This window comes from Actinomycetospora endophytica (assembly GCF_021026375.1).
Classification (GTDB): domain Bacteria; phylum Actinomycetota; class Actinomycetes; order Mycobacteriales; family Pseudonocardiaceae; genus Actinomycetospora; species Actinomycetospora endophytica.
Map to the genome: position 1 here is coordinate 851,343 of NZ_JAJNDB010000001.1, position 55,277 is coordinate 906,619.

General features: G+C 72.9%; 59 protein-coding genes and 4 tRNA genes (1 of these 63 only partly in view). 29 read left to right on the forward strand and 34 right to left on the reverse strand.

Annotated elements, in window-relative coordinates; genetic code table 11:
* Positions 1–38 precede the first annotated feature (38 nt).
* From rplK to LQ327_RS04105, 4 genes are all read right to left on the reverse strand, one after another.
* Positions 39–473, reverse strand: coding sequence for a 50S ribosomal protein L11 (rplK, locus tag LQ327_RS04090; protein ID WP_230730258.1), 435 nt, complete (start codon positions 471–473; stop codon positions 39–41).
* Between the two features lie 110 nt (positions 474–583).
* Positions 584–1,531 carry a transcription termination/antitermination protein NusG gene (nusG, locus tag LQ327_RS04095; protein ID WP_269069457.1) on the reverse strand — a complete coding sequence of 316 codons (948 nt, stop codon included), beginning with the start codon at positions 1,529–1,531 and terminating at the stop codon, positions 584–586.
* 167 nt (positions 1,532–1,698) lie between these two features.
* Positions 1,699–2,085: a preprotein translocase subunit SecE gene (gene secE, locus LQ327_RS04100; RefSeq protein ID WP_230730260.1), complete on the reverse strand. Its 387-nt coding sequence runs from the start codon at positions 2,083–2,085 to the stop codon at positions 1,699–1,701.
* Between the two features lie 61 nt (positions 2,086–2,146).
* Positions 2,147–2,219, reverse strand: a tRNA-Trp gene (locus LQ327_RS04105).
* Between the two features lie 225 nt (positions 2,220–2,444).
* Between LQ327_RS04105 and LQ327_RS04110 the strand changes: the two genes are divergently transcribed.
* Positions 2,445–3,695, forward strand: a complete 1,251-nt coding sequence (locus LQ327_RS04110; RefSeq protein ID WP_230730261.1) for a pyridoxal phosphate-dependent aminotransferase — start codon at positions 2,445–2,447, stop codon at positions 3,693–3,695.
* Positions 3,696–3,819: 124 nt separating this feature from the next.
* A complete protein-coding gene (locus LQ327_RS04115; RefSeq protein ID WP_230730262.1) occupies positions 3,820–4,665 on the forward strand; it encodes an SGNH/GDSL hydrolase family protein in 846 nt (281 codons plus the stop codon).
* Positions 4,666–4,716: 51 nt separating this feature from the next.
* On the opposite strand, the gene LQ327_RS04120 is transcribed toward LQ327_RS04115, so the two are convergent.
* The 6 genes from LQ327_RS04120 to LQ327_RS04145 all read right to left on the reverse strand — a co-directional run bounded on the left by LQ327_RS04120 (position 4,717) and on the right by LQ327_RS04145 (position 8,126).
* Positions 4,717–5,139 (reverse strand): MaoC family dehydratase, encoded by a 423-nt coding sequence (locus tag LQ327_RS04120; RefSeq protein WP_230730263.1) that lies wholly within the window; start codon positions 5,137–5,139, stop codon positions 4,717–4,719.
* On the reverse strand, positions 5,136–5,585 hold the full coding sequence (locus tag LQ327_RS04125) for a MaoC family dehydratase N-terminal domain-containing protein (RefSeq protein ID WP_230730264.1): 450 nt from the start codon (positions 5,583–5,585) through the stop codon (positions 5,136–5,138). The genes LQ327_RS04120 and LQ327_RS04125 overlap by 4 nt, the downstream gene beginning before the upstream one ends.
* An 18-nt stretch (positions 5,586–5,603) precedes the next feature.
* Positions 5,604–5,768, reverse strand: a complete 165-nt coding sequence (gene rpmG / locus LQ327_RS04130; RefSeq protein ID WP_230730265.1) for a 50S ribosomal protein L33 — start codon at positions 5,766–5,768, stop codon at positions 5,604–5,606.
* Positions 5,769–5,808: 40 nt separating this feature from the next.
* Positions 5,809–5,884 (reverse strand) — tRNA-Met (locus LQ327_RS04135).
* 78 nt (positions 5,885–5,962) lie between these two features.
* Positions 5,963–6,035 (reverse strand) — tRNA-Thr (locus tag LQ327_RS04140).
* A 15-nt stretch (positions 6,036–6,050) separates the two neighbouring features.
* Positions 6,051–8,126, reverse strand: a complete 2,076-nt coding sequence (locus LQ327_RS04145; RefSeq protein ID WP_230730266.1) for a putative bifunctional diguanylate cyclase/phosphodiesterase — start codon at positions 8,124–8,126, stop codon at positions 6,051–6,053.
* Between the two features lie 328 nt (positions 8,127–8,454).
* On the opposite strand from LQ327_RS04145, the gene LQ327_RS04150 reads away from it, so the two are divergent.
* Entirely contained in the window at positions 8,455–9,798 is a 1,344-nt protein-coding gene (locus LQ327_RS04150) for a competence/damage-inducible protein A (RefSeq protein WP_269069131.1), read from the forward strand.
* Positions 9,799–9,804: 6 nt separating this feature from the next.
* Here the strand turns inward: LQ327_RS04150 and LQ327_RS04155 are convergent, their stop codons facing one another.
* A complete protein-coding gene (locus tag LQ327_RS04155; RefSeq protein ID WP_230730267.1) occupies positions 9,805–9,972 on the reverse strand; it encodes a hypothetical protein in 168 nt (55 codons plus the stop codon).
* 162 nt (positions 9,973–10,134) lie between these two features.
* On the opposite strand from LQ327_RS04155, the gene LQ327_RS04160 reads away from it, so the two are divergent.
* Complete coding sequence (locus tag LQ327_RS04160) at positions 10,135–10,986, forward strand: alpha/beta fold hydrolase (RefSeq protein ID WP_230730268.1); 852 nt, start codon at positions 10,135–10,137, stop codon at positions 10,984–10,986.
* A 50-nt stretch (positions 10,987–11,036) separates the two neighbouring features.
* Entirely contained in the window at positions 11,037–11,606 is a 570-nt protein-coding gene (locus LQ327_RS04165) for a TetR/AcrR family transcriptional regulator (protein WP_230730269.1), read from the forward strand.
* 3 nt (positions 11,607–11,609) lie between these two features.
* On the opposite strand, the gene LQ327_RS04170 is transcribed toward LQ327_RS04165, so the two are convergent.
* A complete protein-coding gene (locus LQ327_RS04170; RefSeq protein WP_230730270.1) occupies positions 11,610–12,890 on the reverse strand; it encodes a cytochrome P450 in 1,281 nt (426 codons plus the stop codon).
* Between the two features lie 56 nt (positions 12,891–12,946).
* Positions 12,947–13,138, reverse strand: a complete 192-nt coding sequence (locus LQ327_RS04175) for a ferredoxin (protein WP_230730271.1) — start codon at positions 13,136–13,138, stop codon at positions 12,947–12,949.
* 313 nt (positions 13,139–13,451) lie between these two features.
* Between LQ327_RS04175 and LQ327_RS04180 the strand changes: the two genes are divergently transcribed.
* Positions 13,452–13,895 (forward strand): hypothetical protein, encoded by a 444-nt coding sequence (locus LQ327_RS04180; protein WP_230730272.1) that lies wholly within the window; start codon positions 13,452–13,454, stop codon positions 13,893–13,895.
* Positions 13,896–14,023: 128 nt separating this feature from the next.
* On the forward strand, positions 14,024–14,725 hold the full coding sequence (locus LQ327_RS04185; RefSeq protein WP_230730273.1) for a TetR/AcrR family transcriptional regulator: 702 nt from the start codon (positions 14,024–14,026) through the stop codon (positions 14,723–14,725).
* Positions 14,726–14,954: 229 nt separating this feature from the next.
* Here LQ327_RS04185 and LQ327_RS04190 read toward each other — a convergent pair whose 3' ends face one another.
* The 4 genes from LQ327_RS04190 to LQ327_RS04205 form a co-directional block, all read right to left on the reverse strand.
* Complete coding sequence (locus LQ327_RS04190) at positions 14,955–15,260, reverse strand: hypothetical protein (protein ID WP_230730274.1); 306 nt, start codon at positions 15,258–15,260, stop codon at positions 14,955–14,957.
* 276 nt (positions 15,261–15,536) lie between these two features.
* Entirely contained in the window at positions 15,537–16,364 is an 828-nt protein-coding gene (locus LQ327_RS04195) for a hypothetical protein (RefSeq protein WP_230730275.1), read from the reverse strand.
* A 73-nt stretch (positions 16,365–16,437) separates the two neighbouring features.
* A complete protein-coding gene (locus LQ327_RS04200) occupies positions 16,438–16,761 on the reverse strand; it encodes a hypothetical protein (RefSeq protein WP_230730276.1) in 324 nt (107 codons plus the stop codon).
* Positions 16,762–16,810: 49 nt separating this feature from the next.
* Positions 16,811–18,340 carry a long-chain-fatty-acid--CoA ligase gene (locus LQ327_RS04205; protein WP_230730277.1) on the reverse strand — a complete coding sequence of 510 codons (1,530 nt, stop codon included), beginning with the start codon at positions 18,338–18,340 and terminating at the stop codon, positions 16,811–16,813.
* Positions 18,341–18,511: 171 nt separating this feature from the next.
* Between LQ327_RS04205 and LQ327_RS04210 the strand changes: the two genes are divergently transcribed.
* Positions 18,512–19,654: an acyl-CoA dehydrogenase family protein gene (locus LQ327_RS04210; protein ID WP_308286244.1), complete on the forward strand. Its 1,143-nt coding sequence runs from the start codon at positions 18,512–18,514 to the stop codon at positions 19,652–19,654.
* A gap of 156 nt (positions 19,655–19,810) precedes the next feature.
* Here LQ327_RS04210 and LQ327_RS04215 read toward each other — a convergent pair whose 3' ends face one another.
* Positions 19,811–20,410 (reverse strand): TIGR03086 family metal-binding protein, encoded by a 600-nt coding sequence (locus tag LQ327_RS04215; RefSeq protein ID WP_230730278.1) that lies wholly within the window; start codon positions 20,408–20,410, stop codon positions 19,811–19,813.
* A gap of 73 nt (positions 20,411–20,483) precedes the next feature.
* Here LQ327_RS04215 and LQ327_RS34550 point away from each other — a divergent pair, with 73 nt between their 5' ends.
* Positions 20,484–21,356: a helix-turn-helix domain-containing protein gene (locus tag LQ327_RS34550; protein WP_230730279.1), complete on the forward strand. Its 873-nt coding sequence runs from the start codon at positions 20,484–20,486 to the stop codon at positions 21,354–21,356.
* Between the two features lie 32 nt (positions 21,357–21,388).
* On the opposite strand, the gene LQ327_RS04225 is transcribed toward LQ327_RS34550, so the two are convergent.
* Complete coding sequence (locus LQ327_RS04225) at positions 21,389–22,084, reverse strand: TetR/AcrR family transcriptional regulator (RefSeq protein WP_230730280.1); 696 nt, start codon at positions 22,082–22,084, stop codon at positions 21,389–21,391.
* A gap of 271 nt (positions 22,085–22,355) precedes the next feature.
* Here LQ327_RS04225 and LQ327_RS04230 point away from each other — a divergent pair, with 271 nt between their 5' ends.
* The 5 genes from LQ327_RS04230 (at position 22,356) to LQ327_RS04250 (ending at position 28,868) form a co-directional block, all read left to right on the forward strand.
* Positions 22,356–23,573, forward strand: coding sequence for an acetyl-CoA C-acetyltransferase (locus LQ327_RS04230; protein WP_230730281.1), 1,218 nt, complete (start codon positions 22,356–22,358; stop codon positions 23,571–23,573).
* Positions 23,574–23,631: 58 nt separating this feature from the next.
* A complete protein-coding gene (locus LQ327_RS04235) occupies positions 23,632–25,791 on the forward strand; it encodes a 3-hydroxyacyl-CoA dehydrogenase NAD-binding domain-containing protein (RefSeq protein WP_269069469.1) in 2,160 nt (719 codons plus the stop codon).
* A gap of 151 nt (positions 25,792–25,942) precedes the next feature.
* Positions 25,943–27,091, forward strand: a complete 1,149-nt coding sequence (locus LQ327_RS04240; RefSeq protein WP_230730283.1) for a CaiB/BaiF CoA transferase family protein — start codon at positions 25,943–25,945, stop codon at positions 27,089–27,091.
* Positions 27,092–27,175: 84 nt separating this feature from the next.
* Positions 27,176–28,501 (forward strand): alpha/beta fold hydrolase, encoded by a 1,326-nt coding sequence (locus LQ327_RS04245; protein WP_230730284.1) that lies wholly within the window; start codon positions 27,176–27,178, stop codon positions 28,499–28,501.
* Positions 28,502–28,538: 37 nt separating this feature from the next.
* The gene (locus tag LQ327_RS04250; RefSeq protein WP_230730285.1) at positions 28,539–28,868 is read left to right on the forward strand and encodes a hypothetical protein; all 330 of its coding nucleotides are present in this window, start codon (positions 28,539–28,541) and stop codon (positions 28,866–28,868) included.
* Between the two features lie 75 nt (positions 28,869–28,943).
* On the opposite strand, the gene LQ327_RS04255 is transcribed toward LQ327_RS04250, so the two are convergent.
* Complete coding sequence (locus tag LQ327_RS04255; RefSeq protein ID WP_230730286.1) at positions 28,944–29,120, reverse strand: hypothetical protein; 177 nt, start codon at positions 29,118–29,120, stop codon at positions 28,944–28,946.
* Positions 29,121–29,363: 243 nt separating this feature from the next.
* Here LQ327_RS04255 and LQ327_RS04260 point away from each other — a divergent pair, with 243 nt between their 5' ends.
* Entirely contained in the window at positions 29,364–30,362 is a 999-nt protein-coding gene (locus LQ327_RS04260) for an aldo/keto reductase family protein (protein WP_230730287.1), read from the forward strand.
* A gap of 66 nt (positions 30,363–30,428) precedes the next feature.
* Here LQ327_RS04260 and dprE2 read toward each other — a convergent pair whose 3' ends face one another.
* Positions 30,429–31,181, reverse strand: a complete 753-nt coding sequence (gene dprE2, locus LQ327_RS04265; RefSeq protein WP_230730288.1) for a decaprenylphospho-beta-D-erythro-pentofuranosid-2-ulose 2-reductase — start codon at positions 31,179–31,181, stop codon at positions 30,429–30,431.
* Positions 31,182–31,286: 105 nt separating this feature from the next.
* Between dprE2 and LQ327_RS04270 the strand changes: the two genes are divergently transcribed.
* Positions 31,287–31,610, forward strand: coding sequence for a P-II family nitrogen regulator (locus LQ327_RS04270; RefSeq protein ID WP_230730289.1), 324 nt, complete (start codon positions 31,287–31,289; stop codon positions 31,608–31,610).
* A 614-nt stretch (positions 31,611–32,224) separates the two neighbouring features.
* Here LQ327_RS04270 and LQ327_RS04275 read toward each other — a convergent pair.
* Positions 32,225–32,305: transfer RNA gene (locus LQ327_RS04275), tRNA-Tyr, on the reverse strand.
* Positions 32,306–32,434: 129 nt separating this feature from the next.
* Between LQ327_RS04275 and LQ327_RS04280 the strand changes: the two genes are divergently transcribed.
* Positions 32,435–32,926, forward strand: coding sequence for a YajQ family cyclic di-GMP-binding protein (locus LQ327_RS04280; RefSeq protein WP_230730290.1), 492 nt, complete (start codon positions 32,435–32,437; stop codon positions 32,924–32,926).
* A gap of 122 nt (positions 32,927–33,048) precedes the next feature.
* On the forward strand, positions 33,049–33,753 hold the full coding sequence (locus LQ327_RS04285; protein ID WP_230730291.1) for a histidine phosphatase family protein: 705 nt from the start codon (positions 33,049–33,051) through the stop codon (positions 33,751–33,753).
* A gap of 134 nt (positions 33,754–33,887) precedes the next feature.
* Here LQ327_RS04285 and LQ327_RS04290 read toward each other — a convergent pair whose 3' ends face one another.
* The gene (locus LQ327_RS04290; protein ID WP_230730292.1) at positions 33,888–34,337 is read right to left on the reverse strand and encodes a Clp protease N-terminal domain-containing protein; all 450 of its coding nucleotides are present in this window, start codon (positions 34,335–34,337) and stop codon (positions 33,888–33,890) included.
* A 172-nt stretch (positions 34,338–34,509) separates the two neighbouring features.
* Between LQ327_RS04290 and LQ327_RS04295 the strand changes: the two genes are divergently transcribed.
* Together LQ327_RS04295 and rfbA are read left to right on the forward strand one after the other, a co-directional pair.
* Positions 34,510–35,535 carry an oxygenase MpaB family protein gene (locus LQ327_RS04295; RefSeq protein WP_230730293.1) on the forward strand — a complete coding sequence of 342 codons (1,026 nt, stop codon included), beginning with the start codon at positions 34,510–34,512 and terminating at the stop codon, positions 35,533–35,535.
* A gap of 297 nt (positions 35,536–35,832) precedes the next feature.
* Complete coding sequence (gene rfbA, locus LQ327_RS04300) at positions 35,833–36,723, forward strand: glucose-1-phosphate thymidylyltransferase RfbA (protein WP_230730294.1); 891 nt, start codon at positions 35,833–35,835, stop codon at positions 36,721–36,723.
* On the opposite strand, the gene LQ327_RS04305 is transcribed toward rfbA, so the two are convergent.
* On the reverse strand, positions 36,720–37,634 hold the full coding sequence (locus tag LQ327_RS04305) for a lipase family alpha/beta hydrolase (protein ID WP_230730295.1): 915 nt from the start codon (positions 37,632–37,634) through the stop codon (positions 36,720–36,722). The two genes, rfbA and LQ327_RS04305, sit on opposite strands and share 4 nt — an antisense overlap.
* A gap of 91 nt (positions 37,635–37,725) precedes the next feature.
* Between LQ327_RS04305 and LQ327_RS04310 the strand changes: the two genes are divergently transcribed.
* Positions 37,726–38,622 (forward strand): polysaccharide deacetylase family protein, encoded by an 897-nt coding sequence (locus LQ327_RS04310; RefSeq protein WP_230730296.1) that lies wholly within the window; start codon positions 37,726–37,728, stop codon positions 38,620–38,622.
* Positions 38,623–38,629: 7 nt separating this feature from the next.
* Complete coding sequence (locus LQ327_RS04315; protein ID WP_230730297.1) at positions 38,630–39,358, forward strand: SDR family NAD(P)-dependent oxidoreductase; 729 nt, start codon at positions 38,630–38,632, stop codon at positions 39,356–39,358.
* 3 nt (positions 39,359–39,361) lie between these two features.
* Here the strand turns inward: LQ327_RS04315 and LQ327_RS04320 are convergent, their stop codons facing one another.
* Both LQ327_RS04320 and LQ327_RS04325 read right to left on the reverse strand, forming a co-directional pair.
* Complete coding sequence (locus LQ327_RS04320; RefSeq protein ID WP_230730298.1) at positions 39,362–39,823, reverse strand: SRPBCC family protein; 462 nt, start codon at positions 39,821–39,823, stop codon at positions 39,362–39,364.
* 111 nt (positions 39,824–39,934) lie between these two features.
* The gene (locus tag LQ327_RS04325; RefSeq protein WP_230730299.1) at positions 39,935–40,396 is read right to left on the reverse strand and encodes an EVE domain-containing protein; all 462 of its coding nucleotides are present in this window, start codon (positions 40,394–40,396) and stop codon (positions 39,935–39,937) included.
* A 10-nt stretch (positions 40,397–40,406) separates the two neighbouring features.
* Between LQ327_RS04325 and LQ327_RS04330 the strand changes: the two genes are divergently transcribed.
* Positions 40,407–40,634: a hypothetical protein gene (locus LQ327_RS04330; protein WP_230730300.1), complete on the forward strand. Its 228-nt coding sequence runs from the start codon at positions 40,407–40,409 to the stop codon at positions 40,632–40,634.
* Here the strand turns inward: LQ327_RS04330 and LQ327_RS04335 are convergent, their stop codons facing one another.
* The gene (locus LQ327_RS04335) at positions 40,635–41,690 is read right to left on the reverse strand and encodes a glycoside hydrolase family 172 protein (RefSeq protein ID WP_230730301.1); all 1,056 of its coding nucleotides are present in this window, start codon (positions 41,688–41,690) and stop codon (positions 40,635–40,637) included.
* 129 nt (positions 41,691–41,819) lie between these two features.
* On the opposite strand from LQ327_RS04335, the gene LQ327_RS04340 reads away from it, so the two are divergent.
* Positions 41,820–42,476: a hypothetical protein gene (locus tag LQ327_RS04340; RefSeq protein WP_230730302.1), complete on the forward strand. Its 657-nt coding sequence runs from the start codon at positions 41,820–41,822 to the stop codon at positions 42,474–42,476.
* Positions 42,473–43,084, forward strand: a complete 612-nt coding sequence (locus LQ327_RS04345; protein ID WP_230730303.1) for a hypothetical protein — start codon at positions 42,473–42,475, stop codon at positions 43,082–43,084. The genes LQ327_RS04340 and LQ327_RS04345 overlap by 4 nt, the downstream gene beginning before the upstream one ends.
* On the opposite strand, the gene htpX is transcribed toward LQ327_RS04345, so the two are convergent.
* Positions 43,072–43,905, reverse strand: coding sequence for a zinc metalloprotease HtpX (gene htpX, locus LQ327_RS04350; RefSeq protein ID WP_230730304.1), 834 nt, complete (start codon positions 43,903–43,905; stop codon positions 43,072–43,074). The two genes, LQ327_RS04345 and htpX, sit on opposite strands and share 13 nt — an antisense overlap.
* Before the next feature lie 93 nt (positions 43,906–43,998).
* Entirely contained in the window at positions 43,999–44,598 is a 600-nt protein-coding gene (locus tag LQ327_RS04355) for a PaaI family thioesterase (RefSeq protein ID WP_230730305.1), read from the reverse strand.
* Between the two features lie 27 nt (positions 44,599–44,625).
* Between LQ327_RS04355 and LQ327_RS04360 the strand changes: the two genes are divergently transcribed.
* From LQ327_RS04360 to LQ327_RS04370, 3 genes are all read left to right on the forward strand, one after another.
* Positions 44,626–45,498, forward strand: coding sequence for an enoyl-CoA hydratase-related protein (locus LQ327_RS04360; protein WP_230730306.1), 873 nt, complete (start codon positions 44,626–44,628; stop codon positions 45,496–45,498).
* A gap of 180 nt (positions 45,499–45,678) precedes the next feature.
* Positions 45,679–47,601 (forward strand): 2-oxoacid:acceptor oxidoreductase subunit alpha, encoded by a 1,923-nt coding sequence (locus LQ327_RS04365; RefSeq protein WP_230730307.1) that lies wholly within the window; start codon positions 45,679–45,681, stop codon positions 47,599–47,601.
* Positions 47,598–48,692: a 2-oxoacid:ferredoxin oxidoreductase subunit beta gene (locus LQ327_RS04370; protein ID WP_230730308.1), complete on the forward strand. Its 1,095-nt coding sequence runs from the start codon at positions 47,598–47,600 to the stop codon at positions 48,690–48,692. Before LQ327_RS04365 ends, LQ327_RS04370 begins: the two co-directional genes overlap by 4 nt.
* Before the next feature lie 43 nt (positions 48,693–48,735).
* Here LQ327_RS04370 and LQ327_RS04375 read toward each other — a convergent pair whose 3' ends face one another.
* The gene (locus tag LQ327_RS04375) at positions 48,736–49,629 is read right to left on the reverse strand and encodes a patatin-like phospholipase family protein (RefSeq protein WP_230730309.1); all 894 of its coding nucleotides are present in this window, start codon (positions 49,627–49,629) and stop codon (positions 48,736–48,738) included.
* Between the two features lie 215 nt (positions 49,630–49,844).
* Between LQ327_RS04375 and rarD the strand changes: the two genes are divergently transcribed.
* Positions 49,845–50,789, forward strand: a complete 945-nt coding sequence (gene rarD, locus LQ327_RS04380; protein ID WP_230730310.1) for an EamA family transporter RarD — start codon at positions 49,845–49,847, stop codon at positions 50,787–50,789.
* Here the strand turns inward: rarD and LQ327_RS04385 are convergent.
* From LQ327_RS04385 to nuoL, 4 genes are all read right to left on the reverse strand, one after another.
* Entirely contained in the window at positions 50,765–51,799 is a 1,035-nt protein-coding gene (locus LQ327_RS04385; RefSeq protein WP_230730311.1) for a polyprenyl synthetase family protein, read from the reverse strand. The genes rarD and LQ327_RS04385 overlap by 25 nt on opposite strands.
* Before the next feature lie 49 nt (positions 51,800–51,848).
* Positions 51,849–53,456 carry an NADH-quinone oxidoreductase subunit NuoN gene (gene nuoN / locus LQ327_RS04390; protein ID WP_372460643.1) on the reverse strand — a complete coding sequence of 536 codons (1,608 nt, stop codon included), beginning with the start codon at positions 53,454–53,456 and terminating at the stop codon, positions 51,849–51,851.
* Positions 53,457–53,521: 65 nt separating this feature from the next.
* On the reverse strand, positions 53,522–55,177 hold the full coding sequence (locus LQ327_RS04395) for a complex I subunit 4 family protein (RefSeq protein WP_230730312.1): 1,656 nt from the start codon (positions 55,175–55,177) through the stop codon (positions 53,522–53,524).
* Positions 55,174–55,277, reverse strand: partial view of an NADH-quinone oxidoreductase subunit L gene (gene nuoL, locus LQ327_RS04400; RefSeq protein WP_230730313.1) — the 3' portion only. It continues 1,921 nt past the right edge of the window; the window shows 104 of its 2,025 coding nt (coding positions 1,922–2,025); its start codon lies off the right edge, out of view; the stop codon is at positions 55,174–55,176. The genes LQ327_RS04395 and nuoL overlap by 4 nt, the downstream gene beginning before the upstream one ends.

The following is a 55,277-nucleotide window of genomic DNA, read 5'->3' on the forward strand; positions in this document are numbered from 1 at the left end:
GCGGCGCTCGCCCTCCCACGGCACTCCGGCGAGTGGTCTCAGCCGGAGACGGTCAGGCCCATCGACCGGGCGGTCCCGGCGATGATCTTCGCGGCCTGGTCGATGTCGGTGGCGTTGAGGTCGGCCATCTTGGTCTGGGCGATATCACGCAGCTGCGCGTCGGTCACCGAGCCGACCTTCTTGGAGTGCGGAGTCGCGCTCCCCGACGGAATGCCCGCGGCCGCGAGCAGCAGCTTGGCTGCCGGCGGCGTCTTGAGCTTGAAGTCGAAGGAGCGGTCCTCGAAGATCGAGATCTCGACCGGCACGACCTGACCACGCTGCGCCTCGGTGGCGGCGTTGTAGGCCTTGCAGAACTCCATGATGTTGACGCCGTGCTGACCCAGCGCGGGGCCGACCGGCGGCGCGGGCGTCGCAGCGCCCGCCTTGATCTGCAGCTTGACGACTGCGGACAGTCGCCTCTTCTTCGGGGGCATCCCTACAGTTCCTCACTCATCATTCGGGGCGACCGGTCGCGTCCGGACCGCGGACCGGCGTCGCCCCCGGCGCCGGGTTCCAGCGCCGGGGGACGTTGTGGTGTTCCCGCTCAGATCTTCGAGACCTGGTTGAACCCCAGCTCGACCGGCGTCTCGCGGCCGAAGATGGAGACCAGGACCTTGACCTTCTGGGCGTCGACGTTGACCTCGGAGATGCTCGCCGGGAGCGTCGCGAACGGACCGTCCATGACGGTGACCGACTCGCCGACCTCGAAGTCGACCTCGACCGGCGACGGCGTGCCGGCGGCCGCGGTCTCGGCCCCCTTCTCCGCGCCCTTCGCCTTCTTCGGCGCCTCCTGCCGCGGGAGCAGGAACTTCACGACCTCGTCGAGCGTCAGCGGCGAGGGCCGCGACGTCGCACCGACGAAGCCGGTGACGCCGGGGGTGTTGCGCACCGCGCTCCACGAGGCGTCGTTGAGGTCCATCCGCACCAGGATGTAGCCGGGCAGCACCTTGCGCTGGACCTGCTTGCGCTGGCCGTTCTTGATCTCGGTGACCTCTTCGGTGGGCACCTCGACCTGGAAGATGAAGTCCTCGACGTCGAGCGTCTGCACGCGCGTCTCGAGGTTCGTCTTCACCTTGTTCTCGTAGCCGGCGTAGGAGTGCACGACGTACCAGTCGCCGGGCGCCAGGCGCATGGAGTCCTTGAGGGCCTGCACCGGGTCCTCGGGCTCGTCCTCGTCCGCCACCTCGTCGGCGGCGGCCTCCTCGGCAGCGACCTCCTCGACGGCGGGCTCCTCGACCGCGGCACCCTCCGCCCCGACGGCGGACTCGTCGGCCTCCGTCACGGCCTGCTCCGGCGCCGAGGTGTCGTCGTCGGACGTCCCGCCCAGGGCGGCGCGCGCGGTGGCCAGGTCCGCCTCCGGGTCCACCTCGGGGGCGTCGTCGTCGTCCTCGTCCGCGTCCTCGCGCGCCTTGGCGGCGGCCTGCGCCACCTGGGCGTCGTCGAGGGTGGCCGGCGCCTCCTCGGTGCTGAGGTCGGAGCCCTCGCGCACCATCACGCCGCGCGTGCGGGACTCCGAGACGAGCTCGGGCTCGCCGTCGTTCCCGTGCTCGCCTACTTCTCCGGAGGTCACTTCTCGTCTCACTTCCTTCGGGTGCGCGGCCCTCCCGCGCGGTGGTGCCGGCCGGCGTGGTTTCCGGCCGGGACCGGTCGGGACGCGGGTCAGCCGAACAGGGCGAAGGTGAGCTTCTGGAACCCGACGTCCAGCAGCCCGACCAGCGTGACCATGAACGCGACGAACACCAGGACGACCACCGTGTAGACGACGATCTGGCGCCGCGTCGGCCAGTGGACCTTGCGCAGCTCCGCGACGACCTCGCGCAGGAACCGCTGCAGGCGGGCGATCGCCGAGCCCTCGGACGCGTTCGAGCGACCGTCGCGCGACGGCGTGGGGGCGCCCTTGTCCCCGCGCGTCGGGACGACCCGGGTGGTGCCGCCCGTCTCGTCCGCCGCCCCGCGGCGACGTCGGCCGGCCGCGGTGACGGGGCGGGAGGGGTCGTCGGCGCCGTCGGCGCCGGGGCGACGTCGCCCGCCCGTGTCCTCGCTCACTGTTCCGTCCTCACCCCGGCTCGTCCGGTCATCGTGTCCGCGCCGCGGGCGGCCCGGAATGCAGGGGCGACAGGACTTGAACCTGCAACCTGCGGTTTTGGAGACCGCTGCTCTGCCAATTGAGCTACGCCCCTGTGGCGACCCGTCGGGGGCCGCCCGGACGGCGGAGTTCCCGCACGGCGCGCGCCCACCGGAGCGCACGCACGCCGAAACCGAGGACCCGTCGTCCCGAGCGTCGATCCTACGGCACCCCCGCCGCGGACCCTCGCCCCGGCCCTCTCGTCCCCGGCACGGTCCCCCGCACGGACGGCGGAATCACCTCGCTGTCGGGGGGAGGGCGTCTGCCAGAATCCGGAGCCATGACCGCTGTCACGTCCTCCGGGTCCTCGGATCTCGCCAACGCCGCCACCGATCGCCGCATCTCCGCGCGCATCGGGGGCATCGCGGAATCGGCGACGCTCGCGGTGGACGCGAAGGCGAAGGCGCTCAAGGCGGCGGGCCGGCCGGTCATCGGTTTCGGCGCGGGGGAACCGGACTTCCCGACCCCGCAGCCGGTCGTCGACGCCGCCGTCGCCGCCTGCACCGACGCGAAGAACCACCGGTACTCCCCCGCGGGCGGGCTCCCCGAGCTGCGCGAGGCCGTCGCCGCCAAGACGCTGCGCGACTCCGGCTGGCAGGTGAAGCCCTCGCAGGTGCTCATCACCAACGGCGGCAAGCAGGCCGTGTTCGAGGCCTTCGCGACGATCGTCGACCCCGGCGACGAGGTGCTGCTCCCGGCGCCGTTCTGGACCACCTACCCCGAGGCCGCGCGCATGGCCGGGGGCGACCCGGTGCAGGTCGACACCGACGCCTCCACCGGCTTCCTGCCGACCGTCGAGGCCCTCGAGGCCGCCCGCACCCCCCGCACCAAGGTGCTGCTGTGGTGCTCGCCGTCGAACCCGACCGGGGCCGTCGCCCCGCGCGAGCTCGTCGAGGCCATCGGGCGCTGGGCCGCCGAGCACGGCATCTGGGTGATCGCCGACGAGATCTACGAGCACCTCGTCTACGACGGCGCCGAGCACGTCTCGATGCCGGTCGCGGTCCCCGAGATCGCCGACCGCTGCATCGTCGTCAACGGCGTCGCGAAGACCTACGCGATGACCGGCTGGCGGGTCGGCTGGCTCATCGGGCCCGAGGACGTCGTCAAGGCGGCCGCGAACATGCAGTCGCACCTGACGTCGAACGTCTGCAACGTCGCGCAGCGCGCCGCGCTCGCGGCGGTGACCGGGTCGCTGGACGCCGTCGACGAGATGCGGGCCGCCTTCGACCGCCGTCGTCGCACGATCGTCGAGATGCTCTCGGCGATCGACGGCGTCGAGTGCCCGACGCCCCGCGGCGCCTTCTACGCCTACGCCGACGTCCGGGGACTGCTCGGACGTGAGCTGCGCGGCGCGCGCCCGCAGACGTCGGTGGACCTGGCCGCGGCGATCCTCGAGCACGCCGAGGTCGCCGTGGTGCCCGGCGAGGCCTTCGGGACGCCGGGCTACTTCCGGTTGTCCTACGCCCTCGGCGACGACGACCTGCGTACCGGAGTCAGCCGGATGGCCGACCTCCTGGCCGAGATGTCCTGACCCACCACCACGCCGGCGACCGGGGGCGAGCCCGGTCGGCCAGGCCGACCTGTGATCATCACGGCGAGAGGACGACGTGGGCGGCGGGGATCGAGTGCGACGGTCGTGGGTGGCATGCCTGATCGTGGGTGTGCTGGTGGCGGCAGGTGCCGGTGTGGCGGCGGCGAACCCGGGCGGGGCGAGCAATTCCCCCTACGTGGCGCTGGGTGACTCCTACACGGCGTCCCCCCTGACCGGCACGAGCGCCGGTCCGCCACCGGGGTGCTTCCGCTCGGTGAACAACTACCCGCACCTGACGGCGGCCGCGCTGGGCGCGAACCTCACCGACGCCAGCTGCTCCGGGGCCACGACCAAGGAGTTCTCCGCGGCGCAGCAGACCGACGCGGGGACCAACCCGGCGCAGTACTCGGCGCTCGCGAAGGACACGAAGCTCGTCACGGTCGGGATCGGCGGCAACGACATCGGGTTCTCCGACATCGTGAAGTCCTGCCTGAGCGCGACGCCGTTCGGCTCGCCCTGCAAGGACCGTTACACCAAGGGCGGTACGGACCAGCTCCGGCAGCGCATCGACGCCCTCGCCGGCAAGTACGCGTCGGTGCTCAAGGAGGTCCACCGCCGCTCCCCGGACGCCCGGGTGGCGCTGGTCGGCTACCCCTCGGTGCTCCCGGCGACCGGCCCCGGCTGCTTCCCGGCGGTGCCCATCAGCCCCGGGGACATCGCCTACCTGCGCGGCATCCTCGCCGACCTGAACACCCGTATCCAGCGCAGCGCCGACGCGGGCGACGCGACGTTCGTGGACACCTACACCTCGACCGTCGGGCACGACATCTGCCAGGTGCCGGGGACGAAGTGGATCGAGGGCCTCATCCCGACCGCGCCCGCCGCGCCGGTGCACCCCAACGCGCAGGGGTCGGCCGCCCTGTCCCGCGCCGTGGTGGCGACGCTGGGCGGTTCGGCGGCCGCCTCATAGGTGCGCTGCGCGCTTGTGAGCACTAATTGACGCTATGGCGTCAATCAGTGCTCACGTGCGCGGAGCGCACCTCGCGAGAGCCTTGCCGAGGACGCCCTTGCCGTCGGGACCGGTCGCGGTGACGGCGAGGGTGACGGTGCCGTCGTCGTCGACCGCCTTCACCGTCGCGCCGAACTCGACCGAGGCACCCTCGTCGTCGTCCGGGACCACGACGGGTCGCGTGAAGCGGGTGGAGAAGGAACGGACCGCGGCGGGGTCGCCCGCCCAGTCCGCCACGAACTGCGCCGCGAGGGCCATCGTCAGCATGCCGTGGGCGATGACGCCGGGCAGGCCCACGTCGACCGCGGTGCGCTCGTTCCAGTGGATGGGGTTGAGGTCCCCGGAGGCGCCGGCGTAGCGCACCAGGTCGGCGCGGGTCACCGGGACGGTGCGGCCGGGGATCTCGTCCCCGACGGCGACCTCGGGCAGGCTCACGTGGCCTCCCCCGCGCGGCCGACCAGCGTCGAGGTGCAGACCAGCACCGTCTCCCCGTCGGGGTCGGTGACGTCGCAGCGGAAGGTGACGACGTCGTTGCCCGCGAGTTCGCGGATGTCGTCGACGCTCACGACGGTGGTGAGCACGTCACCGGCCACCACCGGACGGTGCAACTCGAACGACTGGTCGCGGTGCACGACGCGGGTGAAGTCCAGGCCCAGGGCCGGATCGTCCACGACCTCGCGCGTCGCCTCCCACGTGAACACCACCGGGAAGGTCGGCGACGCGATCACGCCGGGGTGCCCGGCCGCCCGCGCGGCGTCCTCGTCGGTGTGCACGGGGTCGGTCGCGCCGACCGCCCGGGCGAACTCACGGATCTTCTCCCGGCCGACCGTGTAGGTGCGGGGCGGCCAGCTGCGTCCGACGAACGAGGCGTCGAGCGGCACGGCGGTGTGCGACCCGGCTCAGCGCGTCTCGCGGTGACCGCGGTGGCAGCCGCAGTGCGAGCAGAACTTCTTCAGCGTGAGCCGGTCGGGGTCGTTCCGCCGGTTCTTCTTGGTGATGTAGTTGCGGTTCTTGCACTCCTCGCACGCGAGCGTGATCTTGGGGCGCACATCGGTCGCGGCCATGGGGAGTGTCCTTTCGGTACTACGACGTCGCGTCTCTAGTTGGTAGCGGTGGCCGGACTTGAACCGGCGACACAACGATTATGAGCCGTTTGCTCTGCCACCTGAGCTACACCGCCACGGTGTTGCCGGGAGCCGGCGGGCCGACCCTCGACATGCCGAAACCGGCGGGTCGACCCGCCGGTCTGCTGGCACCGAGCCCCTTTACGGAATCGAACCGTAGACCTTCTCCTTACCATGGAGACGCTCTGCCGACTGAGCTAAAGGGGCCAGTCTTCCCGCCGGTCAGGCGGCTCCGGAACTCTCCGGCGCTGTCCCCGCGGGCGGCACCCAGCGTACACAGGGCCCGTCCGGCCCGGGGGTGGCACCCCCCTCGCGCACCAGGGAGTCCAGCCACTGGTCGAGGTGCCCGGCGGACAGCGGCCGGGACACCAGATAGCCCTGGGCGACGTCGCAGCCCATCTCCGCCAGGGCGACGCGCACGGCGCCGTCCTCGACGCCCTCGGCGACGACGGTGAGCCCCAGCGTGTGGCCCATCTCGACGATCGCGCGGACCACCGCGGCGTCGCCGGCCTCGGTCCCCATCCCGAGGACGAAGCTCTTGTCGATCTTCACCTGGTCGACCGGGAGGCGGCGCAGGTGCGCCAGCGAGGACTGCCCGGTGCCGAAGTCGTCCACGGCCAGCCGGCACCCCATGACGCTGAGCCGGCGCAGCGCGGGCATCGCGTGCTCGCGCTCCGCCGAGACGCCGCTCTCGGTGACCTCGAGGGTGAGCAGTTCCGGGGGCACCCCGTGGCGGGCGAGGGCCTCGGCCACCGACGGCGGGAACGAGTCGTCGAGCGCCCCCGCGGACACGTTGACCGCGACCGAGAGCCGCAGCCCCCGGTCCAGCCACCGGCGGGCGGCGGCCACCGCCTCGTCGAGCACGAAGAGAGTGAGGCCCGTGATCTGCCCGGTGGCCTCGAGCACCGGGACGAACTCGTCGGGCAGCAGGGCCCCGAGCTCCGGGTGATCCCACCGGGCGAGCGCCTCGACGCCGAGGACGGTGCGCGCCTCCAGGGAGACGGTCGGCTGGTAGTGCACGGTCAGGCTGCCGTCGGCGATCGCGTCGGCGAACCCGCGGATCAGGGCGAGCCGACGGTCGGCCCGTTCGCCCATGCTCGGCTCGTAGCAGCGGACGGGGCCGCCCCCGAGGCGCGCGGCGGACAGCGCGATGTCGGCCCGGGCGAGCAGGCGGGAGGCGACCGCCGCGCCGTCGACCTCGGCGGCGAGCGTGGGCGTGCCGGCGATCGCGACGCCGACCAGCACGGGCGCCTCGAACGGGACGCCCTCGACGACGAAGGGCCGGACGAGCTGCTCACGCATCTCCTCGGCGCTCGCGTGGGCGGTCGGACCGTCGACGCCCGCGACGACGACCGCATAGGTGTCGCCCTCCAGCCGGGCCGCCAGACGCGCGCCGGGAGCCACCTCGGCGGCGCGGTCGCTGGCACAGACCGCGGCGAGCCGCCGGGCGGCCAGGGCCACGAACTCCTCGCCGCGGGCGTGGCCGAGGGTGTCGTTGACCTGGTCGAGCAGGCCGAAGGAGACCGTGGCGATCGCGCCCGAGCCGCCCTGGACCTGCTCGGCGGCGGCCTGGAGGAACCCGGGCCGGTTCAGCAGCGTGGTCAGCGGGTCGCGGTGGGCGTCACGGCGCAGGCGGGCCTCGAGGCGGCTGTTCTCCACCTCGGCACCCACCTGGCGGGCGACGGTGGCGAGCAGCGCCAGCTCGCCGCGCACGAGCGAGCGCGTCGGGCCCCGCCAGCGCTGGGCGCCGGCCCGCGAGGGGTCGTGCACCTCGACCACGCCGTGCCGGGAGCGCACCACCTCGGGGACCGCGCCCGCCTCGGCGACCTCGCGCACCTCCGGCGCGGCCACCGGCGCGACGAGGACCTCGGTCGCGTCCCGGGTGACCATCCAGTCCCGGACGACCGCCGGAGCCGTCCGCCGGTGCCAGCGCGACGCGCCGCGACCGGGCCGGAACGCCTCGGCGGGGGCGACGGGACCGTCGAGACCGGCCTCCGGCTCCCCTGCCCGTTCCACCAGCGGACCGACGGCGACGACGACCCGCCGCGCTCCGTAGCGCAGGCGGAGCGCCTCGGCGATCTCCCGGGCCGACGCCCGTCCGTCGTCGGTCCGGCGCTGCGCGGCATGGGTCGCGATCGAGGACCCGACGACGCCGAGCGTCCGCAGGTCCCGGGACCGACGCCTCCGGGCGGTGCGCACCAGCGCCACGACGACGACGGCGACGCCCACCGCGAGGACCACCGCAGCGAGGGCACCCGTGGCCGCGCTCACGAGTCGGCGGCGGGCTGCGCGTGGCACGGACGATCCACGGACGCCTCCTCCCGCCTCACCCCGCGATGCTGGCGATTGTCAGTCATCCGATCGGGTACGAGATCACTCTACGCAAGAATCCTGACGGTGACAGTTGGCGTGCTGTCGCTCATATGGCCCAACATTGACGGCGATACCCGACATTTTCGATCGTGCTGTTACAGAGCGTCGGAACTGACAGCACGGTCTCGTCGGGTCCCGCCCCGTCGGGACACCGCCCGGGTGATCGCGCACGACCACGGCGGCCCTGGTGGGATGGTCGACGGTGGAGGTCCGGCTCCGGTGGGCGGGGGTCGGCGCGGCGGAGGAGGAACCCATGTCCCTGGACCCGGCACGCCCGGCGGCGGGCAGCGGCGACGGCGGGCCGGCCCCGGGAGCCGGCGCGCCGACCGCCGGCATCGTCGCCACCGGCAGCGAGCTGCTCGCGGGCCGGGTGCGCGATGCGAACGGGCCGTGGATCGCCGAGCGCCTGGGCGAGCTCGGGATCGACGTCACCCAGATCCTCCTCGTCGGCGACCGGCCCGACCAGATGGCCTCGGCGCTGCGCTTCCTCGCCGCCTCGGGCGTCGACCTCGTCGTCACCAGCGGCGGCCTCGGTCCGACGGCGGACGACCTCACCGCCGCCGTCGTCGCCGACATGACCGGACGCCCGCTCGAGCTCGACGAGCACATGGAGAAGGTGGTCGGCGACATCATCGCGAAGTTCGCCGACCGGCTGCGCTGGGACGCCGACGCGCTCGCCGAGGCCAACCGCAAGCAGGCGCTCGTCCCCCGCGGCGCGACGGCGATCCGGCCCGCGGGCACCGCGCCGGGCCTGGCGGTCCCGCCCGGCGACGGGTTCGCGCCCACCGTGCTCGTCCTCCCCGGACCGCCCCGAGAGGTACGGGCCATGTGGGACGACGCCCTGGCGAGCGGGCCGGTGCGCGCGGTGCTGGAACGCACCGCGCCGTTCGCCGAGACCCACCTGCGGCTCTTCGGCGTCCCCGAGTCCGACATCGCCGCGACCCTGCGGACGGTCGGCGAGCACACCGACCTCGGGCCGCTCGAGATCACGACGTGCCTGCGGGACTTCACCCTCGAGGTCGACCTGCGCCGCCGTCCCGACGACGCGGCCGCCCTCGCCGCCCACGACGCCGTCGTCGCCGAGATCGACGCCCGCCACGGCCGGGCGGTGTTCTCCCGGACCGGCGAGACCATCGACGAGATCGTGTTCCGCCTGCTCCAGGGGCGGACCATCGCCACCGCCGAGTCCTGCACCGGCGGCCTGCTGGCCGGACGACTGACCGCGCCGGCCGGGGCCTCCGGCCACGTGCAGGGCGGCATCGTGTCGTACTCGAACGAGGCCAAGGAGCACCTGCTCGGCGTCGGCCACGATCTGCTCGAGGCCCACGGCGCGGTCTCCCCGGAGGCGGTGCACGCCATGGCCGGCGGCGCGCTGGAGCGGTTCGGGGTCGACGTCGCGGTCGCGATCAGCGGCGTCGCGGGGCCCGGCGGCGGGACGGCGGAGAAGCCGGTCGGCTACGTGTGCTTCTCGGTGCGGACCGCCGACGGCCGGGAGATCACCCGCGACCCGGTGCTCCCGGGTGAGCGGGGGGACGTCCGGGAGCGCTCGGTCGTCCTCGCCATGCACCTGGTGCGGCGGCTCCTGACCGAGGGATGATCCGCGTCAGGCCGTGAGGCCCCGGAAGAAGCGGATGATCTGGTTGATGCCGTCGCCGATCGCGGCGAGGATCGTGCGCACGGTGGCCGCGGCGTTGTCCGGCTGCGCGATCACGAAGTACAGGACGATCGCGACGACGACCAGGATCAGCACGAGGCGCATGCGCGCAGACATCGGGTCCTTCCCGGTGGCGGCGTGAGAAACCCGGCGGACCCGGGTGGGCACTGACCGTAACGTGATCGTCCCGGCACCTGGAGGCAGGTCCGACATCGTGTCGCGCCCGCGAGCCGTGTCCCCCGTCCGGCCCAGCCCGGCCGGACGGGCAGGATGTCGACCATGACCGGCGAGCGCATGACCGGGTTCACCCGCGGGGCCCTCAGTTTCGACGTCACCGACGGCGGTCCCGTCAACGCGGACGAGACCGTGCTGCTCCTGCACGGCTTCCCGCAGACCTCGCGGAGCTGGGCGCCGGTGGCCGAGCTGCTGCACGGGGCGGGACTGCGCACGCTCGCGCCGGACCAGCGCGGCTACTCCCCCGGCGCGCGCCCGGCCGGCCGGGCGGCCTACCGCGTCGAGCACCTGGTCGACGACGCCGCGGCGCTGATCACCTCGTCCGGCGCCGGATCGGTGCACGTCGTCGGGCACGACTGGGGCGCGGTGGTGGCCTGGGCGCTCGCCGCGCACCGCCCGGACCTGGTGCGCTCGGTCACCGGCGTCTCGGTCCCGCACCCCGCGGCGTTCCTGCGGGGGATGCTGCACGGCCCCCAGCTGCTGCACTCCTGGTACATGGGGGCGTTCCAGCTCCCGTGGCTGCCCGAGACCCTGCTCGGCGACGAGGCCCGGATGGCCGCGATCCTGCGGCGCACCGGGGCGAGCCCGGAGGCCGCACGCCGCGACGCCGCCACCCTCTCCGGGGCGATGACGGGCCCGCTGAACTGGTACCGCGCGCTGCCGCTGGCCGCGCCCGGCTACACCCGGCGTCCCGTCCAGCGTCCGTCGCTCATGGTCTGGAGCGACGGCGACGAGTTCATCACCCGCAGCGCGGTCGACCAGAACCCGCGGTTCGTCCTCGCCCCCTACCGCCTCGAGGTGCTCGGCGGCGTCAGCCACTGGATCCCGGAGGAGGCGCCGGAACGGCTCGCGGAGCTGGTCACGGCCCACGTCGGCGGGGGCCGGCACAACGTATAGTGGGTTACGATCTTGGTCTGAGGACCTCGTCGTCGCCTCGGAGGAGCCGCATGGCACGCACCGCCTCGCCGTCGGACTTCTTCGGTGCCGCGATGCGCCTGCTGGCCGGCCCGGGGCTGCCCGCGCTGCGCATCGGCCGGCTGTGCGGCGAGGTCGGGGTCACCAGCGGCAGCTTCTACCACCACTTCGGCAACTGGGACGGGTTCGTCGCGGCGCTGCTCGACCACTGGGCCACCGAGGAGGTGGACCGCATCCTCGAGCTGGTCCGCCGCGAGCAGGACCCGGTGGAGCGCGTCGAGCTCCTCAAGGGCCTCGCCCTCACCATCCCGCACGACGCCGAGACCGCGATCCGCCGCTGGGCCGGCACCGACGGGGTCGTGGCGGCCGCCCAGCAGCGGGTGGACGACCGCCGGCGCGGGGCCGTCCGCGAGGTCCTCACGCCGCTGATCGCCGACGAGGCGCTCGTCGCGACCCTCGCGGAGGTCGGCCTGAGCCTGCTCGTCGGCCACCAGCAGCTCCACCACGGCGGCCCCGCGGTGGACCTCGCCGCCCAGCTCGACCAGTTCGCGCTGCTCGTGCGCACACACGTCGCCGGGGTGGCGCTCCCCGCCGACGCCTGAGCCCTACCGGTTGAGGCTGATCGGCAGCGAGCGCACCGCGTTGACGAAGTTGCTGGTCAGGCGGGTCGGCTCGCCCACCTCGAAGTCGGGGGCGACGGTCAGCAGGCGGCGCCAGATCTCCCGCAGCTGGGTGCGGGCGAGCATGTTGCCCATGCAGAAGTGCGGCCCGCCGCCCCCGAAGCCCTGATGCGGGTTCGGGTCGCGGGTGACGTCGAAGGACAGCGGGTCGGTGAACACCTCGGCGTCGCGGTTGCCCGACTCGTAGAACATGACGACCTTGTCGCCCGCCGCGATGCGCTGCCCCCCGAGCTCGGTGTCCTGGGTGGCGGTGCGCCGGAAGGTGAGCACCGGGCTCGCCCAGCGCACCATCTCCTCCACCGCGGTCGGCAGCCGTCCGTCGAGGTCGTCGATCAGCCGGCGGCGCTGGTCGCGGAACTCGGTGAGCGCCAGGGACGCGTGGGCGATCGTGTTCCGCGTGGTGTCGTTCCCGGCCACCGAGAGCAGGACGAAGAAGGCGCCGATCTCCTCGTCGGTGAGCTTGTCGCCGTCGACCTCGGCCTGCACCAGGGCGGTCATGAGGTCGTCGCGGGGGTTGTTGCGCCGGTCGTCGGCGGCCTCCAGCCCGGGACCGATGAGCCCGATGAGGGCGTTGTTCATCAGCTCGAGCGGGTTCTCGATGCCGTGCGCGGCCCGGACCTCGGCGTCGTTGCCGCTCACCAGGAGGTCGGCGTTCTCGGCCAGGGCGTCCTGCTGCTCGGTCGGCAGCCCCATCATGTCGTAGATCATCCACATGGGGAGGCGGCGGCAGACGAGCTGCACGAAGTCCCCGTCACCGTGCTCGAGCAGCTCGTCGACGATCATGTCGGCCCGCTCGCTGATCTTGTCCTCGAGTTTCGCGATCCGCTTCGGCGTGAACGCCGAGCCGACGAGCTTGCGCAGCTTCGCGTGCCGCGGCGAGTCCATCGCGAGGAAGGACTGGCTGGCCTCGAGGAGGTCCTCCGGGGCGTCCATGAACTGGACGCCCCGGCCGGAGCAGAAGATCTTCGGGCTCTTCGAGACGGTGGCGATGTCCTCGTGGCGCACGACGGCCCAGAACCCCGGGTCCTCGGGGTTCTCCAGGATCCCCTCGGCCGGGCGGTGCCAGCTCACGGGACGGTCGCCCCGCAGCTGCGCGAACGACTCCTCGCGCTCCGCGGTCGAGCGCGACCAGAAGTCGAGGGACGACAGGTCGACCGGGTCGTGGTCGGGCTTGTCGCTCGTCGCGGTGTCCGCGGTGGTGGTCATCCGTCGCCTCCGGGGCGGGCTCGTCGGGTGCGCACGGGTCTGCGGAGACCCGTCGATCAGTCCTGCAGCGAGAGGGCCTCGGTCGGACAGGCCTCGCAGGCCTGCCGGATCTCGTCCTCCCGACCCTCAGGGACCTCGGTGAGGTGCAGGGTCAGCGACCCGTCGTCCTCCACCTCGAACACGTCCGGCGAGATCGACTCGCACATGCCCAGCCCGCTGCACTTGTCGTAGTCCACGGCGATCCGCATGGTTCCTCGGTCCTCCTCGATCGACGACGACGCCCCGGACCATAACGTGCATTACGCTATGGCGCGAGCCACGTCACGTTGTGACGTAGCTACCCTCCGACGACGGCGGGCACGCGGTGCGACCGGGGTCCCCGGCCGGTGAATCGGTGCACAGGCCCTGCCCGACGACGGGGCCCGGCCCGTAGCGTCACGGGCCACGACCCGACCCCGCGCGAGGTGGCCGATGGCCGACCCGAGAGTGGACCCCCGACGGGCAAGCGCCCGGATGCAACGGCAGCGCGAGGCGCCACGTCGCGAGCGGACGTTCCCGCCGATGATCGAGTACGCGGCGCTCGCCGGGCTGCCCGTCCCGGTCCGGTTCGCGCTCTCGACGGCCGCCCTGCCGCTCGAGGTCGTCGTGACCGGGGTCCGGGTGCTCAAGGACGTCGAGGTCCTTCTCGGCGAGCTCGGCACACAGCTGCGCGCTCTGCGGCCCGCGGTGGAGGCCGTCGGCGAGGCCTACGCGGACGGCTACGTGCCCGTCGTCGACACCATCGGAGACGTGGTCGGCGACGCCGCGGCGGAGACCCGGACCCTCGGCGGCGTCGTCCTCGCCCCGGTGACCGCCGTCCGCGACGTCTTCTTCCCCGTCCCCGACGCGCCCGCCGAGGACGAGCTGCTGCCCGACGACCCGCCGCCGGACCCGGAGCGCGAGTCGCTCCTGAGCTGGGCGCGGCGGCAGTCGGGGGCATGGCTCGGGCCGTTCGGCGACCGCTGAAAATCACCCGCTCGGGTGTACGTCCTGATATCTTGGCCGCTCTCCGAGCCGGGAGGCGCACCGCAGGCGTGTCGAGCAGCGACCGCACCAGCACGACCCGTCCGCAACGGACCCGGGGTCGCGGATCCATGACCGCCGTCGACGGTCGACGCACCCGCTGGGACACCCACCGCGCCGAACGCCGGGCACAGGTCGTCGAGGCCGCCCTCGAGGTGCTCCGGGAGGTCGGCCCCGAGTTCGGCGTGGAGGAGGTCGCCGAGCGCGCGGGCATCACGAAGCCGGTGATCTACCGCCACTTCACCGACCGCGCCGGGCTCGTCCAGGCCATGGGGGAATGGGCGACCGCGAACCTGCTCGACGACTGGGTGCTGCCGGTCATCCACACCGCGGACGCGCCGCGGACGCGCATCCGCGGGGCGATCACCGCGTTCCTGGGCTTCCTCGAGCAGAACCCCAACGTCTACTGGTTGTTCGTCCGGCACGCGCCCGCCGACGGCAGCGACGTCGCGCAGGCGAACAAGGACCTCATCGGCGCCGCGGTCGCCGGGGTGCTGCACGACTTCCTCGCGATCGGCGACGCCGATCCGCGCACGGCCGACGTCTGGGCCCATGGCCTCGTGGGCTTCGTGCAGAACACCGCCGAGTGGTGGCTCGAGCACCGGACGCTCACCCGCGACGAGCTCGCGGACCACCTGACGACGCTGGTGTGGGCGCAGATGGACGGCATCGTGCGCAGCTACGGCATCACCCTCGACCCGGACCGGCCGATCACGCCCGAGGACCTGGCCGAGCACGCCCGCAGTCGGGGCCTGCTGCCACGGGGCAGCTGACCACTGCCGTCCGCTCGGGCCGGAATGGAGAGGCGGCCGGTCCCGCTCCTGAGCGGCTCCCCAGCGCCCAGGAGCGGGACCGGCCAGCGGTAGGGCCACGGGATCGATCCCCCGAGTCCGCCGGTGGCCTGTTGTCAGGAGCGTGCCCGGCCCCTGAGATGGGGAAACACGGTCATGATCGATGGATCGGTTCAGGAACGATCTCCGGCTGGGCGGCACTGCGCTCGCGTCACGGCGCCCCCGGCGGGGTCGACGGACTGTCGCGACCGACGGTGCGGGCCAGGGTCGAGCCGGCGGTGAGGTGCTCGAGGACCGCGTGGAGGTTGTGTCCCGCCTGCGTCGTGGGGGCGGGGTCGAGATCGACCGTGCGGAGCAGGCGGACCATGCCGTCGAGGACGTGGGCGATCTCGCCGGCGAGCGCGGGCTTGGCGTTCTCCGGCAGCTCGCCCTCCGCCCCCTCGGACTCCGACCCCTTCCGCAACGCACTCGCGGCTTCGCGCAGGGCGGTCACGGCCACGGTCTCGGCGTCGGTCATGGGCGGAGACTCTGCTCCTCGCCCCCCGAGAATGGAACGACCCCGGACGATCATCGGACGACGCGGTCCTCGCCCGGGGCGTGGGATCCGAGCTCGCGACCCTGTCCCCGACTCCCCCGAGAGCCGGAGACAGAGCCTCCACCCGCGACGGTCGACCAGCTCCCCAGCGGCCGACTTGTATCGCGCACGCTAAGTATTCCCGACCGGGCCGTCCTAGATCCACTTGGCCCGGGGATCCGCCCCGTCCGCGTGTCCCCGGCGTCACGGCGGCCGCGGTCACTCCGGGGGCAGGTTCCACCTCGCGCGCAGCTCCCGGCCCTCACGGCGCTCGTCGGCGGCGACGTCCCGTGCCCGTTGCGCGGCCTCCCGCCGCCGCTCGGACTCGGCCGCGTCGGCCTGGTTCGCCCGGGAGTCCCTGGTGTCCGCGACCTGGTCGAGGGTCGTCGCGACATCGTCCGCGGTGCTGGCGAGCCGGGCGGCGAGCCATCGCACGTCGGCGCCGGCCGCGTCCGCCCGGGCCGACATCACCATGACGGTCTCGCGGACGATCTCGTCCTGATGGCGGCTGGCCTGCTGTCGGGAGCGGCGCAGCGCCTCCCGCGAGCGGTCGACCCGGGCCGCGGCCCGCGCGGCCGCCTCGGCGGCACGGTTCAGGACCGCTTCCGCCCGGTCGAGCTGATCGATCGGCGTCGCCCCCAGCGCCCGTGCCATGCCCTCCAGGGCGGACTCCCGCGCGTCGGCCCGTCGCTCGCGCGCGTCGGCCTGCTCCTCCCGTCGGTCGGCGTCGGCCTCCCGCCGGTCGGCGGCCTCGTCCCGCTCGTCGGCGACCACTTCCCTGGCGTCCGCCCGGGCGTCGCGTTCGTCCGCGGCCATGTCCCGGGCGTCTGCGGCCGCGTCCCGGACGTCCGCGGCGGCGGCGCGGGCTTCGGCGTACGCCGCGGCGTCCGCCTCCGTCCGGCCGACGCGCTCGGGAAGGCCCTGCCGGGCCGTCAGGGCGGCGGCGTCACGCGCCACCGGAGCCTCCGAGCGCTCGCCCATGGTCCTCACCAGCCCGTCCGGGACGCCCTCCTCGCCCCCGGCGCCGCTACCGAGTGTGCGCCTCACGGCGGCTTCTCGGGACCGGCCGGCCGGACACGGCCCGGACACGGCCGCCGGTCGGGCGCCCTCCGGGCTCGTCTCAACCGGTGGAGCCGCCGTCCCAGGTCGGTCGCCGGTGCGGCTTGTAGCGCTGCGCGGCGACGTGGGCCAGGCCCGCCGCCTCGTGGACGTGCCGGGCCGCACCCTCGAGGGTCTGTTCGGTCGAGGTCTTGGGCGCGGGGCGCAGGTCGACGGTGTCGAGCAGAGCGACGACCGTGTCGAGGGTCTCGGCGATGTAGTAGGCGAGCTCGGCGGCCTCGGCGGGAGCGATGGGGTCCGCGCCGCGGTTGGCCTCGATGCCGGAGGTCAGGGCAGCGGTGGCGTCCCGCAGCGCCTTCTCCGCCGTGTCGCGTGCGTCGGTCATGGTGGATTGTCCCGCAGCAGCGGCCCCCGTGCCCCGCGGTGTCGGGCGCCTAGCCCCCGTCGGGAGTCACGTACCGGGCACGGAGGTCCTTCTTGAGAATCTTCCCGGACGCGTTCCGGGGCAGCTCGCCCACGATCTCGACCGATCGCGGTCGCTTGAAGCCCGCGATCCGCTCCTTCGTCCACGCCAGGAGCTCGTCCGGGTCGATCGAGTGCCCCTCCGCCGCCACGACGACGGCCTTCACGGTCTCGCCCCACCGGTCGTCGGGAACCCCGATCACGGCGACGTCGGCGACCGCCGGATGCTGCGCGACGACGTTCTCCACCTCGATCGGATACACGTTCTCCGCGCCGGTGACGATCATGTCCTTGATCCGGTCGGTGAGGAACAGGTAGCCCTCGTCGTCGAGGTAGCCGCCGTCGCCGGTACGGAACCAGCCGTCGGCGGTCAGCGCCTTCGCGGTCTCCTCGGGCCGCTGCCAGTAGCCCGCGGTCACCTGCGCGGAGCGGATCCAGATCTCGCCGACCTCGTTCGCGGGCTGGTCCTTGTCGTCCGCGGTGTCGACGACCTTGAGCTCGACCCACGGGTACGCCCGGCCCGCCGAGCGCATGAGGTGGGCGCGCGGGCCGTCGGGGTCGTGGTCCTCGGGCTCGAGCTGGGTGATCGCGCCGGTGGTCTCGGTGGAGCCGTAGACCTGGAAGAGCGGGACGCGGAAGGTCTCGAGAACCCGGTTGAGCACGGCACCGGTGATCGGCGAGGCGCCGTAGGCGACGGCCCGCAGCTTCGACCAGTCGCGGTCCGCGGCGCCGGGCACCTGGCAGAGGAACTGCAGCACGGCCGGGACCAGGAAGGCGTTGGTGATCCCCTCGCGCTCCATGGTGTCGAGCAGCTGGTCGGGGACGATGTCGGCGACGAGCACGACGCGCGCCCCGAACGCCAGACAGACCAGCGCGAACCCGGACCCGCCGATGTGGAACAGCGGCATGGCGACCATGCCGACGGACTCGTCGTCGAAGCTCCAGTGCCCGCCCACCGAGAGGAGCGAGCCGAAGTTGTCGTGCGAGAGCAGCACGCCCTTGGCCCGGCCCGTCGTGCCGGAGGTGTAGAGCTGCAGGACGGCGTCCTCGGAGGCCGAGTCCGACGTGGGCTCGGTCCGGTCGGTGAGGCCGTCCACCCAGCCCTCGTAGTCGTCGCCGACGACGAGCACGCGCCGGCCCGGGCGCGCCAGCTGCTCGCGCAGCCCCGCGAAGTCCGGACCGAGGACGACGAGCCCGGCCTCGGCGTCGTCGGCGAGGTCGATCAGCTCGGCCGGGGTGAGCCGGAGGTTGAGCGGCGCGACGGCGGCCCGGACGGCCGCCGCGGCGAAGAGCAGCTCGAAGAACTCGACCGCGTTCTTGCCGATCCACACCACCCGGCCGCCCTCGCCGACCCCCAGCTCCCGCAGCCCGGTGGCGATCCGCGCCGACCGCTCCTCGAGCTCGGCGTACGTCACCGAGCGGTCGCCGCCGGTGAGCGCCGTGACGTCACCGCGGTCGCGGGCGTGGTCACGGACGATGTCGGTGAGCCGGAACGGGGCCACGGCACCTCCTGGTAGGAACGGACAGATCGGGCATCCGGTGATCCCGGACACGGCGCGACGCGGCACGGTAACCGGAGCGACCGAGGACACGGAAGAGTCAGGGTTGACCGTTACGGGTCGGAACGAGGACGCTTACCGAGCAGTAGCAAATCCGGACGGGAGGAGCCCCGGGTGGAGCGCACGATCTTCAACGACGAGCACCGAGCCTTCCGGGAGATGGTGCGGGACTTCCTGGAGAAGGAGGTCGCGCCGTACCACGCGGACTGGGAGTCGCAGGGCCACGTCAGCCGCGACGTCTGGCTGGCGGCGGGCAAGACCGGCCTGCTCGGTGTCGACGTCGAGGAGCGCTTCGGCGGCGGCGGGACCGACGACCTGACGTTCCTGTGGATCCTGACCGAGGAGATCTCGCGCAGCGGGTTCTCCGGGCTCGGGTTCCCGCTGGCGAACGACGTCGTGACGCCCTACCTCACCGAGCTGACGACCGAGGAGCAGAAGGAGCGCTGGCTCCCGCGGTTCTGCTCCGGCGAGATGATCACCGCGATCGCCATGACGGAGCCCGGCACCGGCTCCGACCTGCAGGGCATCCAGACCAAGGCCGTCCGCGACGGTGACGAGTGGGTCATCAACGGCGCCAAGACCTTCATCACCAACGGGATCATGAGCGACCTGGTGGTCGTCGTCGCGAAGACCGACGCCGAGGCCGGGTCGCACGGCTTCAGCCTCATCGCCGTCGAGCGGGACACGCCGGGCTTCGAGCGCGGCCGTCACCTCGACAAGATCGGCATGGTCGCGCAGGACACCGCCGAGCTCTCGTTCACCGACTGCCGCGTCCCCGCGTCGAACCTCATCGGCGAGGAGGGGAAGGGGTTCATGTACCTGATGCAGAACCTGCCCCGCGAGCGGATGTCGATCGCGATCGCGTCGACGGCGGGCGCCGAGAAGGTCCTCGAGGACACGATCACCTACGTGAAGGACCGCAAGGCGTTCGGTCGGCCGATCGCCTCGCTGCAGAACACCCGATTCAAGGTCGCCGAGCTCACGACGAAGCTGGCGGTCACCCGGGCGTTCGTCGACCGCTGCATCACCGAGCTGAACGCGAAGAAGCTCGGGCCGGCCGAGGCGTCGATGGCGAAGTACTGGGCGACCGAGACCGCCAAGGAGGTCATCGACCAGTGCCTCCAGCTGCACGGCGGGTACGGCTACATGCGCGAGTACCCGGTCGCGAAGGCATACCTGGACAACCGCGTGCAGACCATCTACGGCGGCACCACCGAGATCATGAAGGAGATCATCGGGCGGATCGTCCTCGGCTGAGCGGTCAGCTCTGACCGCTCCGCCGTCGTTCTGCGGCTTCGTCGTTCTGAGCGAAGGGCCCCTTCGGTCGATCTAATCGACCGAAGGGGCCCCTCGCTCGGAATCTCGGTGTCTCGGTGTCTCGGTGTCTCGGTGTCTCGGTGTCTCGGGACCGGCCTAGCGGGACCAGCCGGGGTCGCGGCCCGAGATCGCGACGAGCCGGTCGAGCGCCGGGGCGTCGTCGGCGACGGCGACCCGCGGCCCGAACGTCTTGCCCTCGCCCTGGTAGTCGTCGGTGAGCATCATCGGCGCGAACACCAGCGACGCCTCGAGGCCCGCGTCCGGCGGGGACCACGGCTGCCCCGTCGCGACCGCGAGGTCCCAGCCGTGCACCTGGTACTCCCACAGGATCATCGACAGCGCCATCTCGCCCGGCATCGCCGCCTCCCCGAGCGTCAGGGGGCGGGTGGCGGCGCCGGCGGCGAGCGCGCGGTCCAGGGTCGCGGCGGCGTCCCGGACGGCTGCCGCGGCGTCGTCGGGCGCGCGGTAGCCGGAGAGGTCCGCGCGCGGGGCCCGGCCCTCGGGGTCGGCGTACCCGGCGCTGAACGTGTCCAGCCAGCCGACGACGTGGTCGAGCAACGTCGCGACGTCGTACTCGGTGCAGGGCGTGGCCGCGGCCCGCTCGGCGCCGTCGATGCCGTCGACGACCCGGGCGAGATCGGTCAGGACGGCGTTCAGGTGGGCCCGGGTGTCCGCGACGGTCTCAGTTCCGCTCATGACGGTCAGTCTTCCGGCCGCGGCGTGCGCTGGATTGAACAATCGCGACGGGCCGGCGTCCTAGTCTGGCCGCGTGACCGGGCCCGCCCCCGTGGAGCGCGACAGCAGGGGGATCCTCGACCCCTGGCTGCTGCGCAGTCGGGTCGCGTTCACGCGCCACCCGCCGACGCCGGCGCTCGACGGGCTCGTCGACCGGTTCTGGGCCGTGCGCTGGGACCTCCCGGACGGGACCGCGCATCGCCAGGAGGTGCTCACCCACCCCTCGGTCAACCTCTCCGTCGGCACCCCCGACGCCCGCAGCGGCGCGATGGCGCCCGAGGCGCGGGTGACCGGGGTGGCGACCGACCTCGTCGACCGCGAGCTCGCCGGTCGCGGCTGGACCGTCGCGATGATGACGACGGTCGGCGGGTTCGGGGCGTTCGCCCGCGATCCGGTGTCGACGCTGGTCGGACGGGTCGTCGACGTCGACGTCGTCCCCGGGCTCGACGGCGGGTCCCTGGTCGCCGCGGTCACCGGTGCCGGGGAGAGTGGCGACGAGGCCCGCGAACCGGCCCGCGTCGCGGTGCTCGCCGGGGCACTCGAGGGTGTGCTCGCTAAGGCCGACCCGGGCGTCGTCGCGCAGGCGCGGGAGGTCGCCGCCGTCGCGCGGATCGCCGAGACCGACCGCGACGTGCGCCGCCTCGACGACCTCGCCGCGCGCGCCGGCGTCACCCCGCGCGCCCTGCAGCGCCTGTTCGCCCGCCACGCCGGGGTGTCCCCGACCTGGGTGCTGCGTCGCTACCGCCTGCTCGAGGCCGCCGAGTCGGTCCGGAACGGCGAGCGGGTGGCGTGGTCCGACGTCGCGGGTGCGCTCGGCTACGCCGACCAGGCCCACCTGGTGCGCGACTTCCGGGCCGCGCTCGGCCGCACCCCGGAGGCCTACGCGCGGGCGCTCCGCGCCATGTGAGTGGAAGTGGACGTCGGGACGTCCACATCCACTCACGTGCGCAGCAGCGCCTTCGCCATCTGCTTCCACTGCGCGAGGTGCGGATCGGTGGCGTGGTCGCGCGGGTCGAACCCGTACGTCATGGCCACGCCGCGCATGCTCGTCAGCAGCATCTCGCGCACCGTCGGGTAGTTCTCGTCGTCGAGGTGGCGCTCGAACACCGCGTCGAGGGTCTGCCGGATCGCCGCACCCAGGCGCCGCTCGGCGGGCAGCAGCGCCGTCGCCAGCGCCGGGTCGGTCCGCGCCGCCGTCCACAGCTCCACCGACGCCCAGAAGTAGGGCTGCCGGAACGTCGACCACATCTCGTCGACGACGCGGTCGATGCGCCTGTCCGGGTCGTCGTCGGCGGCGGGGAGGTCGGCCGCGGCCAGCCCGTCGGAGGCGAACCGCGTCGCAGCGAGGTGCTGGGCGGCGGCGACGAGCAGCGTCTCCTTCGACGGGAAGTGGTGCAGCAACCGGCCGCGCGACACGCCCGCGCGGGCCTGGATGGTCAGCGTCGTGGTGCGCGCGTACCCGGACTCGACGAGGCAGGAGACGGCGGCGTCGAGGATGCGCTGGCGGCTGTCGGACGTGCGCTGCTCGCGGGAGCGACGAGGGCCGGCCGGCCGGCGGGCGGGCGCCTGCTCCGACGAGTCGTCGGTGGCCGTGTCGAGCACCGGATCCGCGTCCCCGGCGCGCCCTGCCGTCATGCGTCCCGCTCCCGTCATCCGTGCCGCCCCCGTGCGCCGACGGTGCACGATCGTCGCCGACATGACACCTGACGGTCAACGCTGACCGTCACCGCGACACCTCCGGGCCACCTCGGGCGACCCCGGCGAGGGCCATGCCTTCCGGTCATGGCTACTCGCCGGTAACGTCACTGCACGGACCTTGCGCCGCCCGTTGACAGCCGCCACAAACAGTCCATCATGACTGTCAGGAGCGCTGGGCGGCCCGCCCCGCTCGAGCCGTGTGAAGGGAATGCCACCCGTGACCGAGGCATACATCTACGACGCCATCCGCACGCCGCGCGGGCGGGGCAAGTCGACCGGGTCGCTGAACTCGGTCAAGCCCGTGTCCCTGGTCGTCGGCCTGCTCGACGAGCTCCGCACGCGCAACCCGGAGATGAGCCCGGAGCAGATCGAGGACGTGGTGCTCGGCTGTGTCTCCCCGATCGGAGACCAGGGCGGCGACATCGCGCGCACCGCGACCATCGCCGCGGGCTACCCCGACACCACGGGTGGCGTCCAGCTCAACCGCTTCTGCGCCTCCGGCCTCGAGGCCGTGAACCAGGTCGCGCAGCGCGTCGCCTCGGGCTGGGAGGACCTGCTCATCGGCGGTGGCGTCGAGTCGATGTCGCGCGTCCCCATGGCCTCCGACGGCGGGCCGTGGGCCATGGACCCGGAGACCAACTTCGAGACCGGCTTCGTCCCGCAGGGCATCGGGGCCGACCTCATCGCCACGATGGAGGGCTTCTCCCGCGAGGACGTCGACGCGTACTCGCTCGAGTCCCAGACCCGCGCCGCGAAGGCCTGGGCCGACGGCGCGTTCGACCGCTCGATCGTGCCCGTCAAGGACCGCAACGGCCTGACGATCCTCGACCACGACGAGCACATGCGTGAGACCACGATGGAGGGCCTCTCCGGCCTGAAGCCCTCGTTCGCCGGCATCGGCGAGATGGGCGGCTTCGACGCGGTGGCGCTGCAGAAGTACCACTGGATCGAGTCGATCAACCACGTGCACCACGGCGGCAACTCGTCGGGCATCGTCGACGGCGCCGCCCTCGTGCTGATGGGCAGCGAGGAGGCGGGCAAGCGCAACGGCCTGACGCCGCGCGCCCGCATCGTCGCGACCGCGGTCACCGGCGCCGACCCGACGATCATGCTCACGGGCCCGACCCCCGCGTGCCACAAGGTGCTCGCCAAGGCCGGCCTGACGATCGACGACATCGACCTCCTCGAGATCAACGAGGCGTTCGCCGCCGTGCCGATGAAGCTCATGAAGGACCTGGGCTTCCCGCACGACCGCACCAACGTCATGGGCGGCGCCATCGCGATGGGCCACCCGCTCGGGGCCACCGGCGCGATGATCATGGGCACGATGGTCGACGAGCTCGAGCGCCGCGACCTGCGCCGCGCCATCGTCACGCTGTGCATCGGCGGCGGCATGGGCGTCGCGACCATCGTCGAGCGCGTCTGATCCCGCCTCCCACCACCCCCTCAGCGCAGAAGGAGCACGAAGAGCAGTGAGCGACAACATGTTCCGGTGGGACGCGGACGCCGACGGCATCGTCACGCTGACGATGGACGACCCGGACGCCTCGGCCAACACGATGAACGACCGCTTCGGGCGGGACTTCGAGACGACGCTGGACCGGCTCGAGTCCGAGAAGGACTCGATCACCGGCGTCGTGCTGACCTCGGCGAAGAAGACCTTCTTCGCGGGCGGCAACCTCGAGGACCTGCGCAACTACGGCGCCTCCGAGGCCCAGCGGGTCTACGACAACTCGCAGCAGATCAAGGCCGCGCTGCGCCGCCTCGAGACCCTCGGCAAGCCGGTGGTCGCGGCGATCAACGGTGCCGCGCTCGGCGGTGGCCTCGAGATCGCGCTGGCCACCCACCACCGCATCGCCCTCGACGCCAAGGGCTCGAAGATCGGCCTCCCGGAGGTCACCCTCGGCCTGCTGCCCGGCGGCGGCGGCGTGGTGCGCACGGTGCGCCTGCTCGGCATCGCCGACGCCCTCATGCAGGTCCTGCTCCAGGGCCAGCAGCGCAACCCGAAGGACGCCCTCGAGGCCAGGCTCGTCGACGAGGTGGTGGACTCGCCCGAGGACCTGCTGGCGAAGGCCAAGCAGTGGGTGAAGGACAACCCCGAGGCCGCCCAGCCGTGGGACGTGAAGGGCTACAAGATCCCCGGCGGCACGCCGTCGACGCCGGCGTTCGCGGCGAACCTCCCGGCCTTCCCGGCCAACCTGCGCAAGCAGCTCAAGAACGCCCCGATGCCGGCGCCGTACAACATCATGTGCGCGGCGGTCGAGGGCTCGCAGGTCGACATCGACAACGCCGCGAAGATCGAGTCGCGCTACTTCGCGGACCTCGTCGTCGGCCAGGTCTCGACGAACATGATCAACGCGTTCTTCTTCGACCTGCAGTCGATCAACAAGGGCGGTTCGCGACCCTCCGGCTACGACAAGCACACCGCCCGCAAGGTCGTCGTGCTCGGCGCCGGGATGATGGGCGCGGGCATCGCGTACTCCTGCGCGATGGCCGGCATCGACGTCGTCCTCAAGGACGTCGCCCTGGCCAACGCCGAGAAGGGCAAGGACTACTCGAAGAAGATCCTCGACAAGGCCGTCTCGCGCGGGAAGTCGACCCAGGAGAAGGCCGACGCGGTCCTCGCCCGGATCACCCCGACCGAGAAGCCCGAGGACGCCTCCGGCGCCGACCTCGTCATCGAGGCCGTCTTCGAGAGCCCCGACCTCAAGAAGAAGGTCTTCGCCGAGATCATGCCGCACCTGGCGCCCGACGCGGTGCTGGGCTCGAACACCTCGACGCTGCCGATCACCGACCTCGCGACCGGCGTCGACCGGCCCGAGGACTTCGTCGGCCTGCACTTCTTCTCACCGGTCGACAAGATGCCGCTGCTGGAGATCATCCGCGGCGAGAAGACGTCCGACGCCACGCTGGCCAAGGCCGTCGACATCGCGCTGCAGATCAAGAAGACCCCGATCGTCGTCTCCGACTCCCGCGGGTTCTTCACCAGCCGCGTGATCGGCACGTTCGTCAACGAGGCCGTGGCGATGCTGGCCGAGGGCGCGGCGCCGTCGTCGATCGAGCAGGCCGGCTCGCAGGCGGGCTACCCCGCCCCGCCGCTGCAGCTGATGGACGAGCTGACCCTGACGCTCCCGCAGCACATCCGCGAGGAGACCAGGAAGGGCGTGGAGGCCGCCGGCGGCACCTGGGTCGCGCACCCGGCCGACGCGATCATCGACCGCATGGTCGAGCTCGGCCGCAAGGGCCGCTCCTCCGGTTCCGGGTTCTACTCCTACGACGCCGAGGGCAAGCGGACCGCGCTCTGGTCGGGTCTCTCGTCCGAGTTCGGCGCCGCGACCGGCGACCTGCCGTTCGAGGACATGCGTGAGCGCATGCTCTTCGCCGAGGCGCTCGAGACCGTGAAGTGCTTCGACGAGGGCGTGCTGCACACCATCGCCGACGCCAACATCGGCTCGATCATGGGCATCGGCTTCCCGGCGTGGACCGGTGGCGTGGCGCAGTACATCGACGGCTACCCGGGCGGCCTGCCCGGCTTCGTCGAGCGCTCGCGCATCCTCGCCAAGGCCTACGGGGACCGGTTCAACCCGCCCGCCTCGCTGGTCGCCAAGGCCGAGAAGGGGCAGAACCTGCGCGACTCGGCCTGAGTCGCGCTCGACGCTCCGGGACGAACGGCTCGTTCGTCACCCTCGATGGTGACGAACGAGCCGTTCGTTCGTTCCGGGGATCACTACCGGTCAGGGCTGACTGCCTCGTAGGGTTCCCGACGACGGGTCGCGAGAGACGGGAGACGAACGCATGGGTGTGCTCGACGGCGTCAAGGTGATCGAGGTGGCCGGGATCGGTCCCGGCCCGTTCGCCGGGATGGTGCTCGCCGACATGGGCGCCGACGTCCTGCGGATCGACCGCACCTCCGGCGGCGGCCTGCAGCTCGGCGACCCGTCCAAGGACGTCCTCGCGCGCGGCCGTCGCTCCGCGGCTCTCGACCTCAAGTCCGCCGAGGGCGTCGAGGTCCTGCTCGACCTCGTCGCCGAGGCGGACGTGCTCATCGAGGGCTTCCGGCCCGGCGTCGCGGAACGGCTGGGCTTCGGCCCGGAGGTCTGCCACGAGCGCAACCCCGGCCTCGTCTTCGGCCGCATGACCGGCTGGGGCCAGGACGGTCCGCAGGCCCAGCGGGCCGGCCACGACCTCACCTACCTGGCCACGGCGGGCGTCGTCGGGCACGTGGAGGGCCCCGAGGGTGCCCCCGGCATCCCGATGAACCTCGTCGGCGACTTCGGCGGCGGCGGCATGCTCCTGGTCGTCGGCGTCCTCGGGGCGCTCGTCGAGCGGTCCACCTCGGGCCGCGGGCAGACCGTCGACGCCGCGATCGTCGACGGCGGCGCGCTGCAGATGGCGATGATCTACGCGCTGCGGGGACAGGGACTGTGGCCGGGCGGCCGCGGGCGCAACCTGCTCGACGGCGGCGCACCGTTCTACGAGAACTACCGCTGCTCCGACGGCAGGTACGTGGCCGTCGGCGCCATCGAGCCGCAGTTCTACGCCGCGCTGATGTCCGGGCTCGGACTCGAGGGCGAGGACATCGCCACCGGCCAGTGGGACCTGAAGCGCTGGCCGGAGTTCACCGCCCGGCTCGCGGAGGTCTTCGCGACCCGCACCCGCGACGAGTGGGCCGCCGACCTCGAGCCGACCGAGGCCTGCGTCGCCGCGGTGCTCGAGATGGAGGAGGCCGCCGAGCACCCCCACATCACCGCGCGCGGCACGATCACCGAGGCCTTCGGGGTGCGCCAGCCCGCTCCCGCCCCCCGCTTCGACCGCACCCCGAGCGCCGCCCCGACACCGCCCGCGTCGCCCGGACAGCACACCGTCGAGGCGCTCACCGGGTGGGGTCTGGACGCTGACCGCGTCGAGAAGCTGCGCGCCGCAGGAGTCGTGCACCAGGCCTGAGCTCCGGCGGCCCGGCGCGGAGCACGATCGGATGGCACGATCACGCGCGTCCGGGACGGGCGGCGCCGGTGAGGGGGTTCCTGCGTGATCACTCCGGGGACGCTGGCGCGTGCGCTGACCAACGTCCGGGACCGCGTGCTCGAGGGGCCGATCGCGGACCTGCGGCGGATGCCGCGCGTCGCGATCGACACCGGCCCCACGGACCCGGACGCCTGGGCCGTCGGCCGGGCGCACGGCCTGGCCCGCGCCGGGCAGGTGAGCACGTACCGGTACGCGGTCCACCCGACCGCCCGGCTCCGCGGTGCGCCCGTGCTGCTCGTCTCCCCGCTGGGCGCCTGCGGGGTGGCCTTCGACCTGCGCCGCGGGTGCAGCCTCGTCGAGCACCTCGTCGGCGAGGGCAGGCACGTGCACCAGGTCGACGACGAGGACCTCGTCGGGCACGGCGCCCCGTCCCCGGGCTCGCCGTCGGACCTCACGCGCTGGGTGGACGACATCCTCCCGCACGTCGTGCGGCTGGTGTCCGCCCATCACGACGGCGCCCCGGTGCACGTCATCGGCTGGTCGGTGGGCGCGCTGACCTCGCTGCTCGCCGCGGCCGACGACCCCACGCTCCCGATCGCCTCGCTCACCGCGATCGCGACGCCGTTCGCGCTCGACCACGTCCCGGAGAGCATCCCGCCACGGCCGCTCGCGGTCGCGGCGGGCGGCCCGGTGCTCGCGACCCTGCAGACGCTGCTCGGCCTGGTGCCGACCGTGCCGCCGGTGCCCGAGTTCCTCTCCGCCGGGGCGGTCGGGGCCTTCGTGACCACCCCACTGACGGTCCTGTCCCACCTGGCCGACCGGGACTTCCTCGCCCAGCTCGAGGCGGTCGACGACCTGCGCGCGCTGGTCGGGGCACAGGCCCAGCTGGTCGGGGCGACCTATCACGCGATGGTCGGGCCGGGGGAGCTGGAGCGGGGGCTGGTGTCGGTCGGCGGCCGCCAGATCGACCTCGGGGCCCTGCGCCGCCCGGTGCTGCTGGTCTCGGGCGAGGACGACGTCGTCGTGCCTCCGCGTGCGGTGCGGTTCGGCTCGACGGTGCTCTCCGGAGCGGACACCTCGCTGATGACCGCGCCCGGCGGGCACCTCGGGGTGGTCTGCGGCCGGGCGTCCCGCGACCGCCTGTGGCCCGCGCTGTGCGCGTTCCTGGACCGGCACGACCCGGTCGTCGGGATCGAGGGGGACCGGCGCCCGTCGCGCCGTCCCCGGCGGGCGGTCCGTCGTCCGCTCCCCCCGGCGACGACGGCGCCCGAGGCGGCGGCCGACGCCGTCGACGAGGCACCCGACGTCCCGGCCGCCCCGGCCCGCCGCGCCGGGCGACGTCCCCGTCCGGCGCCCAAACCGGCCACCCGCACCCGGGGCCGGGACTAGGCCCGTCGTCGTATCCGACGTCGTCTAGGGTCGTCCCGTGGTTTCCCTGCGCGAGGCGCGACGTGACAAGGGATGGTCACAGACGGCCGCGGTGGCGCGGCTGCGGGACCTCGCCGACGTCGGCCGTGTCGAGGTGGCGTCCGCGGCCAGCCTGAAGACCCAGCTCTCGCGCTGGGAGAACGGCACCGTCCCGGAGGAGCCGTACCGGACGCTGCTCGCACAGCTCTACGAACGGGACCTCGGCGAGCTCGGCATCGACGTGACGCCCCACTGGGAGCGCAGTCACGAGATCCCCGACCTGCTCGCGGAGATCCGCGACGAGCTGCGGACGATCAGCGGGCTGCTGCGCGAGCAGCGCCGCGACTGACGTCGCCGACCGACCCCCGGAACGACGAAGGCCCGCCCGGACCGGGTCCGGGCGGGCCTTGGTGCCCAGCGGTGCTCAGCTCACGGAGCGGTGACGCTCGACGGAGTGGAGCGGGGGGTAGTCGGCGTGGTCCTCGGACGCGAGCATCAAGCTCAGCGCTCCGATGGAGACGGTGCCGAGGGCGACGACGGCCTCGGCCGTCAGATCGAGAACATCAGCGAGCGGGCGCAGCGGCGCGGTGAGCAAGGTCACGACCTGAGTGCCTCCGTACGAGTGACGAGTGAACCGGCGGACCGACGCTGTCCGCCGCGGTTCCCCCATCCTGTCGGACAGGTGGGTGGCTACCCAACCCGATCAGGCTGAGTTCACACCCATGTTTCATCACACTGCGACAAAGGGTCGTTCTCCTGGGACAGACGGTCGAGAATGTCCGACGGGAGGCGATCCCGTGGCGCCACACAGCGCGGCGACCACCGGACTTCGTACGCTCGGGGAGTGCGCTTCCGCCAGCTCGGTTCCAGTGACCTCCAGGTGTCCGAAATCTCCCTCGGATCCTGGCTGACCTACGCCGGAGGGGTGGAGGCCGACGCGACCGCCGCCTGCACCCGGGCGGCGTTCGACGCCGGGATCACGTTCTTCGACACCGCCAACGCCTACGGGCGCGGCGCCGCCGAGACCGCCTGGGGCGAGATCCTCGCCGACTACCGCCGCGAGGACTACGTGCTCGCGACGAAGGTGTTCTTCCCGATGTCGGACACCGACCGCGGGCTCTCCCCGGAGCAGATCGCGAAGCAGATCGACGCGTCGCTGCAGCGCCTGCGGACCGACCACGTCGACCTCTACCAGTGCCACCGCTTCGACGCCCGGACGCCGATCGAGGACACCATGGAGGCCCTCGCCGAGGTCGTGCGCTCCGGGAAGGCCCGGTACCTCGGATTCAGCGAGTGGACCCCGGACCAGACCCGGGCCGGCCTCGCCGCCGCACCGTCGGACGTCACGTTCGTCTCCTCGCAGCCCCAGTACTCGATGCTGTGGCGCGCCCCCGAGGGCGAGGTGTTCGACGTGTGCCGCGAGCACGACATCTCCCACGTGGTCTGGTCGCCGCTCGCCGAGGGCGTGCTCACCGGCAAGTACCTCCCGGGGGAGGCGGTCCCCGTCGACTCGCGCGCCGCGAGCGACGAGATGAACGGCTTCATCAAGCAGAAGCTCACCGACGCCACGCTCGAGGCGGTGCAGCGGCTGCGCCCGGTCGCGGAGGGCGCCGGGCTGACGATGGCGGAGCTGGCCCTGGCGTGGGTGCTGCGGCGCCCCGAGCTGGCGTCGGCGATCATCGGGGCGTCCCGGCCGGAGCAGGTGCACGCGAACGCCGCGGCGGCGGGGATCGAGCTGACGCCGGACACGCTGCGGGCGATCGACGAGGCGCTCGGCGACGTCCCGGTGGCCGGGTACCGACTCGCGCCCGGTGCGTCGGATCAGATCACGCACCGGTCGTAGGGCTGTTGTCAGCGATGCGGCATTGCTGACGTTGAGCGTCAGCGGTGCCGCATCGCTGGCGACGACCTACCGCGGCATCCGGCGCCACACCGCCGCCGGGAGCACCCGCATGACGACGGCCAGCGCCCGCAGGCTCGCCGGCACCCAGATGACGTCCCGACGACGGGCCGTCCCGGCCGCCACCGCGTCGGCCACCTGCTCCGGCGTGGACGACAACGGCGCGGGCGAGAGTCCGCTGTCGGCGGTCATCCGCCCGACCACGAATCCCGGCCGCACCAGCGTCAGGTGCACCCCGGTGCCGCGCAGGGCGTCGGCGAGACCGGTCGAGAACCCGTCGAGGCCGGCCTTCGCGCTGCCGTAGACGTAGTTCGCGCGTCGGACCCGCCAGCCGGCGACGGAGGAGAACACCACGATCTCCCCGTGCCCCCGCTGCCGCATCCGCGCGGCGACCCGGGTGAGCACCCCGACCTGGGCGGCGTAGTCGGTGTGCACGACGGCGAGGGCGTGCTCGGCGTCGTTCTCGGCCCGCTGCTGGTCGCCCAGGATCCCGAAGGCGACGACGACGGTGTCCGGCACGCCGTGGTCGCGCTCGACGGCGTCGAGGAACGACGCGTGGGCCGCGACGTCGTCGGCGTCGAACTCCACCGTCGCGACCGCCGCCGGCCCGGCCGCGGTGATGCTCCGGGACTCCGCGGCGAGGTCGTCGGCGCGTCGGGCCGCGAGGACGACGGTCGAGGCCCGGCCGTCGGCCACGAGACGCCGCGCGAGGGCGACGCCGATCTCGCTGCGGCCGCCGAGGACGAGGACGGTTCCGGGCATGTCGGGCAGCCTCGCAGTCACGGTGTCGGCGGCGGCCGTCAGGGCCTAGCGTGATGATCCTCGCGGGCGGTTCCGCCGCCGCCCGGCGTCACCGAGGGGGTCGAGGTGAAGATCGTGACGGCGCTCGTGCGGCCGCACGGGCTCGACGCGGTGCGCAGGGCGCTCGAGCGGCACGCCGTGCTCGGGATGACGATCACCGAGGTCGGAGCCCACGAGCCCGGTCACGTCGAGGTCCACAAGGGCGCGCGGATCGAGGTCGACCTCGTGCCGCGCCTGCGGGTCGAGACCGTGGTGGACGACGACATCGTCGAGCGGCTGCTCGATCAGCTGGTCACGAACCTGGACGGTGGGGACGGCCAGATCTGGGTCCGCCAGGTCGACCTGGTGCTACGGGTGCGCACCGGGGAGATGGGGCAGGACGCCGTCTGAAGACCGGCAGCCCCGGGGACGCTGGGGGGAGCATCCCCGGGGCCGGGGGTCCGATCGCGGGGGGCGCGACCGACCATGACCCAGGTTACGCCTCGTTCACTCTTCTCCGGGCCCGATTCCACCCGAACCAACACGTTTTCCGGCTGCTCCTTGCGCCCGACGGTCGGTCTCAGGGCCCCGGCGAGCGCGCGGCGACGCCGGCCCGTGCCCGCGTCGGGCTGCGAATGAAGACGTGGCGACGGATTCACGGGCCCGTCGTCGCCGGATCTCGTGATGTTTCGGGAACTCCCGGCCGGAGCCGTCCCGATGCGTCCGTCGTCACTGGTCAGGCCGTCGGTGACGACGGAGCGCCGTGACGCCGGCCGACCACCGTGAGGGACGCCCGGAAGGTCGGCGGACGAGGACGGAATCACGCCTCGGACGAGCTCAGGCGCGCGGCGTGAACCGGGCTCGGGCTCACCCTCCGGCCACCGTCCGCCGCCGGGAAGTGATCGACACCGTTCGGCGATTGGTGACCGCCCGTTCCGTCGTCGCGAACGTCCGGGATGCCATCGCCGGGGCCGAGGACCGGGCACGACAAAGCCCCCGACCACTCGTTCTGGTCAGGGGCTCTGTGGCGGGTGAAGGATTCGAACCTTCGAAGCTTTCGCGACGGATTTACAGTCCGCTCCCATTGGCCGCTCGGGCAACCCGCCGGGATGCCGCCGCTGTCGTCGGCGTCAGAGACACTACAAGCCGCCGTCGCGCGAGTGGACACCCGGGGTCGGAATCGGACACCCGCGCGACGCGGACACCGCGTCCGTGCCCGTCCGAGGAGGAGACCCGTGGCGAACCCGTCGTTCGACGTCGTCAGCAAGATCGACCGCCAGGAGGTCGACAACGCCCTCAACCAGGCCGCGAAGGAGCTCGCGCAGCGCTACGACTTCCGCGGCACAGGAGCCTCGGTGACCTGGGCGGGCGAGGAGGCGATCACGGTCGCCGCCGAGACCGAGGAGCGCTGCTCGGCCGCGATCGACGTCTTCAAGGAGAAGCTGATCAAGCGGGGGATCTCGCTCAAGGCCTTCGAGATCGGGGAGCCGGCGGTGTCCGGGAAGACCTACCGGGTCACCGGCTCGCTGGTGCAGGGCATCTCCAAGGACAAGGGCAAGGAGATCTCCAAGGTGATCCGTGACGAGGGCCCGAAGGGCATCCAGGCGCAGGTCCAGGACGACCAACTGCGGGTCACCGGGAAGAAGAAGGACGACCTGCAGGACGTCATCTCGCTGCTCAAGGGCCACGACTTCGGGATCGCGCTGCAGTTCACGAACTACCGCTGAGGAGCCCTTCGACGCGTCCTGGTCTCGTCACGGGCAGCGCAAGGTAGGGCCCTGGACCTTCGCGCCGGTGGCACGGTGAGTCATCGCCGCACCGACGATGCGGGAGCGACAGGGGGGCCGGTGTGACACGACGCCGTATCTACCTCATGCGCCATGCCGAGGTCTCCTATGTGACCGACGCCGGGCCTGTCCCGGACACCGACGCGGTGATGCTCACCCAGCGCGGCCGCGAACAGGCGTCGGCCGCCGGTCGGGCGCTGCACGACGTCGCGATCGACCGGGTGGTGACGAGCGGCATCCCGCGGACGACGGCGACCGCCGCGCTCGTCCTGGCCGAGATGCCCGGCACCTCGCCCCCTGTCGAGGAGTGGCCGGACCTCGGGGAGGCCCATGCGGGGACACCGGCCGACATCTCCGCCGAGCTCGCTGACTCCCTCATGGTGACGTTCAGCGGCGCGGTCGGGCGCGATGCTTCGTACCTGGGCGGCGAGACCGTGGGCTCGCTCGCCGACCGTGTGAACCCCGTGATGGACCGGGTGCTCGCCGACGAGGCATGGGACTGCGCGCTGCTCGTGCTCCACGGGGCGGTCAACCGCGTCATCCTCTCGCGCGCACTGGTCGGCGAGGGGGTATTTCTCGGCCACCTCGAGCAGAGTCCAGCGTGCATCAACGTCCTGGACCACGGTCCGGGGCCGAACTGGTGTGTCCGCGCGGTCAACGTCACGCCCTACGAGGTGGTGCCAACCGGGTCACGTCAGACGTCGGTGGAGCGGATCGTCGAGCGCGCCGCCGCCCTGCGCGTGGGTCCGAGAGGATCGGCCGGCTGACCGCCCTCGCTCGTCCCCAGTTGCTGACCACAGGCGGACTTCGTGAGTGGACGCCGAATATGCGCAGATGGGAACCACGTAGCGCCCGGTGAGCCCCACGAGCGCAGAGTCGGCAGCGATGGACGGTCCACCCCTCACCTGACCGCGACGGTCACGACTCCGGGCCGCGACCCGAGATCGGCGACGGCGCGGGACCAGAGATCGCCGACGTCGACCCCGAGGCGCTCCAGGGCGGCCACCGCCGCGCAGTCCGGATCGCCCAGGACGGCGGCGAGGAGATGGTCGGGCCCCACGCCGCGATCGGCCCGCCCGTCGGCGAGGCGCCGGGCTGCGTCGAGGGCGGCGACCGCCCGGCGACTGAACGGCGGCACGTCCGCGGCCGGCTGCCGGCGCGGGAGGAGCGCGCGCAGGTCGTCGGGATCGACACCGACCGGCGGGCCGCCGCCGGTCTCCCGGTCCTCGAGGACGAGACCGAGGAGCAGGTGCTCGGTCCCGAGGGCCGGCGCGGCGAGGTCGGCCGCCTGGTCGCGGGCGAGCTGGACGGTCCGCGTGAAGCGGTCGGTCTGGCGGGTGAGCGGGCGCATGCATCGCAGCGTCGCCGGAACGAGGGGGCCGCCACCTCGGGGCGATCCCCGAGGTTCCTCCGGGTCGGGGACCGACCTACCCAGCGTGAACGCGAAGTACCTCTTACCGGTAGTAGCCCATACACGTTGTTGGTATTACCGTAGGTCGCACGTACAGCGACGGAGGTGGACGGTGGGCGCTCGCGCGCAGCAGGACTACGGATTCTTCGGTCCCGACTCGGTGACCTGGAAGGTCTGGGGCTACCCGACCTCGATCGTGCTCGGGTTCCTCCGGGCCGTCGTCATCGAGGAGCTCGACCCCCATCTGGTCGCGTCGGTGGACCAGTCCGGCCAGGTCAAGCAACGTCCCAAGCTGCGCTACGACCGGACGATGCAGTACTTCGCGACGGTGAAGTTCGGCGACGCCGAGTCGGTGCTGCGGGCCTCCGACACGCTCATGAAGATCCACGCCCGGGCCGTCGGGGACGACCCGGTGACCGGCGGGCGCTACGACGCCAACGATCCGGCCTCGCAGCTCTGGATCCACCTCACCGCCTGGCACTCGATCCTCTACACCTACGAGATCTTCGGCCCGGGCAGGCTCACGGCGGCCGAGGAGGCGCAGTACTGGGAGGAGTGCGCCCGGGCCGCCGAGTTCCAGACGATCGACCCGGCCGACGTCCCGCGCACCCGCGAGGGGGTCCGGGCCTACTTCGCGGCGTACCGCCCGCGGCTCGTCGGCTCCGAGGTCGCGCAGAGCATGATGAACTTCCTGCTGGACGCGAGCACCGTCGTCGTGCCCGACGACGTGCCCCGCCCTGCTCGGTTCGTGTTCAACGCCGTCGTCCGCCGCGGCGTGATCGCGACGATGCCGCGCTGGATGCGCAAGCTGGGCGACACGCGGCAGTCCCGCACCACCGACCGCGTCGCCACCGCGATCATCCGGCCGGTCGTCCGCACGATCTCGGCGTTCCCGCGGCTGGAGCTCGCCCTGCTGCGACGGGCCAGCCCGCGCACCGCCCCGATCCTCGAGCCGGTGCTGCGGGGCGTCCCGCCGGTGCACCCGGTGGTCCGCGAGCCCGTCGAGGCCCGCGCGCAGTACGGCGTCACCGACCCGCGCGAGCAGTACGCCGCGATCCAGGCCGAACGCGCGCGCCAGGCCGGCCCGGTGCCGTACCCGAAGCACCACCACGAGGAGCTGCTGCCCTTCCCCGCCTGACGTCGTCGCCGGGTCCCCGGGTCCGCGCCTCCCGGGGACCCGACGCGGTCGGGCGCCGGGCCGGGGGCCGGCGGCGCCGTGAGCCGGCGCCGTGGTGGCGGCCGGGGGTTCGGTTCCGCCCGGGATGTCGTCGACGGCCGCCCGGGCGTTATCGACTCTTGACCTCCGCTCCACGGACGAGTGATGTCGCCCGGCCCGGCGTCGCCGGCGTAACACCGGGAAATCCCCGGACGGCCGCCGTCTACAGTCCCTCGCGGGGCGCGTCGTCGACGGTGATCACACGGAGGTTGGGCAGCGATGAAGGGAATCGTGCTGGCAGGGGGCAGCGGGACCCGGCTGCACCCGGTGACCCGAGCGGTCTCCAAGCAGCTGCTGCCGGTCTACGACAAGCCGATGATCTACTACCCGATCTCAGTCCTCATGATCGCCGGGATCCGCGACATCCTGATCATCTCCACCCCGGTCGACCTGCCGGCCTTCCAGCGGCTGCTCGGCGACGGCCACGAGCTCGGCCTGAACTTCTCCTACGCCGAGCAGGCCGAGCCCAACGGCCTGGCCGAGGCCTTCATCATCGGCGCCGACCACGTCGGCGACGACACCGCCGCACTCGTGCTCGGCGACAACATCTTCCACGGCCAGGGCTTCTCGACGATCCTGCAGCGCGCCGTGACCCAGGTGGAGTCCGACAAGGGCGCCACCCTGTTCGGCTACCCCGTCGGCGACCCCGAGCGCTACGGCGTCGGCGAGGCCGACCCGACCGGCAAGCTGCTCTCCATCGAGGAGAAACCGGCCGAGCCCCGCAGCAACCGGGCCATCACCGGGCTCTACCTCTACGACAACGACGTCGTGCGGCTGGCCGCCGACCTCGAACCCTCCCCCCGCGGCGAGCTCGAGATCACCGACCTCAACCTGGCCTACATGCACCGCGGCGACGCCCGCCTGATCGACCTCGGCCGCGGCTTCGCCTGGCTCGACACCGGCACCCACGAATCGATGCTCGAGGCCGGCCAGTACGTCGCCGTGCTCGAGCACCGCCAGGGCGTCCGGATCGCCTGCCTCGAGGAGATCGCCCTGCGCGAGGGCTGGATCACCCCCGACGACACGCTGCGCCTCGGCCGCGCCCAGGCCAAGTCCCGCTACGGCGAGTACGTCATCGACGTCGCCCGCCGAGCCGGGGCCACCGACTAGCGGGGCGGCCCGGTGCAGTGCACCGGGCGCGCGTGACCCGGGTCGAGGGCGTCGAGGACGAGCTGGGCGTTGACCGGGTCGAAGGCGACGGCCGCGTGCTCGCTGAGGTCGGCCGGGCACAGGTCCTGGAGCACCACGTTGTGAGCGCCCGCGAGCCGGCCGCTGGTGTAGGGCTGCACCAGCTCGTCGTTGCGCGTCATGATCATCGTGTAGTCGATGCCGCGGACCGCGGCGGTCCCGCCGGAGTTCATCTTCTGCAGGAACGGCGACCCGTGCAGGAACTCCCGGCACGAGGCGCACAGCGCGGCGACGGCGGGTCCGTAGGCGGGGTCGAGGCCGAAGCGCTCGCCGACGGCGTCGATGTCGGAGACGCCGAGCAGCCGGGTCCCGTCCCAGAGCGGCGTCATGCCGACGTACCGGTCGACGTCCGCCGCGCCGCCGAGGAACTTCACGTAGTAGTTCGGCATCAGGCTGCCCTCGGAGTGGCCGACGATGTCGACCTTGCCCGCTCCGGTGGCGCCGCGGACGCGTCCGACGAACGCCTTCAGCTCCTGTGCGCTCTGCTCCATCGTCGTCAGCCCGCCGACCTGGCTCAGCGGCGGCGGCGCGAGCGGGTTCCGCCCGTAGGTCAGCGAGAACACGCAGTAGCCCTGGCGGGCCAGGATCGGCGCCAGGTAGCCCCAGTTGTCGGCCTGGTTGGCGGAGAGTCCGTGGACCAGCACCACCGGGTTCGGGTGGGCGCCGCCCGGGCGGCACGACCAGTCGTTCGACCCCGGCGGTGAGGGGTCCAGGACGGCGGGCGCCGGCGACGGGGTGGGTGCCGGAGCGGCCGCGGCGACCCACGGCGCCGACAGCATCGCCACGACGACGACCGCCGCGCCGACGAGAACCGACCAGCGACGCCGGGCCATGAGGGTTCCTCCCGAGATCGGACGGGGTCGTCGTCGGCGCAACGACGCCCGCCGTCGGTGAGGTACGCGTGTGGGGGTGTAGACCGGCGGCATGCTCGAGCGCGACTTCGTCGGCCACGCCCGCACCGTGCCCCTGCCGCGGTGGCCGGACGGCTCGCTCGTCGCGGTCAACGTCGTCGTCAACGTCGAGGAGGGCGCGGAGGCCGCGTGGCCCGACGGCGAGGGCAACGACAGCTGGGGCGAGTACGCCCTGCCGATCGACCCGGCGATCCGCGACCTCGGCACCGAGGGGCACTACGAGTTCGGATCCCGGGTCGGGATCTGGCGGCTGGTCCGGCTGTTCGAGCGGTTCGACGTGCCGGTGACGTTCGGCGTCAGCGCCCGCGCGCTGGAGCGCAATCCGCCCTTCGCCGCGTGGCTGCGGCGCAGCGGGCACGACGTGCTCGGCCACGGCTACCGCTGGGCCGAGGTCAGCGCGATGACCGAGGAGCAGGAGCGCGACGACCTCGAGCACGCGATGCGGGTGCTGCCCGAGCTGGTGGGCCGGCCGGTCCGGGGCTGGTACGTCCGCTCCTTCCCCTCCGAGCGGACCCGCCGCCTCGCCGCGGCCCACCCGGACCTGACCTACGACAGCGACGCGGTCAACGACGAGCTGCCGTACTGGACCGAGGTCGACGGCGCCCCGTGGCTCGTCGTGCCGTACTCGAAGGTCTACAACGACACGCGCTACTTCCTGGCGCCGACCTACGCGACGCCTCGGCACTTCGCCGAGACGCTCATCGGTGCGGCGGGCTTCCTGCTCGAGGAGGCGCACGACGGTGCCGGGGCGCGGCTGATGACCGTCGGGCTCCACCCGCGCTGGAGCGGGCAGGCGGCACGGGCGACCGCGGTGCGCGACTTCCTCGCGTGGGTGGCGGGGCAGCCGGAGGTCACGCTGGTGCACCGGGGGCAGGTCGCGGACTGGTGGACCGAGCACGCCAGCCCCTGAGCCGGGCGTGCGGGCTCCGGGCGGTGGGAACGCCGTCGTCATGGACATCGCCGACCGTGTCGTCGTCATCACCGGGGCCTCGTCGGGCATCGGGGAGGCCACCGCCCGACTCGCCCACGCCCGCGGGGCCCACGTCGTGCTCGCCGCCCGTCGTGCCGACCGGCTCGAGACCGTGGCGAAGGATCTCCCCGGGTCGGTCGCGGTGATCGCCGACGTGACCCGGGACGGCGACCGGCGCGCGGTCGTCGACGCCGCGGTGGAACGGCTCGGAGGAGTCGACGTGCTGGTCAACAACGCCGGGCGCGGGCTGCACCTGCCGCTGGACCAGGTGGACCCGGCCGACTACGCCGCGATCCTCGACCTCAACGTGGGCTCGGCGCTGGCGATGATGCAGGCGGTGCTGCCGTCGATGCGGGGGCGCGGCGGCGGCGCGATCGTCAACATCAGCTCCGGGACCACCCGACGGGTCATCCCCGGGCTCGGCGCCTACGCCGCGACCAAGTCGGCGCTCAACATGCTCTCGGCGGTGGCGCGGGAGGAGTTCGCCGGCGACGGCATCGTCGTGTCGACCGTCCTCCCGACCTACACCGACTCGGAGTTCCACGACGTCCTGCAGGCCGGCGCGACCGAGCACCGGGCCCCGGTCGCGGCGGACACCTCGGAGCACGTGGCCGAGGAGATCCTGCGCGCCGTCGAGACCGGGGTCGCCGAGATCGACCTGCCGCGCGTGGGGTGAGCCTCAGCGGTCGACGGACTCGGCGACCGCGCGGATGTTCTGCAGGGTGGCGCGCATGTTCGCCCGGTTCGTCTTCCGGCGGGCCCATCCGGCGAGACCCCAGTAGACCTTCGTCAGCAGGCTCGGGGTGAGCCGGAAGGACTCGGTGACGTCCGTGCCCTCGCCGGCCGGCTCGAAGCGGTAGTGCCAGTTGTTGATCGAGCGACTGCCGGCCAGGACCTCGAACCCGAACTCGCGGTCCTGCTCGCACGCGGTGACCCGGCAGACCGTCCAGTAGGTGGGCCCGCGGCCGTTGCGCTTCACGTGCCCGCGGAAGCGCACACCCACGGCCGGGCCGGTGGCGCCGTCGAGCCACTCCGCCTCGAAGGTCTCCTCGCTGTAGCGGTGCGTCTGCGTGACGTCGGAGACCAGCGCCCAGAGCGTGGCGGGAGGTGCGTCGATGTACTCGGTCACCGCGTCCTGCATCTGCCCGCTCCTCTGCTCCGTCCGGCTGACGCGACACCGTCCCACAGGGCGACGATGGCGACATGCTGAGCACCGAGGCCCGATTGCATGATCAGGGAGTCGATGCGCGGCTCAACGAAGATCCGCTCGCCGCGTGTGGTGACTCCCTCGTCCGACGGCACCCACCGATGACGCGCCCGCCATCGCCATCACCCGCTCCCACACGTCGTCGGGCACCGGTGCGCCGGTCCGCACGAACGAGGCACGCAGCGCCGGCCACCCCGCCGTCACCGGGTCGGCGCGCAGCTCGGCCAGCGGGACGGGACGGTCGAAGCGTTCGAGCACCTCGGCCTCGCAGTTCCAGGGGCGCGGACCGGGCTCGTACGACGGTTCCGACGTCGCCCGCAGCAGGTACGCGAGGTCCTTGGCCCGCTGCGAGCGGTAGAGGACGACGAGGTCCCCGGGCCGGGTGTCGCGGTGGCAGGCCCAGCGCAAGCGCGGGGCGCCGGGGCCGAGCTTCGGATGCTCGCGGCCGGCCCCGTCGAGATAGCAGTCGGGGTTGACCACCCACACCCAGCGTCCGGCCCCGTCCATGCGACGGAGCGTGTCACGTCGAATCGACGCCCTGACACGACTGCTCGGGCCCGGCCTGAGCATCGACGGGCGCCGGATCGACGAGGACGACGTGGACCTGGCGCTGATCCAGGTCGGCAATGCCCTGCGGGGACTGGGCCAGATCGCGAGCGACGAGGGGACGTGGAGCCCCGGACCCGACCTGGGCTGGCTCCTGCCGCGCGCCACCCTGCTCGCCGAGCTCTGGTCGCGGGACTGATCAGGGGAGGCGCTGCTCGACCGGCGCCAGGTCGAAGGGCACGTGGGGCTCGGCCTGGTACCAGTACGCGACCGACGACCAGTCGTCGCTGCGCCGGTTCGCGTGCCCGTGCTCGATCGTCACGCGGATCGACCGCTCGAACACCACCGGGTCCTCGACGTGGAAGCGGTAGAGCGACACCGGTCCGCGCCAGTTCCGCCCGCCCGGCAGCGTCACCCCGTGGTACGGCGCCGAGTAGGCCTGCGTCGGGCACCAGGCGGTGTTGACGTAGTCCTCGGTCCCGGTGCCGTGCAGCGTCGGGGGCCAGTCGCCCGCGTCCTGGTCGATGAAGATCATGTCGTCGCCCTCGCCGTACCAGTTCCAGCGCCACCGGCGCCGCGGGCGGACGTTGAGCACGCACCCGACGTAGTGCCCGTGCCCCCGGGCCTCGAGGATCGTGTAGTTGTCGTTCCCCGTCAGGTTCGACCCGCCGAACTGGTAGTGCGCATTCGACCACCCGACCCGGATGCCGCGGGTCGGGTTCTCGCGGCGCCACTGGGCGTGGAACCGCCCGATGTCGTCGCCCAGGGTGTCGAGCTCCTCGAGGTCGACGTAGAAGTACGCCCAGACCTCCTCGGGTGCTTCGTTGACGAGCTCGATCCGCGCGCCGGATCCGAACGGCATCGCGAACCAGCAGTTCAGCGCCTTGCCGTCCTGCGGGCTCATCTGCAGCGGGAGGGAGACGAAGTTCGTCGTCCGGCCGTGGCCCACGCCGAAGAAGTCGCCGAGCGGCACGTCGACGCTCGGGTGCTCCTCACCGTCCCACCACATCCGCAGCACGAGCCAGCGGAGAAGGTCGTCCCGTCGTCGGCCGGGGGTCGTGACCGTGATCCAGAGGTGGGTGACGACGCCGGCGCCGCTCACGTCGAGCAGGGTGGCCGTCCCGCCGGGGGCGAGGTGGGCACGGTCGTCGTTGCCCCCGGTGCGGTCCCACGACGATTCCCGACGACGGCGGGTGCGCCGCAGTCGCGGCAGGTCGCGCAGGCTCGATCCGTGGGCGCCGTAGTCGACGGTCATGTCCCGTCTCTTCCCGCCGCGGGAGCCGCGGACGCACCCCGACGGATTCGTCGCCGAACCCGGTGGAACCGATCGGGCTCAACTGCCCTCCAAGCCCCCGAGGACGAGGACGACGTCGCGGAGGGATCGATGACGAGGACCGGGAAGACCCAGCGGAGGCGGGCGGCCGGGCGGCGTGCTCCGGTGCGCGCACCGGGAGCGCTGACGGTGCAACTGCTCCCGCACCTGCTCATGGCCCAGGAACTGCCCCGGGCCCACGTCGGCGACGTGCTCGACGTGGTGCCCGCGATCTACGCCGGCGTCCTGCACGAGCGCCAGGTGTTCCACGGCTCGACCCCGCCGGACCACTGGTCGGTCGACGAGTTCGGCTGCGTCGACGCACGGGGCAGCGTCACGGCGATCCCCCTCGACCCGACGCGCGGGTGCACGTGCCGGATCGACGTCCTCGACGCGGCCGGGTGGCTCGTCCCGGTGAACTGGGCAGCCACCGAACCGCCCGAGGACGAGGGTCGGCTGCACGTCGAGGGCTCGTTGTACCTGGACCCGATGCTGGACGCCGGGACGGACCACGGCGAGGCGGTCGCCCTCTGCCGCGGGCGATTCCGGCTCGCCGCGCTGCGGCGCTACCGCCGCACGGCGCACCGACCGACGGGGCCGGTCCCGCTGGGCCGGGTCCCGGGTCCCACCGAGGCGACGGAGGACGCCGTGTACGTGGCCGACCTGGTGCCCGAGCGCGACGACCGCCCCGCGGCCGCCGCCGAGGCGGTCGGACGGAGCGACTCGTGAGCGCCGACGCGTGCACGCACGCGGGCTGGACGACCAGGCAGCAGGCGCGCCTCCGGGAGGTGACGACGGTGCAGCTCCAACCGCAGCACCTGCGCGCCGGTCGTCTCCCGGTCGTGGCCGTCGGGGAGTTGCTGGAGGTGGCTCCGGTGCTCTACCTGGACGAGGTGGAGGATCTGCGGTGCCGCCCACCCGTCGCCTGGGAGGCCGGCCCCTTCGGGATCGTGGGCGCCTGCGGCGTCATCGGTGAGCCCCGGATCCTGCACGAGGAGGACGGGGCGGTCGGGGTCCACATCCTGCAGGTGGGCGACCGCGAGGTCGTCCTCAACGACGCCGGTCTCGACGAGCCGGTGGACCTCGAGCCGGGTCGCCGGGTGTTCGTCGAGGGCTCGTTCTACCTCGACGTCGACCTGGTCGAGGCCACCGAGCGCCTCTCGATCCCGATGCGCGGCCGGTACCGGCTCGCCGCGGTGCGGCGCTACCGTGCCCGGCTGCCGGAACCGCCCCGGACCGAGCCGCTGCGCGGCATCCCCGCGCCCGACGACGTGGACGACGGAGTGTTCCTGCACGTCGCGGACCTCGTCGGGCCGGTCCGGACTCAGCCCTCGTGACGCGCCATCTCCTGCAGCCGGGCGATGCGGTCCTCGATCGGCGGGTGGGTGGAGAAGAGCTTCGACATGCCCTCGCCCATCCGGAACGGGTTGGCGATCATGAGGTGGGACTGTGAGACGAGCTTGGGATCGGGCGGCAGGGGCGCCGCCTGGGTCCCGTACTGCAGCTTGTTCAGCGCGGAGGCCAGCGCCAGCGGGTCGTGCGTCAGCGTCGCGCCGCTCGCGTCGGCCTGGTACTCGCGGGTCCGGCTCACGGCCATCTGCACGATCCCCGCCGCGAGCGGGCCGACGAGCGCCAGCACGATCGTCGCGAAGAAGTTCCGGTTGCCGCCGAAGAGCTGCGCTCCGAGCACCACGTAGGTGACGACGCTGGACAGCGCGCCCGCCACCGACGAGATGAGGATGTCGCGGTTGTAGACGTGGGAGAGCTCGTGACCGAGGACACCGCGCAGCTCACGCTCGTCGAGCAGGCGCAGGATGCCGGTGGTCGCGCAGACCGCCGCATGGCGTGGGCTGCGGCCGGTGGCGAACGCGTTCGGCGCCTCGGTGGGGCTGACGTAGAGCCGCGGCATCGGCTGGTGGGCGGCGGAGGCCAGCTCGCGCACGATCCGGTACATGCCCGGCTGCTCGGCCTCGGTGACCGGCACCGCGTGCATCGCCTTGAGCGCGATCCTGTCGGAGAAGAAGTACGAGTAGCCGTTCACGCCGAGCGCGATGAGCAGGGCGATGAACAGGCCGCCGCGCCCGAACAGCGAGCCGATCAAGAGGATCAGCGCACTGAGCAGGCCCAGAAGCAGGGCGGTCTTCAGCCCGTTGCGCACCGTGGAATCCCTTTCGTCGTGGCCCGGGAGACGTCCCCGGCCGCACCAACCCTCTCAACGTGTGGGACGGGTGTGGGAGTTCCGGGCCCCGGCTCACCCCCGGGCGGCGCGGATCTGCTCGGCCGAGGCCCCGATCGCCTCCAGGTCCTCGGCGCGGCCGTGGCGCAGGAAGTGCTGGAGGTCGACCTGGACGAACAGGGCCCGGGCGGTGCCGACGAGTGGCCCGTCCTCGGAGTCGAGCCGGGCCTCGGCGCTGACGAAGTACTTGCGCCGCAGCACGCCGTCGAGCCGGGCGCGCAGCCACAGCGTCGTCCCGACCGGCACCGGCGCCCGGAAGTCGGTCTCCAGCCGCGCGGTCACGCACGAGCGGGTGACCAGGGGCGCGACCGACCCGAGGCATTCGTCGAACGCGGCCATGAGGTAGCCGCCGTGGATGAGGCCGGGCCCGCCCTGCATGTCGTCGGTCACGGCCATGCGGCTGCGCACCGCGACACCGACACCGGGGTCCCCGCCCTCGCCGCGGTCGTCGTCGACCCAGGACTCCATGTGGATCCCGCCCGGGACGTCGGCGCAGCCCCGGCAGGCCGGGTTGTGCGGCGGGATCCGCTCGCCGACGCCGGGGGCCTTGGGGTGGCGGGAAGGGATCGTCGCGTCGGCGGGGACGTCGAGGGAGCGGGCGGACGCCTGGGTCATGAGCGCACGCTAACCGTCTTGGGGAGGATGTCCGCCGTGGCAGAGAGCACCGAGGGTCCCGCCGTCGTCGTCGAACACCTCGCCCCGGACGGCTCGTCGGACGAGGGCGGGGTGACCGCACTGCTGACCCTGCGGGACCCGCGCCGTCGCAACGCGATGTCCCGCGCGCTCTCCGACCGGCTGGTGGAGGCCCTCGACGCCGTCGTCGCCGACGACCGGGTGCGCGCGGTCGTCGTCACCGGAGCGGCCGACCGGGGGCCGGCGTTCTGCGCCGGGGGCGACCTCGACGAGCTCGCCGCGATCGGGGCCTCGGAGGGCGGCGACGGCGAGACGTCCATCAAGGCGGTCTACGCGGGCTTCCTCGCGCTGGCGGCGTGCCCGCTGCCGACCATCGCGGCGGTCGACGGACCCGCCGTCGGAGCGGGCATCAACGTCGCGCTCGCGGCCGACATCCGGCTCGCCGGGGACACCGCGCGCTTCGAGCCGGGGTTCCTGCGCCTGGGCCTGCACCCCGGTGGCGGGATGACGTGGATGACGCAGCGGCTGGTCGGCCAGCAGACGACCCTCGCGATGCTGCTGGCCGGCGAGGGGATGGACGCCGCGGCCGCGGAGCGCAGCGGGCTCGCGCTGCGGCGCGTGCCGGGCGAGATGCCGGAGACGCCGGTCGACCCCGACGGCGCCGCGACGCGCTCCCCCGTCGTCGTCGAGGCGCTGCGGATGGCGGCGCACTCGGCGCGCGCACCGCGTGACCTCGTCGTCGCGACGAAGGCGAGCGTGCGCGCGACGGCCGACCTCGCCGAGCAGCGTGACGCGGTCGACGTCGAGGTCGGACCGCAGCTCGAGTCCCTGCACTCCCCCGCCTTTCAGGCGGGTCTCGAACGGGTCCGACGCCGCGGCTGACCTCTCCGACGGGGCTTGTTCGGTCAAGTGCGCTGTGACCCGCGCCGGGTGGCGCACCCCGCCGATCACCACGCGGTTAACGTGGGATGTTGGTGTCGTCGCCCGGCGTCCCGGGGGCCGGGTGACCAGGGGATCGTCCGGGAGGACGACTCGTAGCGCACGAAGGGGTTGGATCGCTCGATGAGCACGGACACCGAGGTCGGGGCGGAGCTCCCCGACCACCTGGTGGCACACGGCGAAATCCGGCAGACCGAGGTCAAGCAGACCCACCGCGTGGTGATCCGGTTCGCCGGTGACTCCGGCGACGGGATGCAGCTGACCGGCGACCGCTTCACCTCCGAGGCGGCGGCGTTCGGGAACGACCTCGCGACGCTGCCGAACTTCCCCGCCGAGATCCGTGCTCCTGCGGGGACGCTGCCCGGGGTGTCGAGCTTCCAGCTCCACTTCGCGGACTACGACATCCTCACCCCCGGCGACCGCCCCGACGTCCTGGTGGCGATGAACCCGGCGGCGCTGAAGTCGAACCTCGAGGACCTGCCCCACGGCGGCGTCCTCATCGTGAACACCGACGAGTTCACGAAGCGGAACCTCGGCAAGGTCGGCTACGAGTCGAACCCCCTCGAGGACGACTCGCTGGCGCCCTACCAGGTGCACCAGGTCGCCATGGCGACGCTGACCCGCACCGCGCTCGAACCGACCGGCATGTCCAAGAAGGACGCCGAGCGGGCGAAGAACATGTTCGCGCTCGGGCTGCTGTCGTGGATGTACCACCGCGGCACCGAGTCCACCGAGGAGTTCCTGCGCGAGAAGTTCGCCAAGAAGCCCGAGCTGGCCGAGGCGAACATCCTGGCCTTCCGGACCGGGTGGAACTACGGCGAGACCACCGAGTCGTTCGCGGTGACCTACGAGGTCGCCCCGGCCGCGCTGCCCACCGGCACCTACCGGCAGATCACCGGCAACCTCGCCCTGGCCTACGGCGTCGTCGCCGCGGGTCAGCTCTCGAAGCTGCCGGTCTTCCTCGGCACCTACCCGATCACCCCGGCCTCCGACGTGCTGCACGAGCTCTCGAAGCACAAGGGCATGGGCGTGACCACGTTCCAGGCCGAGGACGAGATCGCCGGGATCGGCGCCGCCCTGGGCGCCTCCTTCGGCGGGTCGCTGGGGGTCACGTCGACCTCCGGGCCCGGCGTGGCGCTGAAGTCGGAGACCATCGGGCTCGCGGTCGCGCTCGAGCTGCCGCTGCTGATCCTCGACATCCAGCGCGGCGGCCCCTCGACCGGGCTGCCGACCAAGACCGAGCAGGCCGACCTGCTGCAGGCCATGTACGGGCGCAACGGCGAGGCCCCGGTCCCGATCATCGCGCCGGCGTCCCCGTCGGAGTGCTTCCAGGCCGCCATCACCGCGGCGCGGATCGCGCTGACCTACCGCACGCCGGTGTTCCTGCTCTCCGACGGCGCGATCGCCAACGGCTCGGAGCCGTGGAACGTCCCGGACGCCTCGACGCTGCCCGACATGAGCGTGGAGTTCGCCACCGAGGCGAACGCCCCCGACGGGTCCGGCGAGTTCTGGCCGTACCTGCGCGACGACGACACCCTGGCCCGCCCGTGGGCGGTCCCGGGGACGGCCGGGCTCGAGCACCGCATCGGCGGCCTGGAGAAGGCCGACGGCCGCGGCTCGATCTCCTACGACCCGGACAACCACGACCGGATGGTCCGGCTGCGCCAGGCCAAGATCGACGGCATCCCCGTCGACGACGTCGAGGTCGACGACCCGTCCGGGCAGGCCGAGGTGCTCGTGCTCGGCTGGGGCTCGACGTTCGGTCCGATCGGCGCCGCCTGCCGCCGCGTCCGCGCCGCGGGCCTGGATGTGGCGCAGGCGCACGTGCGGTCGATGAACCCGCTGCCCGGCAACCTCGGCGACGTCCTCCACCGGTACCGGCGGGTGGTCGTCCCCGAGATGAACCTCGGGCAGTTCGCCATGATGCTGCGCGCGCGCTACCTCGTGGACGTGCGCTCCTACACCAAGGTCGCCGGCCTGCCGTTCCAGGCCGAAGAGCTCGCCGGTGTCCTCACCGACGCCGTGAAGGGGGACCTTCCCGCATGACCGCCGTCGAACTGCCCACCCCGTCCCTGGGCGGTCTGGACCTCGTCCCGACCACCGAGGAGACCCAGAAGGCGAAGGACTTCACCTCCGACCAGGAGGTGCGCTGGTGCCCCGGCTGCGGCGACTACGCCGTCCTGGCCTCGGTCCGGTCCTTCCTGCCCGAGCTCGGCCTCAAGCGCGAGAACATCGTGTTCGTCTCGGGCATCGGGTGCTCCTCGCGGTTCCCGTACTACCTCGACACCTACGGCATGCACTCCATCCACGGCCGCGCCCCGGCCATCGCGACCGGGCTGGCGGTGACCCGCCCCGACCTGTCGGTGTGGGTGGTCACCGGTGACGGCGACGCGCTCTCGATCGGTGGCAACCACCTGATCCACGCGCTGCGCCGCAACATGAACATCACGATCCTGCTGTTCAACAACCGGATCTACGGGCTGACCAAGGGTCAGTACTCGCCGACGTCCGAGGTCGGGAAGGTCACCAAGTCCACGCCGATGGGCTCGGTCGACGCCCCGTTCAACCCGGTCTCGCTCGCCCTCGGCGCCGAGGCGACCTTCGTGGGCCGGGCGCTGGACTCCGACCGCAAAGGCCTCACCGAGGTGCTGCGCCAGGCCGCCGCCCACCGCGGCGCCTCGCTGGTGGAGATCTTCCAGGACTGCCCGATCTTCAACGACGGCTCGTTCGACGTGCTCCGCAAGGGCGACGAGGTGCAGCAGCGCCTCATCCCCCTCACCGACGGCGAGCCGATCCGGTTCGGCAACGATGGGGAGTACGGCGTCGTCCGGGCAGCGAGCGGCGGGCTCGAGGTCAAGCTGATCTCCGAGGTCGGTGAGGACGCCCTCGTGGTCCACCACGCGGACGAGACCGACCCCACGCAGGCGTTCGCGCTCTCGCGCCTGTCCGACCAGGACCTCACCCACACCGTCACGGGCATCTTCCGCAACGTGGAGCGCCCCACCTACGACGACGGCGCCCGCGCCCAGGTCACCGCCGCCACCGAGCAGGCGCAGCAGCGCGGCGACAACCTCCAGGCCCTGCTCACCGGCAAGGACACCTGGGCCGTCGCGCCCACGCCGGACGGCGAGGCCTGACGGCCACGTGAGTGGAATCGGACGTTCCGACGTCCAATTCCACTCACAGGGCGCGTAGCGCCACGTCCCTCCCCACCTCGACGGCGTCGCGCAGCCGGGCCTCGTCGGTCTCGAGCTGCCCGACCGCCCGGGTGCCGGCCGGCGGGCGGAGCGCGTGCACGACGTCGGCGTACGACCCGTCGAGGTCGTCCTCGTCGGCCAGCTGCCGTTCGTAGCGGGTGCGCCAGGCCTCGGCCGCGCCTGGAGCCGAGCGGCGCAGCAGCGCGCGGGCGAGCAGGTCCCCGGAGCGCCAGGGTGGCGAGACCGGGTCGTCGGCACGCCGGGTGCGCAGCAGCAGCACGTGCGTCGCGCCCTGGGCCAGCGGGGTGCGGAAGGGCAGCGTCTCGGCCAGGGCGGCGTCGAGGTAGCGCCGGCCCGCGAGCTCGACCGGCGGCCCGCCGAGGATCGGGAGATGGGTCGAGGCGCGGAGGGCGTCCCGCAGCGTCGCGTCGCCGTGGATGTGATCGAGAAGATCCACCGAGGCACCGGAGTCGGCGTCGGTGGCCATCGGGTGCAGCGGGGTCGCCGCGGCGCGGACCGCCGCCCAGTCCAGCGGCACGACGCGGCGGTAGAGCTCGTCGACCACCCACCGCATGTCGACCAGGGGCCGCCCCAGCGCCAGCCTCGGGATGCCGGTCACCCGGTGCATCACCCCGGGCCGGTACCAGGCGGGGATGCCGCGCCCGGTCGCGCCGGCGACGAACCACGCCCCGTTGATCGTGCCCGCGCTCGCCCCGTACACCGCGTCGAACGCCCCCGAGAGGCCCGCCTCCGCGAGGCCGAGCACCATCCCGCCCGAGAGCGTCGCCCGGGAGCCGCCGCCCTCGACGGCGAGCGCCACGCGGTAGGGGTCGTCGCGGTCGCCGCGCTCACGACGCGCACGGAGGATCTCGATCACGGGGTGCACGCCGGACGTTCGCGCGCCGGGGCGTGGCGGGTCGGCGCAGTCGCTGGGTTGATCAGGAGCACAGTACGCAGCCGCTGGAGCCGACCCGGCTGCGCCATGTGCCCCACGCCGGGACGGCGCAGCGGCGAGCAGCGCCAACCGCGGTGTGCCGCGTCAGACACCGAAGTCGGCTGCGCCGGACGTCGTCGTCGTGATGAAGTCGGGGTGTGGCCGACGACGGTGCACGACCCGGCGCGAGCGATCCGACGGCCGGGCCACCCCGCTCCGGCCTCGTCGCCGCCCTCGGCGCCTACGTCCTCTGGGGCACCTTCCCGGCGTTCTGGCCGCTGCTCGAGCCCGCCGGGTCGGTGGAGATCCTCGCCCACCGGATCGCCTGGACGCTCGTCGGGATGCTCGTCCTGCTCACCCTGATACGGGGCTGGTCGCAGCTGCGGGGACAGTCCTGGCGGACGTGGGTGACGATCACCGGCGCCTCCGCCCTCATCACCGTCAACTGGGGCGTCTACATCTGGGGCGTGACCCACGGCCGCGTCGTGGAGAGCGCGCTGGGCTACTACATCAACCCGCTGGTGTCGGTGGTGCTCGCGGTCGTCGTGCTCGGGGAGCGGCTGCGGCGGACGCAGTGGGTGGCGGTCGGGATCGCGACGGCGGCCGTGGCGGTGCTCTGGGCCGGGACGGGCGCGCTGCCGTGGGTGGCCCTCGTCCTCGCGTGCAGCTTCGGCTTCTACGGGCTGCTCAAGAAGCGGGTGCCGCTGGCGCCGGTCGCCGGGCTCACCGCCGAGGGCTTCCTGCTCGGCCCGATCGCGATCGGCTACCTCGTCTGGCTCCAGGCGATCGGCACCGGCACGTTCGGCCACGGGAGCGCCCAGACGCTGCTGCTGATCTCCGCGGGCCCGGTCACGGCGATCCCGCTGCTGCTGTTCGCGGTGGGCGCCCGGCGGCTGCCGCTGGCGACGCTCGGGCTGCTGCAGTACGTGAACCCGACGCTGCAGTTCGTCTGGGGCGTGCTCGTCGACCACGAGCCGATGCCGCCGGCGCGGTGGGTCGGCTTCGTGCTGGTGTGGATCGCGCTCGCCGTCTTCGCGGTCGAGGGGTGGGCCGCGTCCCGACGGCGGCCCGCGGTGGCTCAGCCCACGCGCGCGACGGTGTAGTCGAGCAGCGCCGACAACGCCTCCCGCGCCGGACCGGCGGGCACCCCGGCGAGCTCGGCGCGCGCCGCCTCCGCCTGCGCGTCCAGCGCCGCGCGGGTGCGCGCGAGCCCGTCGGACGCGCGCAGGATGTCGAGGGCCTCGGCGACCACGGCGTCGTCGGTGATCTCCTTCTCGCCGACCCCGAGCTCGCGCAGCCGGCGGGCGGCCGCGTCGTCGTCGGCGAGAGCGTAGAGCACCGGCAGCGTCGCGACGCCCTCCCGCAGGTCGGTGCCCGGGGTCTTGCCGGAGTCGCCCGACGGCGACGCGATGTCGATGATGTCGTCCGAGACCTGGAACGCGGTACCGATGATCTCCCCGAAGCGGCCCAAGGCCTCGACGTGTCCGTCCTCGGCACCCGCGAACATCGCCCCGAAGCGGCCGGCGGTGGCGATCAGCGAGCCGGTCTTCTCCGCGACGACCGCCATGTAGTGCTCGATCGGGTCGTCGCCGCGCGGCCCGCGTGTCTCCCGCATCTGGCCGGTGACCAGCTCGGCGAAGGTATCGGCGATGATCCGCACCGCCTCGGGGCCGAGCTGCGAGACCAGCCGCGAGGCGTGGGCGAACAGGTAGTCGCCGGTGAGGATCGCGACGGTGTTGTCCCAGCGGGCGTTCGCGCTCTGGGCGCCGCGGCGCATCACGGCCTCGTCCATGACGTCGTCGTGGTAGAGCGTCGCGAGGTGCACCAGCTCCACCGAGGTGGCCGCGATCACGACGTCGTCGCTGGTCCCGCCCGCGGTCTGGGCCGCGAGCAGGGTCAGCAGCGGCCGGAACCGCTTGCCGCCCGCCTCGATGAGGTGCAGCGAGGTGTTCTCGACGAAGCGGTAGTCGCTGTGGACCTCCCGGCGCAGCAGGTCCTCGACGCGGTCCAGACCCGCCGTCACCTCGGCGGCGAGTGCCTCGTCGCCGATCGGGAGGCCGGCGACCTGCGTCGCGGCCGTGGGCGTGGAGCCTGCCGGCGAGGAACTCTGCACGGTCACATTGTCAACCCAACCGGCGTTCGGGACCCGCCGGGTCCGGTCCTCAGCCCAGGAACCGGGCGGCCGCGGCCCAGTCCAGGGCCGCCGTCGGGACCACCCCGAGCAGGAGGGTGACGACGACGCCGAGGGTGATCGACACCGTCGTCAGGGGGCCGGGGAGGCTCACCGAGGGCCCGTCGGGCGCCGGCGGCGAGAAGTACATCATCACGATGACGCGCAGGTAGAAGAACGCGGCGATCGCGCTGCACACCAGGCCGACGATGACCAGCGGGGCCTCGCCGTCGCCCAGGCCCGCCGAGAAGACCGCGAACTTCGCCGTGAACCCGCTGGTCAGCGGCACCCCGGCGAGGGCGAGCAGGCAGAACGAGAGCGCGGCGGCCACCACCGGCGACCGGGTCGCGAGCCCGGCGTACGCCGAGAGGTGGTTGGCCTCGCCGTCGCCGGAGCGCACCAGCGAGATCAGGCCGAGGATCGCGATCGTCGTGAAGCCGTACGCCAGCAGGTAGAACAGCGTCCCGGACAGGCCGGCCGGGGTGATGGCGAGGCAGCCGATCAGCAGGAACCCGGCGTGGGCCACCGAGGAGTAGGCGACCATCCGCTTGAGGTCGGTCTGGGTCAGGCCCAGCACGGTGCCGATGACCATCGAGGCGATCGCCACGGCCCAGAGCACCCCGCGCCACTCCAGGGCGGTGGGGCCGAACGCGACGAAGAACACCCGCAGGATCGCGCCGAACGCCGCGACCTTCGTGCAGGCGGCCATGAACGCGGTCACGGGGGTCGGGGCGCCCTGGTAGACGTCCGGGGTCCAGGTGTGGAACGGGCCGACCGACGCCTTGAACATCAGCCCGACGACGAGCAGCGCGAGCCCGCCGTAGAGCAGCGAGTCCGAACGGAGCGATCCGGCGGCCGCCGCGGCGATGTCGGAGAGCCGGACCGAGCCCGCGTAGCCGTAGAGCAGCGCCACGCCGTAGAGGAAGAACGCCGAGGCGAAGGCCCCGAGCAGGAAGTACTTGACCGCCGACTCCTGGGAGAGCACCCGACGACGGCGGGCGAGCCCGCAGAGCAGGTACAGCGGCAGGCTGAGCACCTCGAGGGCGACGAACATCGTCAGCAGGTCGTTCGCCGCGCAGAACGCGAGCATGCCGCCCAGCGCGAAGAGCACGAACGGGAAGACCTCGGTGTGCATCTCGGGCGGCGGCGTCGCGGACCCCCGCGACGACCCGGCGCGCCCGGCCCCGTCGGAACCGGAACCGCCGGCGCCGCCCGCTCCGACCGTGACGGGCGTGCGCGCCCCGGCCCGCTCCTGCGCCTCGGCCAGCGCCTCGGGATCGGCGACGAACGCGCCACCCGCCTCGACCGAGCGGTCCGCGATCATCAGGACCGAGGGGATGGCGAGGGCGAGCAGGGTGCCCCAGAGGAACAGGCTCACGCTGTCCACCGACAGCGAGCCGGCGAGCACGATCGTCGCCGGCACCCCGCTCGTCGCCCGCACGATCACCACGACCAGCGCGACGGCGATCGCCGCGAGCGTGAGCACGAGCTGGACGCGGGCCCGCTGGGCGAGGGGCACGAACGCCTCGACGAGCACGGAGACGCACGCGACGCCGAGGATGATGAACAGCGGCGCCAGCGCCCCGTAGTCCACGCCCAGCGCGGTGGAGAGCGAGGCGCCCCCCTGCAGCGGGAGCCCCGGCAGCGCAGAGATCACGGTGGGCATCATCGGGCGACTCCGTTCGGGCCGACCGGGTCGGCGACCCCGACCTCGCTCATGGTGGCGGAGACCGCCGGGTTGATGACGTTCAGCACCGGCTGCGGGAAGAACCCGAGCAGGAAGATCAGCAGGACGAGCGGGGCGAGCACCCCGATCTCACGTCCGGACAGGTCGCCGAAGCGGGCCCGACGGCGGGCGTCGGCGTCGTCCTCGAGCATGTCGCGCAACCCGCCGTCGGTGGGCTCGAACGCGACGGCCGATGCCGCTCCGGGTCCCCCGCCGAGCACCGCCTCGCCGCGCAGCGGGCCGGTCATGGTGCGCTGGAAGACCCAGAGCACGTAGAGCGCGGCGAAGATGATCCCGACGGTCGCGATCACGGTGTAGACGGGTTCGCGTGGCCAGGCGCCGAGCAGCACCAGGAACTCGGACACGAACGAGTTCGTGCCGGGCAGCGACAGCGTCGTCAGGCCCGCGACGAGGAACAGCCCGGAGAGGACCGGGGCGATGCGCCCGACGCCGCCGTAGTCGGCGATCCGGCTCGACCCGCCGCGGGCGGCGAGCATGCCGACGACGAGGAAGAGCATCGCCGTCGAGATGCCGTGGTTGACCATGTAGAGCGCCGACCCGGCCAGCGCCTGCTGCGAGAACGCGAAGATGCCGAGCCCGATGAACCCGAAGTGGGCGATCGAGGTGTAGGCGACGAAGCGCTTCATGTCGGTCTGCATCGCGGCGAGCAGCGCCCCGTAGATCACGCCGATCACCGAGAGCACGAGGACGAGCGGCGCGAGGGACTGCGAGGCCAGCGGGAACAGCGGCAGGCAGTAGCGCAGGAATCCGAAGACGCCGACCTTGTCCAGGACGCCGACGAGGATGACGCCGCCGCCGATCGGGGCCTCGGCACCGGCGTCGGGCAGCCAGGTGTGCAGCGGCACCAGCGGCGCCTTGATCGCGAACGCGGCGAAGAAGCCCAGGAAGAGCGGGATCTGCGTGGACAGCGGTAGCTGTGCGGCGAGATGCTGCAGCGTGGCCCAGTCGAAGCTGGCCTGGCCGAGCCGGGTCCCGCTCGCGACGTAGATCCCGATGACCGACCCGAGCATGATCAGGCCGCCGAGGAACGAGTACAGGAAGAACTTCACGGCCGCGTACTGCCGTCGGGCCCCGCCGAAGCGCCCGACGATGAAGTACATCGGGACGAGCATGACCTCGAAGAGCACGTAGAACAGGAAGACGTCGGTCGCGGCGAACAGTGCGACCAGCACCCCCTGCAGCGCGAGCATCAGCGCGACGAAGCCGCCGGCGCCGCGCCCGTCGGGGAACTTCTCCGCGGCGGAGGTGAACGCGGTGTAGGCGATCACGATCGGCACCAGCACCGCGAGCAGCGCGATCATCGCCAGCGCGATGCCGTCGAGGCCGAGCGCGAACCGGGTGCCGAACGCCGGGATCCAGGCGACCGAGATCTCGCCCTGGAACCGGGTCGGCGCCGAGGGCACGAACATCGCCCACACGACGCCGACGAGCACCAGCTCGACGAGCGAGACGACGAAGCCGATCGCCTTCGCGGCGGCGTCCCCGCCCGGGGACCCGCCGCCGCGCACGAGCACGCCGCAGACCGCCGCCCCGACGAGCGGGAGCAGCACGAGGATCAGGACCAGGGCACTCACGGGAGCGTCACCGCCAGCAGTGCCGCGACGAGCACGAGGGAGCCTCCCAGCATCGTCAGCGCGTACGAGCGCACGAATCCGGTCTGGGTGCGCCGGGCCC

Bases quoted from the DNA above. Each gene is read 5' to 3' on its own strand.
- LQ327_RS04215 (WP_230730278.1), bottom strand. From the start codon at position 20,410: ATGAGCGGAACTGAGACCGTCGCGGACACCCGGGCCCACCTGAACGCC.
- LQ327_RS04305 (WP_230730295.1), bottom strand. From the start codon at position 37,634: ATGGCCCGGCGTCGCTGGTCGGTTCTCGTCGGCGCGGCGGTCGTCGTC.
- LQ327_RS04180 (WP_230730272.1), top strand. From the start codon at position 13,452: ATGATCGAGTACGCGGCGCTCGCCGGGCTGCCCGTCCCGGTCCGGTTC.
- rpmG (WP_230730265.1), bottom strand. From the start codon at position 5,768: ATGGCCGCGACCGATGTGCGCCCCAAGATCACGCTCGCGTGCGAGGAG.
- LQ327_RS04290 (WP_230730292.1), bottom strand. From the start codon at position 34,337: ATGCGCCCGCTCACCCGCCAGACCGACCGCTTCACGCGGACCGTCCAG.
- LQ327_RS04370 (WP_230730308.1), top strand. From the start codon at position 47,598: ATGACCGCCGTCGAACTGCCCACCCCGTCCCTGGGCGGTCTGGACCTC.
- LQ327_RS04185 (WP_230730273.1), top strand. From the start codon at position 14,024: ATGACCGCCGTCGACGGTCGACGCACCCGCTGGGACACCCACCGCGCC.
- LQ327_RS04360 (WP_230730306.1), top strand. From the start codon at position 44,626: ATGTCCGCCGTGGCAGAGAGCACCGAGGGTCCCGCCGTCGTCGTCGAA.
- rplK (WP_230730258.1), bottom strand. From the start codon at position 473: ATGCCCCCGAAGAAGAGGCGACTGTCCGCAGTCGTCAAGCTGCAGATC.
- dprE2 (WP_230730288.1), bottom strand. From the start codon at position 31,181: ATGCCCGGAACCGTCCTCGTCCTCGGCGGCCGCAGCGAGATCGGCGTC.
- LQ327_RS04160 (WP_230730268.1), top strand. From the start codon at position 10,135: ATGACCGGCGAGCGCATGACCGGGTTCACCCGCGGGGCCCTCAGTTTC.
- LQ327_RS04155 (WP_230730267.1), bottom strand. From the start codon at position 9,972: ATGTCTGCGCGCATGCGCCTCGTGCTGATCCTGGTCGTCGTCGCGATC.
- LQ327_RS04340 (WP_230730302.1), top strand. From the start codon at position 41,820: ATGACGAGGACCGGGAAGACCCAGCGGAGGCGGGCGGCCGGGCGGCGT.
- LQ327_RS04175 (WP_230730271.1), bottom strand. From the start codon at position 13,138: ATGCGGATCGCCGTGGACTACGACAAGTGCAGCGGGCTGGGCATGTGC.
- LQ327_RS04235 (WP_269069469.1), top strand. From the start codon at position 23,632: ATGTTCCGGTGGGACGCGGACGCCGACGGCATCGTCACGCTGACGATG.
- LQ327_RS04320 (WP_230730298.1), bottom strand. From the start codon at position 39,823: ATGCAGGACGCGGTGACCGAGTACATCGACGCACCTCCCGCCACGCTC.
- LQ327_RS04355 (WP_230730305.1), bottom strand. From the start codon at position 44,598: ATGACCCAGGCGTCCGCCCGCTCCCTCGACGTCCCCGCCGACGCGACG.
- LQ327_RS04150 (WP_269069131.1), top strand. From the start codon at position 8,455: ATGTCCCTGGACCCGGCACGCCCGGCGGCGGGCAGCGGCGACGGCGGG.
- LQ327_RS04365 (WP_230730307.1), top strand. From the start codon at position 45,679: ATGAGCACGGACACCGAGGTCGGGGCGGAGCTCCCCGACCACCTGGTG.
- LQ327_RS04335 (WP_230730301.1), bottom strand. From the start codon at position 41,690: ATGACCGTCGACTACGGCGCCCACGGATCGAGCCTGCGCGACCTGCCG.
- LQ327_RS04170 (WP_230730270.1), bottom strand. From the start codon at position 12,890: ATGACCACCACCGCGGACACCGCGACGAGCGACAAGCCCGACCACGAC.
- LQ327_RS04190 (WP_230730274.1), bottom strand. From the start codon at position 15,260: ATGACCGACGCCGAGACCGTGGCCGTGACCGCCCTGCGCGAAGCCGCG.
- LQ327_RS04240 (WP_230730283.1), top strand. From the start codon at position 25,943: ATGGGTGTGCTCGACGGCGTCAAGGTGATCGAGGTGGCCGGGATCGGT.
- LQ327_RS04230 (WP_230730281.1), top strand. From the start codon at position 22,356: ATGCCACCCGTGACCGAGGCATACATCTACGACGCCATCCGCACGCCG.
- LQ327_RS04310 (WP_230730296.1), top strand. From the start codon at position 37,726: ATGCTCGAGCGCGACTTCGTCGGCCACGCCCGCACCGTGCCCCTGCCG.
- nusG (WP_269069457.1), bottom strand. From the start codon at position 1,531: ATGGTGCGCGAGGGCTCCGACCTCAGCACCGAGGAGGCGCCGGCCACC.
- LQ327_RS04165 (WP_230730269.1), top strand. From the start codon at position 11,037: ATGGCACGCACCGCCTCGCCGTCGGACTTCTTCGGTGCCGCGATGCGC.
- LQ327_RS04225 (WP_230730280.1), bottom strand. From the start codon at position 22,084: ATGACGGCAGGGCGCGCCGGGGACGCGGATCCGGTGCTCGACACGGCC.
- LQ327_RS04200 (WP_230730276.1), bottom strand. From the start codon at position 16,761: ATGACCGACGCACGCGACACGGCGGAGAAGGCGCTGCGGGACGCCACC.
- LQ327_RS04325 (WP_230730299.1), bottom strand. From the start codon at position 40,396: ATGGACGGGGCCGGACGCTGGGTGTGGGTGGTCAACCCCGACTGCTAT.
- rfbA (WP_230730294.1), top strand. From the start codon at position 35,833: ATGAAGGGAATCGTGCTGGCAGGGGGCAGCGGGACCCGGCTGCACCCG.
- LQ327_RS04110 (WP_230730261.1), top strand. From the start codon at position 2,445: ATGACCGCTGTCACGTCCTCCGGGTCCTCGGATCTCGCCAACGCCGCC.